Raw genomic sequence first — 57,370 nt, 5'->3', positions numbered from 1 at the left:
GCATGACCGAGCCCGCCGTCCTCCTTCCGTCCGACCCCCTGCTGGCACGACGGGTCGACCCGCACTTCGCCCACGAGGCGGAGGCGATCGGGGCGGCGGGCGGCAGCCGCGTCCTGCTCGACCACGACGCGCTGCTGGCCGGGGACGCGGAGGCCGCCGTCCGGCGCGTTCCGGCGGGGGACGGCCCGCTCTGGTATCGGGGGTGGATGATCCCCACCGCCGAGTACGCCGCGCTCGCCGCGGCCCTGGCCTCCCGCGGCCGTCCGCTGCTGACGGGGCCCGAGCGTTACGCCGCCGCCCACGAACTGCCTGGCTGGTACCGGACCTTCGAACCGCTGACCCCGGCCAGCACCTGGCTGCCCGGCACCGATTGGGACCGGGCCGGGCTGGCCGCGGCGGCCGCGGAGCTCGGTGGCCGCGGACCCGCCGTGGTGAAGGACTACGTCAAGTCCCGGAAGCACGAGTGGGCGGAGGCGTGTTACCTGCCGGACCTGGCCGACCTCGACGCCGTGGAGCGGGTGGTCGGACGCTTCGCCGAGCTGCAGGGGTCCTTCCTGGCGGGCGGGTTGGTGCTGCGCAGGTTCGAGTCGTTCGTCCGAACCGCGGACGGCCACACCGAGGAGGCCCGGGTCTGGTGGCTGGACGGCGAGCCCGTGCTGGTCGGCCCGCACCCCGACTGCCCGGCGAGCCGGGTGGCGCCGGATCTCTCCGCCGTGGGCCCGCTGGTCCGGCGGTTGGGGTGCCGCTTCGTCACGACCGACCTGGCCAGGCGCACCGGTGCGGACGGCCCGAACGGCCCGGAAGGCCCGGACGGTGCGTGGCGGGTGGTGGAGGTCGGGGACGGTCAGGTCAGCGAACTGCCGTCCGGGGTGGACCCCGGGCCGCTGTTCCGGGCGCTGCTGAACGCGTGGTCCGGTTGAGCGGTTCCGGCGGTCCGGCCCCGGGGGCGTGAGCGGCCGGGCGACGATGAGCGGCGCTGCCCGGGGATGAAGACGGAGGCGGGGGCGGGGAAGCGGGCTGCCGTCGCGGGACGTGGGGGGCGGCCCGGCGGCGGGTCGGCAGGCCGGTTCTGCGGGGTTCGGGGGCATGGCGGAGCGACCGGGCGGGGCGGACCGCCAGGGTTAGTGGCAGGGCCGTGGCCGCCAGGACGGCGGCGAGCCACCCCACCCATCCCCGGGTATCCGGCGGTGCCCGCGAGGGCGGCACCGACCAGTGGTCCGCACGCGACGCCGAGGGCGGCGACCGCGGAGGTCTGCACGGCGCGGCGGCCTGATTGGGTATCAGACCGAAGCCGTCGGTGAGGCGGCCTACCAGGGTGGGCAGTTGGCCCGCAGTGTTGTAGAGGGCAACCATGGACGGCGCGGACGCGCGTGCGCGCAGGGGCGTGGCGGAGCGACCGGGTGACGGGGTGGTGCTTCCGTCCCCCCGATCGGTCGCCCGTTCTGTGTATCAGCCCAGGTGGCGGCGGTGGCCGAGTCGCAATCGGCGAGCGGCCCGGTTGTGGCCCGCCGGAGACAGCTCCGTGACCGAACGGTCCTTGGCGGGCTCCGCCGTCGGACTGATCGAACCGGTGCTGCCTCCGGTGGCGGCCCCGCCCCGGCCCGGGGCTCAGCCGAGGACCGGGGCCGGATGGCCCTCCGCGATGAAGGCGTTCCACAGCTTGGCGTAGGCCCCGTCGCGGTCGAGCAGTTCGGCGTGGGTGCCGTCCTCGACTATTCGGCCGTGGGCGAGGACGACGACCCGGTCGGCGCGTTCGGCGGTGGTGAGGCGGTGGGCGATGACCAGGGTGGTGCGGCCTCCGCTGAGCCGGTCCGCGGCGCGGTTGACGGCTGCTTCGGTGGCGAGGTCGAGCGCGGCGGTGGCCTCGTCCAGGAGCAGGATGTCGGGGTCGACGAGCTCGGCCCGGGCGAGGGCGATGAGCTGGCGCTGACCGGCGGAGAGGTTGCGGCCGCGAGGTGCGACCCGGTGCTGGTACCCGTCGGTCAGTCCGGTGATCATCTCGTGGGCGCCGACGGCTTCGGCGGCGGCCCGGACCTCGGCGTCGCTCGCCGTCGGGCGGCCGTAGGCGATGGCGTCGCGGACCGTCCCGGCGAAGAGGTAGGCCTCCTGCGGGACGACGCCGAGGTGGTGCCGGTACTCGTCGAGGTCGTAGTCGGTGAGGTCGGTGCCGTCGACCCGGACGGTGCCGCCGGTGGCGTCGTAGAACCGGGCGACCAGCTTGACCAGGGTGGACTTGCCCGCACCGGTCTCGCCGACCAGGGCGACCGTCTGCCCGGCCGGGATGTGCAGGTCGATGCCGGAGAGCACCTCGGGGTTGCCCTCGCCGCCCCCGTTGTAGGCGAAGCTGACGTTCTCGAAGTCGATCTCGCCGCGCAGCGTGCCGACCGGGACGGGGTGTTCGGCCCGGGGCGTGCTGGTGGGGGTGCGCAGCAGGTCGCGGATCCGGCCGAGGCCGACGGCGGCCTGCTGGTAGCCGTCGAAGATCTGCGAGAGCTGGTTGACCGGGGCGAAGAAGAGGTCGATGTAGAGCAGGTAGGCGACCAGAGCGCCGATGGTGAGGGTGCCGTCGTCGACCCGGGAGGCGCCGGCGATCAGCACCAGGGCGGAGGCGACGCTGGAGAGGAACTGGACGAACGGGAAGTACAGCGAGATGTACAGCTGGGCCTTCACCCGGGCGTCCCGGTAGGCGAGGCCGCGCTCGACGAAGCGTTCGGTGTTGGCGTCCTGCCGGCGGAAGGCCTGGACGATCCGCATGCCGGCGACGTTCTCCTGCAGGTCCGCGTTGACCGTGCTGATCAGGTCGCGGGAGACCTGGTACTGCTCGGCGGACTTCTTCCGGAACACCAGGGTGGCGACGACCAGCAGCGGCAGCACCGCGAAGACCATCAGGGCCAGGCCGGCATCGATCACGATCAGCGCGACGAAGATGCCGAAGAAGGTGAACAGGCTGACCACGGCGGTGACCACGCCGGTCTGCAGGAACGAGGAGATCGAGTCGACGTCGGTGGTCATCCGGGTCATGATCCGGCCGGTCAGCTCGCGCTCGTAGTAGTCGAGGCCGAGCCGGTTCAGGTGCGCGAAGATCTTCAACCGCAGGGTGTAGAGCAGGCGTTCGCCGGTGCGCCCGGAGATCCGGCTCTCGGTGGCCTGCACCAGCCAGTCGAGCAGCACCACGGTGAGGGCCAGCAGGGAGGCGACCGCGACACCGCCGAGGGCGGCCTTGCTGACGCCGTCGTCGATGCCGTGCCGGATCAGCACCGGCAGGGTCAGTCCGGCGGCGGTGTCCAGGGCGACCAGCAGGAGGGCGAGGGCCAGCGGGCGGCGGAACGGGGCGAGCAGCCGGGCCAGGCTGAACCTGGGGTCGACGGCCTCGGCCTGTTCGACCGGAATGTCGGGGGTGTCCGTCGCCGGGGGCAGGGCGGCGACCTTGGCGAGCAGGTCGGCGTCGGCCGCCGGCTTCCGGTCGGTCGAGGGCGCGGTGGCCGGGGCCTGGCCGGTGGGGGCCGGGACGCTCGGCGCGGTGGCGGCGGTGGCGGCAGACGTGGGCGCGGCGGCAGACGTGGGCGCGGCGGCCGACTTCTCGGCGGCCTGGTGCGCGGTGGCCCGGTCCGGGCCGGCGAGGGCCTGCGCGGCGGTGGCCGACCCGGGTGCGGCCTGGTCGTTCGGGGCCGTGCCGCCCAGCGCCTCCGGGTCGGTGATCAGCGACCGGTAGCGCGGACATCGGGCGGTGAGCTCCTCGTGGGTGCCCAGGTCGACCAGGCGGCCGGACTCCAGCACGGCGATCCGGTCGGCGAGTTGCAGGGTGGAGCGGCGGTGCGCGATCAGCAGGGTGGTGCGGCCGGCCATCACGCTGTGCAGCGCGTCGTGGATCTCCGCCTCGATCCGCGGATCGACCGCGGAGGTGGCGTCGTCGAGCAGCAGGATGCGCGGATCGGTGAGGACCGCCCGGGCGAGCGCGATGCGCTGCCGTTGGCCGCCGGAGAGGGTGAGGCCCTGCTCGCCGACCTTGGTGTCGTAGCCCTCGGGGAGTTCCTGGATGAAGCCGTCGGCCTGGGCGATCCGCGCGGCGGCGTGGATCTGCTCCTCGGTGGCCTCCGGGTGCCCGTAGGCGATGTTGGTGCGGACGCTCTCGGAGAACAGGAAGCTCTCCTCGGGCACGATGCCGATGGCGGCGCGCACCGAGTCGAGGGTGGCCTCGCGGATGTCCTGCCCGAAGAGGCGGACGGCTCCGGAGGTGGGGTCGTAGAAGCGGGGCACCAGTTGGGCGACCGTCGACTTGCCGGAGCCGGAGGCACCGACCAGGGCCAGCGTCTCCCCCGGCGCGAGCCGCAGGCTGAGGCCTTCGAGGACCGGGACGCCGTCGGGGGCACTGCCCGGCTCGGGGTGCTCCTCGGCGTGGTAGTGGAAGTCGACCCCGTCCAGCTCCAGCGCGGGGGTTCCGGCCGGGGCGCCGTCCTGGTCGAGCGGGCGGGCGTCGGGGGCCTCAACAACCAGTGGGCGCTGGTCGATCAGCTGCATGACACGCTCCACCCCGGCACGGGCCTGCTGTCCGACCGTGATCACCATGGCGAGCATCCGCACCGGACTGGCCATCTGGGCCACGTACGCGGAGAAGGCGACGAAGGTGCCGAGCGTGACGTCGCCGCGGACGGCCAGCCAGCCGCCGACGGCGAGCACCGCGACCTGGCCGAGGGCCGGTACGGCCTGCATCGCCGGGGTGTACCAGGCGTTCAGCCGGATCGACCGGAGTCGGGCGGCGAACAGCTCGCGCGAGGCGCGCTCCAGCTTGCCGCGCTCCTGGGCCTCCTGGCCGAAGCCCTTGACCACCCGGACCCCGCCGATCGCGGCGTCGACCACGCCCGCGACCTCGGCGGCCTGCTGCTGGGCGGCCCAGGTCGCCGGGAAGAGCCGCTTGCGGCTGAGCCCGGCCAGCCACCAGAGCGCCGGCGCCATCACCAGGGAGATGAGCGTGAGCGGCGGGGAGAGCCAGAGCATGACCACCAGCGACATGCCGAACATCAGGGCGTAGCCCGTCATCATCGGCATCATCGACAGCAGGCCGTTGACCAGTTGGAGGTCGGAGGTGGCCCGGCCGACCACCTGTCCGGTGTCCAGCCGGTCCTGCCGGTGCCCGTCGAGCCGGGTCAGCGAGCGGAACAGGTCGGCACGCAGGTCGTGCTGGACGTCCACCGCGAGCTGCCCGCCGTAGTAGCGGCGGATCTGGGTGCACAGGAACACCGCCGCGGCCGCGACCAGCAGCAGCACCGCCCACGGGGTGAGCGGGCGGCGGTGCGTGGTGATCACGTCGTCGATGATCAGCTTGGTGATCAGCGGGACGATCGCGGTGATCGCCATGCCGACGAGCGACGATCCGAAGGACAGCAGCAGGTTGCGACGGTAGCGCCAGCAGTAGCCACCGAGCCGGCGCAGCCAGCTTTGCTCTGGGAAACCATGAGTCTCGGGCATATTTAGTGATGCTAACCATTCGGCCGGTTGAGCGTCCATCGGTTTCGAAGGGCGCTGGGAGGCTGAACGACCCGGGGCCGAGCTTCCTTCCCGACTACAAGGTTGCCCGCGTTGCGGGGTGCTGCGCCTCCGACGGTCGGCTACATCTGGATCAGCCGATCGACCTAGGCGAGGGGTATGGCCGGCCTCACCCTTCGACCTCCGCCGCTGCGGCGGCGAACGCCCCCTGCGCCAGGGCGCGGAGCAATGCCGCCATGCTGTCCCGGGCCAGTCCCGCGCGCTCGGCCCGGTCGCCCCGCTCCCCCTGGTCCGCAGTCGACCCGGCTGGCCCGGCCGACCCGGCGGGCGAGCCGTGCGGGGGGCGGGGGGCGGCGCTGTGCGGGGTGGAGTTGAGCAGGCCGAAGACCGCGTGGACGGCGGACCGGGCGACCGGTTCCGCCGACGCGGCGGCCAGCGGGGGGAAGGCCTCGCGCACCACGCCGACCCAGAGTTCGACGTAGCCGCGCTGCAGCCGGCGCACCCGGCGGCGGTCCTCCTCCTTGAGGTGGAGCAGTTCGCGGTCGTGCAGGGTGATCAAGTCCCGGTCGTCGAGCGCGAAGTCGATGTGGCCGTCGACCAGGGAGTTCAGCGCGTCCTGCGGGCCGGTGGCCTCGCCGACCCGGCGGCGGCCCTCCTCCATCAGCCGCTCGCTGATGCCGACCAGGAGGTCGGCGAGCATCGCGTCCTTGCCCGCGAAGTGCCGGTAGAGACCGGGGCCGCTGATGCCCACCGCCTTGCCGATCTCGTCGACGCCGACACCGAGGAAGCCGCGGGCCGCGAACAGCCGGGCCGCCTCCTTCCGGATCTGGTCACGGCGTGGGAGCGCGGGGGCGGCGGGACGGTTGGGCATGCTGCCCATCGTAGACAGTCGGGTTATCGCTGGTTAACCTGGCCACGGAGTTAACGCTCATTAACACGGGTTGGCCGGCTCATCCTTCGGCCTGCCCGGATCCGGTATCCGAGGGGCAAGGGAGCTCTTGGGATGGTCCTCTCTCCGGCACAGGCCTCGTCGTGGTCTCCTGCCTCCTCGCGGAACGCGGCACCGACCGCCCCGCCGTCCGCCGCCACCGCCGCTCCCGCACCCCGATTGGAGAGCGCGGTCGACCCGGCCTCGCCGGCCGGGCTCGCCAACGCCCGGGCGCACCGGGAGCTGGTCGCCGAGCTGCGCGCCAAGCTCGCGGCTGCGGCCCTGGGCGGTGGCGAGAAGGCCCGCGCCAAGCACACCGCGCGCGGCAAACTGCTGCCCCGGGAGCGGGTGGACACCCTGCTCGACCCCGGGTCCCCCTTCCTGGAACTGGCGCCGCTCGCCGCCGACGGGCTGTACGACGGCGCCGCCCCGGCCGCCGGCGTGATCGCCGGGATCGGCCGGGTCGCCGGCCGCGAGGTCCTGGTGGTGGCGAACGATGCCACGGTCAAGGGCGGCACCTACTACCCGATGACGGTGAAGAAGCACCTCCGCGCACAGGAGGTGGCGCTGGAGAACCGGCTGCCCTGCCTCTACCTGGTGGACTCCGGCGGCGCCTTCCTGCCGATGCAGGACGAGGTGTTCCCCGACCGCGACCACTTCGGCCGGATCTTCTACAACCAGGCGCGCCTCTCCGCCGCCGGAATCCCGCAGATCGCGGCGGTGCTCGGCTCCTGCACGGCCGGCGGCGCGTACGTTCCGGCAATGAGCGACGAGGCGGTGATCGTCCGGAACCAGGGCACCATCTTCCTGGGCGGCCCGCCGCTGGTGAAGGCCGCCACCGGCGAGGTGGTGACCGCCGAGGAGCTCGGCGGCGGCGAGCTCCACTCCCGGACCTCGGGCGTGACCGACCACCTGGCGGAGGACGACGCCCACGCGCTGTCCATCGTGCGCACCATCGTGGCCGGGCTGGGCCCGCGCGCGCCGAAGCCGTGGCCGCTCGCCCCGGTCGAGCCGCCCGCCGTCGACCCGGCCGGGCTGTACGGCGTGGTGCCGGTCGACCCGCGCACCCCCTACGACGTGCGCGAGGTGATCGCCCGGCTGGTGGACGGCAGCCGGTTCGCCGAGTTCAAGGCCGAGTACGGCACCACCCTGGTGACGGGTTTCGCCCACATCCACGGGCACCCGGTCGGGATCGTCGCCAACAACGGCGTCCTGTTCGCCGAGTCCGCGCTCAAGGGCGCGCACTTCATCGAGTTGTGCGACCAACGGGGCATCCCCCTCCTCTTCCTGCAGAACATCACCGGCTTCATGGTGGGCCGCCAGTACGAGGCGGGCGGCATCGCCAAGCACGGCGCCAAGATGGTCACCGCCGTGGCCTGCACCCGGGTGCCGAAGCTGACGGTGGTGATCGGCGGCTCGTACGGCGCGGGCAACTACTCGATGTGCGGCCGGGCCTACTCGCCCCGCTTCCTGTGGATGTGGCCGAACGCGAAGATCTCCGTGATGGGCGGCGAGCAGGCCGCCTCGGTGCTGGCGACCGTCCGCCGCGACCAGGTGGAGGCCCGGGGCGAGGAGTGGCCCGCCGAGGCGGAGGACGCGTTCAAGCGCCCGGTCCGCGAGCAGTACGAGCGGCAGGGCAACGCCTACTACGCGACCGCCAGGCTGTGGGACGACGGCGTGATCGACCCCTTGCAGACCCGCACCGCGCTCGGCCTGGCGCTGACGGCCTGTGCCAACGCCCCGCTGCCGGACCCGCGCCCGTTCGGGGTCTTCCGCATGTGACACCCCGGCGGGCCACCGCCACCGACGCTTCGTCAGCTCCCTCAGCTTCGTCAATTCGCTCACCGTTCCCCTCGTGACGGAGGCACACCTCCATGTTCGACACCGTGCTCGTCGCCAATCGTGGCGAGATCGCACTGCGGGTCATCCGCACCCTCCGGCGGCTGGGCATGCGGTCGGTCGCCGTGCACAGTGACGCGGACGCCGACGCCCCGCACGTCCGGGCGGCCGACCTGGCGGTACGGCTCGGGCCCACCGACCGGAGCGACAGCTCCGCGGCCGAGACGTACCTGCGCGCCGACCTGATCCTGGACGCGGCCCGCCGGACCGGCGCGCAGGCCGTCCACCCCGGCTACGGGTTCCTCGCCGAGAACTCCGCGTTCGCCGAGGCCTGCACGCAGGCCGGGCTGGTCTTCATCGGCCCGCCGCCGGCCGCGGTGGACCTGATGGGCGACAAGATCAACGCCAAGGAGGCCGTCCGCGCCGCCGGGGTACCGGTCGTCCCCGGCAGCGAGGACGGCTCGCCCAGCGACGAGCAGCTGATCGAGGCGGCGGCCCGGATCGGCTACCCGGTGCTGCTCAAGCCCTCGGCCGGCGGCGGCGGCAAGGGCATGCGGCTGGTCCGCGACCCGGCCGAGCTGCCCGCCGAGCTCGCCGCCGCCCGGCGGGTGGCCCGCACCGCGTTCGGCGACGACACCCTGTTGCTGGAGCGCTGGGTCGACCAGCCGCGCCACATCGAGGTGCAGGTTCTGGCCGACACCCACGGCCGGACCGTCCACCTCGGCGAGCGCGAGTGCAGTCTGCAGCGCCGCCATCAGAAGCTCATCGAAGAGGCCCCTTCCGTCCTGTTGAACCCGAGCACCCGCGCCGCGATGGGCGCGGCCGCGGTGCGCGCCGCCGAGGCCTGCGGCTACACCGGCGCCGGCACGGTCGAGTTCATCGTCCCCGGCGGGAAGCCCGCGGGACCGGACGGGGACGACGTCCTCGACTTCTTCTTCATGGAGATGAACACCCGCCTCCAGGTGGAACACCCCGTGACCGAACTGGCCGTCTCCGTGGACGGCCCCGAAGGCCCGCGGCGGCTCGACCTGGTCGAGTGGCAGCTGCGCGTCGCCGCGGGCGAAGCACTGACGTTCACACAGTCGGACATCTCCTTCCGGGGCCACGCGATCGAGGCCCGCATCTGCGCCGAGGACCCGGAACGGGACTTCCTGCCCACCGGCGGTGAGGTGCTGCTGCTGGACGAGCCCTCCGGGGAGGGCGTCCGGGTGGACTCCGGAATCGCACCCGGTGACCGGGTCGGCAGCCTGTACGACCCGATGCTCGCCAAGGTGATCGCGTACGGGCCCGACCGCCCGACCGCGCTCCGTCGACTGCGGGCCGCGCTCGCCGAGACCCGCATCCTGGGCGTCACCACCAACACCGGCTACCTGCGCCGACTGCTGGCCCAACCCGAAGTGGTGTCAGGGCGGATCGACACCGGACTGGTGGAACGCAGCGCCCAGCAGGACCCCTCCTTGCTGAGCTCCCCGTACACCCGCACCGAATCGATCGACCTGCTGCACTTCGCCTCCGCTCTGTTGCGACAGCTCGACCTCGGCCGAACCGACTCCGACCTCCCCTCCGCTCCCTCCGACCGGTGGACCGATCCGTTCTCCCTCCCTTCCGGCTGGCGACTCGGTGGCGAGGCCGCCTGGACCACGCACCGGCTCCGGCTGGCCGGCCGCGAACCGGTCACCGTGAGCTGCCGAATGATTACCAATGGTGAATTCGAGAGCGCTATCGGTTTTTCCGCCGGGACCACCCCGGAATGGGAGGTCCGGCTGGACGACGGGCCGGCCCGGCGGGCCCGCGCGACCCGGGAGGGAGACCTGCTCCGCCTTGCGGTTGACGGCCTCCAGGCCACTTTCACGGTCGCCGCGGAGCGCACCCAGGACGGTGTCACCCACTGGCTCGGCATCGACGGAGACGCCTGGGCCGTTCACCCGTTCGACGTAATCGCCGAGCGCACCGCGGCCAGTGGTGCCCATCACGGCACCCTCACCGCGCCGATGCCCGGCACCGTCACGGTCGTCAAGGTGGAACCCGGTGAGCGGGTCCGCCGCGGCCAGGCGCTGCTGGTGCTGGAGGCGATGAAGATGGAGCACGTCATCTCCGCCCCGCACGACGGCACCGTGGACGACCTCCGGGTCTCCGCCGGCACGACCGTCGCCATGGACGAGGCGCTGGTGGCCGTCACCCCGGACGACGGGGAACCGGTCGCCGAGTCCGCCGAACAGCCCGCCGAGGACGCCCGGGAGATGGCCCGATGACCGCCGAGACCGAGCAGGCCGCCCCCGAACCGACGGTGCTGGACCTCGGCCTCCCGCAGCCGGTGCGCGACCCCGGCCTGCCCGCGCGGGTCCGCATCCACGAGGTCGGCGCCCGGGACGGACTGCAGAACGAGAGCGCGCTGGTCCCCGTCGAGGTCAAGGCGGAGTTCGTCGCCCGGCTCGCCGCCGCCGGGCTGCGCACCGTCGAGGCGACCAGCTTCGTCCACCCCAAGTGGGTGCCGCAGCTGGCGGACGCCGAGGAGCTGATGCCCCGGCTGGCCGGACTGGCCGAGCGGTACCCCGGCCTGCGGCTGCCCGTCCTGGTGCCCAACGAGCGGGGCCTGGACCGGGCGCTCGCGCACCACGCGACCGAGGTCGCCGTCTTCGCCAGCGCCACCGAGACCTTTGCCCGGCGCAACCTCAACCGCTCGGCGGACGAGGCGATGGCGATGTTCCGCCCCGTCGTGGAGCGGGCCACCGCCGCCGGCGTGCCGGTCCGCGGCTACCTGTCGATGTGCTTCGGCGATCCCTGGGAGGGCCGGGTCCCGGTCGAACAGGTGGTCCGCCACGGCCTGGCGCTGCTGGAGATGGGCTGCGCCGAGCTGAGCCTCGGCGACACCATCGGCGTCGCCACGCCCGGCCATGTCAATGCGCTGCTCGAAGAGTTCACCCGATCGGGCGTGCCGATCGAACGGCTGGCCGTGCACTTCCACGACACCTACGGCCAGGCATTGGCCAACACGCTCGCCGCGCTGCGCTCCGGCGTGACGGTGGTGGACGCCTCGGCCGGCGGTCTCGGCGGCTGCCCGTACGCGAAGAGCGCGACCGGCAACCTGGCCACCGAGGACCTGGTCTGGATGCTGCACGGCCTGGGCATCGAGACCGGCGTCGACCTCGCCGCGCTCGCCCGCACCAGCGGCTGGATGGCCCGTCACCTCGGTCGCCCCAGCCCGTCGAGGACCGTCCGGGCCCTGCTCGGCGCGTCGTCCTGAACCCCGACTCCCCCGTCCCCACCAGGCCCACGAGGCCGCGATCCCGGGAGGATCACCCGTGCTCGACCACCGACTGAGCAGTGAGTACGAGGAACTCCGCCGCACCGTCGAGGAGTTCGCCAACGACGTGGTGGCGCCGAAGATCGGCGACTACTACGAGCGGAACGAGTTCCCGTACGACATCGTCCGGGAGATGGGGCGGATGGGCCTGTTCGGCCTGCCGTTCCCCGAGGAGTACGGCGGGATGGGCGGCGACTACTTCGCGCTCTGCCTCGCCCTGGAGGAGCTGGCCCGGGTCGACTCCTCGGTGGCGATCACCCTGGAGGCCGCGGTCTCGCTCGGGTCGATGCCGATCTACCGGTTCGGCACCGAGGAGCAGAAGCGGGAGTGGCTGCCGCGGCTGACCTCGGGCGAGATGCTCGGCGCCTTCGGCCTGACCGAGCCCGAGGGCGGCACGGACGCCGGCGGGACGCGCACCACGGCGCGCTACGACGAGGCCACCGACGAGTGGGTGATCAACGGGAGCAAGTGCTTCATCACCAACTCCGGCACCGACATCACCGGCCTGGTCACCGTCACCGCACTGACCGAGCCGCTCACACGTTCGAGTGACGATTCGTCAAATCACTCGCCCACCAGGGAAATCTCCTCCATCATCGTTCCCACTGGGACCCCCGGGTTCCAGGTGTCGAAGAAGTACTCGAAGGTCGGGTGGAACGCCTCCGACACCCGCGAACTGTCCTTCACCGACTGCCGAGTTCCCGCGGCCAACCTGCTCGGACCCCGAGGCCGCGGCTACGCCCAGTTCCTGCGCATCCTGGACGAGGGCCGCATCGCCATCGCGGCCCTGGCCACCGGCCTGTCCCAGGGGTGCGTCGACCAGTCGCTCTCGTACGCCGCCACCCGGCACGCCTTCGGTCGGCCGATCGGCGCCAACCAGGTCATCCAGTTCAAGCTCGCCGACATGGAGCTGCGCGCACACACCTCCCGCCTGGCCTGGCGGGACGCCGCCTCCCGGCTGCTGCACTCCGAGCCCTTCAAGAAGGAGGCAGCCATTGCCAAGCTGTACGCCTCCGAGGCGGCGGTCGACTGCGCCCGCGAGGCGACCCAGATCCACGGCGGCTACGGCTTCATGAACGAGTACCCCGTCGCCCGGTTCTGGCGCGACTGCAAGATCCTGGAGATCGGCGAGGGCACCTCGGAGGTCCAGCGGATGCTCATCGCGCGAGAGCTCGGCATGACCTCCTGATCTCCTGGGGTCTTTCCCGGGAAGCGTTGCCCGACGTCCGACGCTCGACGCTCGGTCGATCAGTCCGCCGGCCACGGCCGGTAGGGCGGAACGGCCGACGCGTCGGACTCGGTGTCGATCTGGTCGTACCGCTCCAAGGCGAGCTGGAACGCGGTCGGCTGGATTCGCACCGCGCCGGAGAACGGTCCGCCCATCACCGCGACCATGCTCACCCCGAACGCCACGGAGGCGCCCACGAAGCACATCAACACCAGATTCCGCAGGTTGGAGTTGGGCCCGATGACGGACGGCGTGGCCAGTACGAACACCACCCCGACCTGCAGCCCGCCGATCGCCAACACCGGGACGGACGCCCGGAGATCACTCAACCGCGTGTTCCGCTTGGCGTTGACCTCGGACAGGCTCCGCAGCACGTCGGTCCGAGCGCTCGCCTCGACCTGACTGCGTGCCACGGACCGGTCGACAGCAGCCCGCACCTGGTCGACGGCCTGCCAGGCCGGTCGGCTGCCGGTGCCGTGCCGCATCGTCGTCCACTCGTCACCGATCACCAGGCCGGTGTAGGTGCGCAGCCGTTCCCGCACCACGGGGCGGTCCGCGGCCGGTAGCCCGCCCGCGGTCCAGTACGCCTCCGCGAGAGCCCGCGATTCCTCGTAGGTGTGCTGGCGCGCCGAGTTCCACTGCTGCCAGGTGCCCGCGATGCTGAAGCCCAGGAACAGCGCGAAGAAACCCAGGATGGCTGCCCCCGCGAAGGACAGCGCCTGCGGAGTCGTGGACCCTTCCCGCGCCCGCCTGGTCCGTCCCAGCACCAGTCCGAGCACCAGCGCCAGCGCCGCGCCCGACAGCGCGGCGACCGCGACGGTCAGCATCGCCGCCCGCCTCCGGCCATCCTCCGGCCGCAGGTCGCCGACGGCTGCCCCGCTCCGCTCCTTGACTCGACAACAGTTGCGCCGACGCCAACTCCCCCGCACACCAGGGACGCTGAGCCGAGCGGCCCGCCCGGTGACGGTGTGCCGCCGTGCGTCCGGGCCCTGTCCCAGCACGCGGCATCGCACCGTCCCAGAACCCCGTATCCCCGGCTGTGCCGTCCCGCACCGTCGTGGATCGTCATCGGCGTCCCCGGCTCCGCGCGGTGAACGCAGCCGCCAGCACGCACAGCACCGGAAGGAGGATCGCCAGCAGGAGCATCATCACCTCGGCGCCGTCCCAGGAGTCGTCCCCCGCATCGGGAGACCAGCCCTCGCCGCCGAACTCGGTCTGGGCCAGCGGCCCCTCGGACCGCACCGCGGGCGACGCCTGCTGCCGCGCACCGGCTGCCGCGCCCGCGCCGTTTCGCGCGCCGCTGCCCACCTCGGAGCCCGTACTCGCGCCGGGCCCCGAGGTCGCTCCGGCCTACCCGGACGCCGAGTCCCCGGGGTTCACCCCGCCAACCCCGGAAAGGCTTCCGCCCAAGGCCGTTGACGGACCGCCCGTCCCCGGGGCGGCAAAGGGGGAAGCGGGTCGGGCGAAGGCCCTGCCGTCCGGGAGCCGGGCCGGTGACCGACCGGACAGGAACGGTACGAGCGGCTGCGCCCCCGCAGCCGGTTGTCCGGCGGCGACGGCCACCGGCCCGGCTCCCGCCGGAACGGAGACCGGCAGCAGCCCGGGCGGGGCCTGTCCGCCGGGAGCGGTGCCCGCCCCACCTTCGCCCGGACCGGGGCCCGATCCGGCGCCCGGGCCGCCCCCGAGTCCCGGGCCGGCCACCGGGCGGTACGGTCCGACCAGGCCCGCACCGGAACTGTCCACCGGGGAGCTGGGGGTCCGTCAGTAGCACGTCGCCGAGCGGGTAATCGGCGTGGTTGTCGAGGTGGTAGGTGCGGGTGGCCGTGTCACCGCCCCCACCGGCCGCGCCGCCGGCTCCACGTCGGGCGGCGACGAGTGGAACTGACGGACCCTCAGGGAATGACGATGACCGGGCGGTTCGCGCGGCGGGCCAGGCGGCCGGAGACGGAGCCGAAGATCTTGCCGAGCAGCCCGTGGGTGCTGCCGACCACGATGGCGTCCGCCGCGTACTCGCGGCCGACCTCCTCGATCTCGTGGCAGATGTCGCCGCCGCGCTCCACCAGGATCCAGGGAACGCCGGAGAGGAAGTCGGCGCAGGCGAGTTCGAGGCCGAGGATCTCGGTGCGCTGGTCGGGGAGGTCCACGAAGACGGGCGGCTCGCAGCCGGCCCAGACCGTGGCGGGAAGCCGGTTGGCGACGTGGACGATCACCAGCCCGCAGCGGGAGCGGCGGGCCATCCCGACCGCGTAGGCGAGGGCCCGCTCGCTGGAGAGCGAGCCGTCGAAACCGACCACCACGCCGTGCTGGAACTGCGGGTCGCAGGCGCGCGAGCCGTGTTCCTGCAACTGCGGTCCGTGCTCGCCGTCGCGGCGGCCGACGGTCGGACGGGAACGGTCGGTCATCGCGTCCTCCGCAGTTCCGGGGCGGGGAACGGCGGTCGGGTCCACCGCCGTTCCGGAGGTGTCTGGAGCGCCGTGCCTCGGGTCGAGGCGGGACGGCTCGGGATCGGGCGGACCGGAAGGGGACGCGTCCGGCCGACCGGGGTCGCCGTCGGGCCCGGTGCCACCGACGGGGTGCCGATCGTCCCGGTCGCGCGGTCCGTAGCGCTGGTGCGCCCCGTCCTGGTGCCGCGCCGGACCGACGAACGGCGGGGCGCCGAGGAACCCGGCAACAGTCCTCCTGGCGCGGGAGCTGCCGCCGGCGGAACCGGGAGGTTCGTGACCAGCCATGGCTCAAAACTCTTCGACTCGTACGGGCCTGCGCAGGGGAACGCGGCGGGGGACCGCCCGGCCCCGGTGACAGGGGCGACCAGGGCGGCGAACCGTTCGGGAACGACGACCACCGATGGCGACCTGTGCCTTTCAGAGTACGGCTCGGGAGGGGCTCCGCCCAGTGGCGCAGCCCTCGTACGAGGGGGTTCCCGCGGGTGAGGGAAACACGCACCGGTGCGTGCGCCCCTCGCGCTGCGAAAGTCAGAAGAGCTTGACCGACGGAGAGCGCCGCGCGCAACAGGGTGCCGACACACCGTGACCCGACTGTCATCGCGCCTGTCCCCGGGCGGTGCGCGGGAGTTGCCCGGCCGGGCACGGAGGCCGCGGTCGGGTGTCGGGCCCGGGCTGACCGGCGGCGCGCGCGACGTCCGCCCGGTGGCGGGCCCGAGGCCGGCCCGAGGGAGGGGGCGCAGGGTGAAACCCGGGAAACAGGAGAGCGGAGGCGGGTGCGGCGGACACCGCAGGCGTTCGGGATCATGGTCCGGCTTGGGGGTGTAGCAGCCGTATTCGGCCAATTCGCGGAAACGGTTGCAAGCCTTTGGCAATTGCCAGGTGCATAAGAGGCGCCGCTGGCAGCATGCTCGGCATGCCGCTGCTCCTGTTCGACCTCGACAACACCTTGCTGCCCAGGGACGCCACCTTCCGAGCGTGGGCGGAGGTCTTCCTCGCCGAGAACGACCTGCCGGCCGAGGACCTGGACTGGCTGGTGCTGCTCGACGGCAGCGGGTACGTACCGCGCAGCACCGTACTGGGTGCGGCCAAGCGTCGCTACGGGTTCGACCGCTCGGTCGAGTCGATGCTGGAGCACTACCGGCTGTTCATCAACTCCCATATCCGGTGCCCGGATTCGCACGTCACGGCACTCCGGCAGGCACGCAGCGCGGGCTGGACGATCGGGATCGTCAGCAACGGCGGGACGCTCGCCCAGTCGGAGAAGATCCGGTTCACCGGGCTAGCCCCGCTGGTGGACGGCTGGGTGATCTCCGAGGAGGCCCGCTGCCTGAAGCCGGACCCGTTGATCTTCGAGATCGCGGCCCGGCGGTGCGGGTTCCGCCCGGCCGGGGACTGGGCCGCCCAGACCTGGATGGTCGGCGACTACGGTCCGGCCGACATCGCCGGGGCCGAAGCCACCGGACTGCGCAGCGCCTGGCTGCACCATGGCCGCCCTTGGGCCGAGCGCACCTACCGTCCGACGATCAGCGTCCCGTCCCTGCCGGACGCGGTGCGGTTGATCCTCGCGGCGTCCGAACTGCCCCTCCCCGGGCGGGGCTTCGCGTCCACCGCCACCGGCCGACTCCGACCGACCCTCGGCCGACTGGCCGTCCCGGCCTCCCGGTTGGCCCCGGCCGGCGCCAAGGCGGCATCGGGCACCCCGGGCGCCCTGCCGAACGTGGCCGGCCTGCCCGCCCCCGCCCCGGCCCGCTGGGCAGGTCCCGCAACGGCCGCCGGCTGACCCCTGCCCCCTCAGCGGGCACCACGCGCACCACCACCCCCGCCCATGTCGGACCCTGCGGCTGGGTCGACAAGGAGCGAAGCGCCGCTCCCCTCGACCCCGCGAGCCCGCCGGCCGGGGCAGTTACCCTTCTGCCCTTCACCGATCACGGCCGGGTTCTCGCCATCACCCCTCTCGCGACACCCCAGAGGTGCGATGAACTCCCTTCCGGCGGAGCGGTGTTCGCGCAGGATCTCAGCGCTCACTGCACTGGGGCACGCGGGCGACCCACCGAGTGGCAACAGGCGCCCCTTCACCTCTCGACGGTAGAGCGGCAATGGGCCGCGGGGGCAACAGGCCATAGGGGCAACGCGCCGGATCAGCGCGAGGTTGCGGGCGACGGCGGCCACGCGATCAGTCGACGCCCCGCCCACCGCACGAGGCGGGTGCACGCTCAACGGCCAGGTACACCAAGCGGGCTCGATCGACGTCACGTCACCATCGGCGTCGCCAGTCGGGCGGAACGGGGACGTCGGTCGGGGCCGCCGGTCGGGGACGTCGCCGGGACGCGAGGTCGACCCGGCTCCTGCGCACGGGCCCGCACAGGTGGCTGTCGGGAGGCAAGGGAGCGCCACCGGGCATCGATCGGATTCGGACGAATGTGCGGGGCGCTTGTCGGCCGGGTGGGGGCGTGGGGGTGAGGGCGGGCCGACGGGTCGGGTGGGGTGCGTGTGGCTGGTGGGGCAGAAGGGGGGTGACCAGCGAAGAGTGACGGAGTGTGAGGTCGGAGGCGGTTCGGAGTGGCCGGTTCGGGTTGGGCCGGGGGGCTGACGAGGCGCGGGGATCATGGCTCAGGTGTGCGCTGTGGCGCGTGGGGGCGGGGTTCACGCCCCCGATTCGGACCGTATGTTTTCGGTCAACTTGCGCCCGGACCCCGGCGTTCCGGCAAACGCGCAGCCCACAGCGGGCGGGAGGCGCACCGCCGGGTGGGGAATCACCGACAGGTCGTGCGACAACCGGCCACCGTTGTCCGCGCCCCCTTCACAGCGGGGTCGACGGGTGCCACGCTTCGTGATCGAATGCTTCACGCCAAATTGCCATGTCGACATAGCGCCGGATGGTGAACTTGTCACAACGGCAACGGTCCACCAAGTAGATTCGATCTTGGCTCGCAGAGCGGCAGCCGAGACCACCACACCACCGAGGGGGCTGGAGCGCCTTGAGCAGGGTGAGCAGGAGCGACGCGGGTCCTGAAGGCGGCCGCCAGCCGTCGGCCCATCCCGGTGGCACGGCGAGACCCGGCAAGTTCGGCGGCCCGTCGGGTGGCTCACTCGGCGCCGGTCGGAGCGGCACCCCGACACACGGCGCACCGGGCGGCCTGACGAACGGTCAGTACTCCCCCGCCCCGCCCGCCGCCGGCCTGCCCACCGGCCCGGGCAGCAGCCCCGGCCCCGGCGGCAGCACCCTCACGGGCCACGGGGGGCACGGCGGCCACGGCGCACTCGTCGGCCACAACAACCTCTCCCCCGGCCACGGCGGACACGGCGCCCCGACCACCGGCCCGGCCGGTTCCGGCTCCGCCACCGATCTGCTCACCGCCGCCACCGGCCCGAGCGCGCTGAACTCCCCCCGCAAGCTGGCGGGTCGGCGGCGCCGCGAGACGGTGGCGGTCCTGCTGTTCAGCGGTGCGCCGATCTTCGAGAGCTCGATCCCGCTGTCGGTGTTCGGGGTGGACCGGCAGGACGCCGGCGTCCCGCGCTACCGGCTGCTGGTGTGCGCCGGCGAGGAGGGCCCGCTCAGCACCACCGGCGGCCTGACGCTGACCGCACCGTACGGCCTGGAGGCGCTGTCCCGGGCGGGCACCATCGTGGTGCCGGCCTGGCGGTCGATCTCCCAGCCGCCGCCGGTCGAGGCGATCGCCGCCCTGCGCAAGGCCCACCACGAGGGGGCCCGGATCATCGGGCTGTGCACCGGCGCCTTCGTGCTGGCCGCGGCGGGGCTGCTGGACGGGCGTCCGGCCACCACCCACTGGATGTACGCGCCGACGCTGGCCAAGCGCTACCCGCGGGTCCACGTCGACCCGCGCGAGCTCTTCGTGGACGACGGCGACGTGCTGACCTCCGCGGGCACCGCGGCCGGCATCGACCTCTGCCTGCACGTGGTGCGCAGCGACCACGGCGCCGAGGCCGCGAACGCGCTGGCCCGCCGACTGGTGGTGCCCAACCGGCGCGGCGGCGGAGGTCAGGCCCAGTACATCGATCAGTCTTTACCTGAAGAGATCGGCAACGACCCGCTGGCCGAGGTGGTCACCTGGGCGTTGGAGAACCTGAACCAGCAGTTCGACGTCGAGGTGCTGGCGGCCCGCGCCTACATGTCGCGGCGCACCTTCGACCGCCGGTTCCGGACGCTGACCGGCAGCGCCCCGCTGCAGTGGCTGATCACCCAGCGGGTGCTGCAGGCGCAGCGGTTGCTGGAGACCTCGGACCTGTCGGTGGACGACGTCGCCCGGCGCTGCGGCTTCCGTTCGCCGGTGGCGCTGCGTGGGCACTTCCGGCGGCAGCTCGGGGTGTCCCCGGCCGCGTACCGGACGACGTTCCGGGCCCGCCGCCCCTCCGGGCCGGGTGCGGCCGCTCCCCTGCAGGGCGGCGGCCCGCTCGACCGCGCCGCCGGCCAGCCGGGGTCCGGTCAGCCCGGCCCCGGCCAGTCCGGTCACGGGTCGGCTGGCCACGGGTCGGCCGGCCACGGCTCGGTGACGCACGCTCAGGCGGCCGCCCAGGCAGCCCAGGCGGCGGCCCAGGGCGCGCACGGGAGCGGGAACGGGAACAGCGCGGGTCTCGGCCCGGCCGGTCCGGGCGGGGGTGCGGCGGGGCGGCAGCGGCCGCGGCCGCTGGTGCCGCCGCAGTCCGGCCCCCCGGCCGCGGCCTTCGGCGGGCGCGCGCCGGAACGTCCTGGCGAGTGTCCGGGCGAGCGCCCCGGCGACCGCCAGGGCGAGCCCCGGTACGCGGGCCGGGGCCCGGTCGGGGCACCGTCGGCCGCCCAGAGCGGATACGGCGCCCCGACCGGGTCCAACGGCTCCGCCGGCAGTCCCGGCGCCCAGCAGGGGCCGCCGCCCGCGCACGCGCACGCGCAGCCCTCGCCGGGCCAGCCGGTGCGGCCGAGCGCGGCGTACCCGGGCGGGCGCGGGTCGGCTCCGGACGAACGTTCGGACGGGCGTTCGGACGGCCGTCCGGGCCGTCCGCTGGAGCACGAGATCGCGGAGGACGCGGTCGGCGAGCAGCCGAGCGCCCGGGGCCGTCGGGGGGCGCACCGCCCGGAGGCCGAGCCGGAACGGGGGGCGCGCGGAGGCGCGGAGTTCGGCCCGGACGGCGCGCGTGCAGTGTCGGGGGCGCGTGATCGCGCCGTAGGGTGAGGGCGTGAATGACCGTCTGGTATGGATCGACTGTGAGATGACCGGCCTCGACCTCGATCGGGACGCCCTGATCGAGGTCGCCGCCCTGGTGACCGACTCCGAGCTGAACATCCTCGGCGAGGGCGTGGATGTGATCATCCGTCCGCCCGCCGAGGCGCTGGCGGGCATGCCCGAGGTGGTGCGGCAGATGCACACCGCCTCGGGCCTGCTCGACGAGCTCGCGGACGGCCTGACCATGGCCGAGGCCCAGGAGCGGGTGCTGGCGTACGTCCGCGAGCACGTGCCGGAGGCCGGGAAGACCCCGCTGTGCGGCAACTCGGTGGCGACCGACCGCGGCTTCCTGTCCCGGGACATGCCCGAGCTGGAGGGCCACCTGCACTACCGGATCGTGGACGTCTCCTCGATCAAGGAGCTGGCCCGCCGCTGGTACCCGCGCGCCTACTACAACAGCCCGCAGAAGGGCGGCAGCCACCGCGCGCTGGCCGACATCCGCGAGTCGATCGCCGAGCTGCGCTACTACCGCGAGGCGGTGTTCGTCCCGCTGCCCGGCCCGGACACCGACACCGCGCGGGAGATCGCGGCCCGCCACCAGTTGCCCGCCTCCTGACCAGGACTCCGGCACCGGGACTCCGGTCCGGGAGGTCGGGAAAACCCTGGCGCAAGCACCCCTCGGCATCCTGTAGAGTTCTTCCTGTCGGAGCGGGAACGCGCAAGCGGGAAAGCACCTGACAGATGGTGGGTGTAGCTCAGTTGGTAGAGCACCTGGTTGTGGTCCAGGTGGTCGCGGGTTCGAGTCCCGTCACTCACCCCAGAGAACGAAGGCCCCGATCGGTGAACCGATCGGGGCCTTCGTCGTGCTCCCCAATCTGCGCCCATCTGCGCCCCCCGAGCCGTGCTTTTTGAGCCGTGCCCCCTGGCCGTCCGGCGCGTCCGACCATGGACGAAGAAACTACTTGCCAGTAACATCGCGGCATGACCACTACCCCGATCGGCCAGCTGCTCACCGACACCGTCCCGATGGTGAAGACCCTGCAGCTGGAGTACCTGGAGACCAGCCCGGAGCGGGCCGTCCTGCGGCTGCCCGACCTGCCGGAGTACCGCAACCACGTGGGCGGTCCGCACGCGGGCGCGATGTTCACCCTGGCCGAGTCGGCGAGCGGTGCGATCGTGCTGGCCGCGTTCGGCGACCAGCTGGGCCGCGCGGTGCCGCTGCCGACGGTCGGCGAGATCTCGTTCAAGAAGCTCGCCCGCGGCGTGGTGACCGCCACCGCCACCCTGGGTCGCCCGATCGCCGAGGTGGTCGCCGAGCTCGACGAGGGCAAGCGCCCCGAGTTCCCGGTCACCGTCGAGATCACCCGCGAGGACGGCGCCGTCACCGGCGTGCTGGAGATCGTCTGGACGCTGCGCCCCAACTCCTGATCCGGGCAGACCCCTTGGCGGCCCGTGACCACCCCGGGCCGCACCCCGGGCACACGCCACGGCCGCACCCCGCCCGCGCCCCGGCAAGACGCCCACCGAGCCCAGAGCTGCGCCCCGCTCAGGCCGAGTCGCGCACGATCAGCTCGGTCGCCAGCACCACCTGCCGCCGGGCCCGGCCCCGTTCGGTGATCTCGTCGAGCAGCAGCCGGGCCATCGTGCGGCCCATCTCCTCGATCGGCTGGCGCACGCTGGTCATCGGCGGATCGGTGTGCCGGGCGACGATCGAGTCGTCGAAGCCGATCACCGCGACGTCGTCCGGAATCCGCCGCCCGGCGGCCCGCAGCACCTGCATGGCGCCGGCCGCCATCACGTCCGAGGCGCAGAAGACGCTGTCCAAGTCCGGTCGCCGGTCCAGGAGTTCGCGCATGGCGTCGCGGCCGCCCTGCTCGGTGAAGTCGGCCAGTCCGACCAGCCCCTCGTCGTATGCGCGGCCGGCCTCCTCCAGGGCCCGGCGGTAGCCGCCGAGGCGGGCCTGGGCGACCTCCATGTCGAGCGGGCCGGTGAGGGTGGCGACCTGGGTGCAGCCGCGCCGCAGCAGGTGCCGGACGGCCATCCGGGCGCCGCCGGCGTTGTCGGCGTGGACGTAGCTGAGCGGTTCGAGGTCGCCGCGCCGGCCGGCCAGCACCGAGGGGATCTCCAGGCTCTCCAGCAGGCCGGGCAGCGGGTCGTCCCGGTGCACCGAGACGACCAGCACGCCGTCCACCCGCTGGGCGGTCAGGTAGGCCGCCAGGCGGTCGCGCTCGCGCTGGTTGCGGACCAGGATCAGCAGCAACTGCATGTCCGTCTCGGCGAGTTCGGCCGAGACGCCGCTGATGATGTCGGAGAAGTACGGCTCGGAGAACAGTCGGGTCTCGGCCTCGGGGACGACCAGCGCGATCGAGTCGGTGCGTGAGGTGACCAGGGTGCGGGCGGCCCGGTTGGGGACGTAGCCGAGTTCGGCGATCGCGCTCTGCACGGCCTCGCGGGCCTTGCTGCTGACCCGGGGCGAGCCGTTGATCACCCGGGAGACGGTGCCGCGGCCGACCCCGGCGAGGGCGGCCACCTCCTCCAGGGTGGGGCGGGCGCCTGCTCTGCCGCCGCCGCCCGGCTGGAGCGCGTCGGGGCGTTGTGCGGTCGGGCTCATCGCTGCACCTCTCGGTCTCTGGTCTCGGTCCCCGCCGGTCCCCGCCCCGGGGTCGTCGGGACCGTGCGGACTGTTCATTGTGGCCGGTCCCACCGCGTTCCCGGGCATCCGGGGCGGGAGGAGGGCGTCCCGGGGCAGCCCGAGGAGGCCAAGGACGGCGGTGACGGGGGCGGAAACGCTCCGGCAACGTTTATGTCACCACGTCTTGACACTCACCCCCGCGACACAGCAACCTTCCGGCATGCCAGCTGTGGGAGCGCTCCCACACTGTAGCCAAGATTCCGCGCACCAAGAACACCCACGGACCTCTCGTTTCCAGCCCGGAACGCCTCCGGCTCCACGCCGGAACCTCCCGGAACCTCCGGGACCAGCCCGGAACATCCCCGGACCACCCCACCGGACAAAGGAGTTCGCCCCCATGCGCACCACCTCCCGCCCCCGCAGAGCCGCTGTTCTCGCCACCGCGGTCCTCGCCACCTCGGCCCTGCTGCTCACGGCCTGCTCGTCCGGCTCGGACAAGGGCGGCAGCGGCTCCGGCGACGCCAACGCGAAGATCACCCTGAACGTCGGCGACTTCGGCACCTTCGGCTTCAAGGAGGCCGGCCTGTACGACGAGTACATGGCCGCGCACCCGAACGTCACCATCAAGTACGACACCGTCCAGGACGGCCAGAAGTACTGGGACGCGCTCACCACCCACCTCGCCTCGGGCAGTGGCCTGGCCGACATCCAGGCCGTCGAGGTCGGCTACATCGCGCAGGCCGCCAACACCCTGGGCGACAAGTTCGTCGACCTGGGCAAGGCCGAGGGCGTCAACCCGGCCAACTGGCTGGCCTGGAAGTCGAAGCAGGCCACCACCCAGAGCGGTGCGCTGATCGGCCTGGGCACCGACATCGGCCCGATGGCGATCTGCTACCGCACCGACCTGTTCCAGCAGGCCGGCCTGCCGACCGACCGCGAGGCGGTCGGCAAGCTGTGGGCGGGCGACTGGTCGAAGTTCGTCGACGCCGGCAAGCAGTACCAGGCCAAGGCGCCGGCCGGCACCTTCTTCACCGACTCCGCGTCCGGCCTGTTCAACGCCGCCCTGTCGGCCGAGCCGGTGCAGTACTCGGACGCCTCCGGCAAGCTCGTCTACAAGGACAGCGCCGGCGTGAAGAAGGCGTGGGACCTGTCGGTCTCCGCCGCCCAGGCCAAGATCAGCGCCGGGCTGCGCCAGTTCCAGGACCCGTGGAACGCGGCCTTCGCCAACGCCAAGTTCGCCACCCTGGCCTGCCCGTCCTGGATGACCGGCATCATCAGCAAGTACTCCGGGGACTCCGGCAAGGGCAAGTGGGACGTCGCGGCCCCGCCGGTCGCCTCCAACTGGGGCGGCGCGTTCCTGACCGTCCCGAAGGCCGGCAAGCACACCAAGGAGGCCGCGGCGCTGGCCGCCTGGCTGACCGCGCCCGAGCAGCAGGCGAAGATCTTCACCAAGGTCGGCAACCTGCCCTCCACCGTCGGCGGCCTGCAGCAGCCCGCCGTCCAGGGCGCCAAGGCCGAGTACTTCAACAACGCCCCGACCGGCCAGATCTTCGCCGCCGCCGCCCAGGCGATCAAGCCCGCCCCGATCGGCGAGCAGGACGGCAACGTGAAGACGATCATCACCGACAACGGCGTCCTCGACATCGAGGAGCACGGCACCGACCCGGCCAAGGCCTGGGCCAACGTCACCAAGCTGGTCGACGACAAGACCGGCCACTGACCGGCCACTGATCCGGGCCGGCGCCAGCCGGTCCCGACCGCCCGGCCGGGTCCGCCCACCCGGCCGGGCGCCGTTCCGCCGTCCTCCGCCACCCCCGGGAAGGAAACCCCACGTGGCCACCCACGTCCGCGCCGAGGCCCCGCCCGCCCGCCCCGCCTGGCGCTCCCGCCTGTACCGGTTCGACCTGAAGGCCTCCCCGTACGCCTTCATCGCCCCGTTCTTCCTCTGCTTCGCCGCCTTCGGCCTGTTTCCGCTGATCTGGACGGGCTGGCTGTCGCTGCACTACGTCGACCTGCTGAAGCCCGACGTGATGGAGTGGAAGGGCTTCGGCAACTACACCCGGCTGTGGTCCAACGACCAGTTCTGGACGGCGCTGCGCAACACCTTCACCATCGGGGTGATCTCCACCGTCCCGCAGCTGCTGATGGCGCTCGGGCTGGCCCACCTGCTCAACTTCCGGATGCGGGCCCGGGGTTTCTTCCGGGTCGCGGTGCTCGCCCCGTACGCCACCTCGATCGCCGCCGCGACGCTGGTCTTCGTCCAGCTGTTCAACCCGGACTACGGCGTCGTCAACTGGCTGCTGGACGCGGTCGGCGTCCACCCGAACTGGTACGCCGACACCTGGCCCTCGCAGATCGCCATCTCCACCATCGTCACCTGGCGCTGGACCGGCTACAACGCGCTGATCTACCTGGCCGCGATGCAGGCGGTGCCGAAGGACCTGTACGAGGCGGCGAGCCTGGACGGGGCCAACCGGTGGCAGCAGTTCACCCGGATCACCGTCCCGTCGATCCGCCCGACGATCATGTTCACCGTCATCGTCTCCACCATCGGCGCCACCCAGTTGTTCGGCGAGCCGATGCTGTTCGGCGGCGGCGTCGGCGTCTCCGGCGGCTCCGCGCACCAGTTCCAGACCCTCAGCCTCTACATGTACGAACTGGGCTGGCCCTCGCGCCAGTTGGGCCGCGCCTCGGCAGTGGCCTGGACGATGCTGCTGATCCTGCTGCTGATCGGCCTGGCGCAGTACCTGATCACCCGTTACCGCACGCGCCACGAGCTGGGAGGCTGACATGGCCGCCACCCTGTCCACCCCCTCCGCCCGCGAGGCGCAGCCCGTCGAGCAGGACCGCCCGCGCGGCCTGTTCCGGCGCGGGGCCGGCGACCACGACAAGGCCGGCCCGGTCGCCTACCTGCTGCTCGCGGTCGCCGCCCTGGTCTCGCTGTTCCCGCTGTACTGGACCTTCGTCGCGGCCTCCCACACCGGTGAGCGGGTGGCCCAGTCGCCGCCGCCGATGCTCCCCGGCGGCGAGCTGTGGACCAACGTCTCCACCGCCTGGGACCAGGCCGACATGGGCACCGCGCTGCTCAACTCGACCGTGGTGGCGGGCTGCGTGTCGCTCTCCACGGTGCTGTTCTCCACCCTGGCCGGCTTCGCCTTCGCCAAGCTGCGCTTCCGCGGCCGCAACGCGCTGCTGACCCTGGTGGTCGCCACCATGACCATCCCGCCGCAGCTCAGCGTGATCCCGCTGTACCGGATCGTCACGAAGCTGGACTGGGGCAACCACCTGCAGTCGGTGATCCTGCCCTCGCTGGTGGCCGCGTTCGGCGTGTTCTTCATGCGCCAGTTCCTGTCCGAGGCGCTGCCGTTCGAGCTGATCGAGGCGGCCCGGGTGGACGGCGCGAACAGCCTGCGGATCATCTGGCACGTGGTGTTCCCGGTGGCCCGGCCCGCCATGGCGGTGCTCGGCATGCTGGTGTTCGTCCAGTCCTGGAACGACTTCTTCTGGCCCTTCGTGGTCCTCACCCAGCAGAACCCCACCGTGCAGGTCGCGCTCTCGGCGATCGGCGGCGGCTCCGGCCACGACATCAACCAGGCCGTGATCATGACCGGCGCGCTCGTCGGAACCCTGCCGCTGCTACTGATCTTCGCCGTTCTGGGGAAGCACATCGTCGGCGGGATCACGTCCGGCGCCGTCAAGAGCTGACCCTCGGAAAGCACCCGGCACAGCCCGCCCTGTCCACCCCCCAGCCATGGGAGCGCTCCCGTATGACCATGACCGATCCGACCCCCGCCGCCCACGCCGCCGCGGCGGCCCCCCGGGTGGCCTTCCCACCCGGGTTCGCCTGGGGCGCGGCCACCGCCGCCTACCAGATCGAGGGCGCCGCCGCCGAGGACGGCCGGACCCCGTCGATCTGGGATGTCTTCGCCAGGACCCCCGGCAAGGTGCTGAACGGCGACACCGGCGACGTCGCGGTGGACCACTACCACCGCTTCCGCGAGGACGTCCGGCTGATGGCCGACCTCGGCCTCACCTCGTACCGGTTCTCGCTGTCCTGGCCGCGGATCCAGCCGACCGGCCGCGGCCCCGCCGTCGAGCGCGGCCTCGACTTCTACCGCGCCCTCACCGACACCCTGCTGGAGCACGGGATCTCCCCCGTCGCCACGCTCTACCACTGGGACCTCCCGCAGGACCTGGAAGAGGCCGGCGGCTGGCCGGTCCGCGAGACCGCGTACCGCTTCGCCGAGTACGCGGCCCTGGCCGCCGCCGCCCTCGGCGACCGCATCCCGGTCTGGACCACCCTCAACGAGCCCTGGTGCAGCGCCTTCCTCGGCTACGGCTCCGGCGTGCACGCCCCCGGCCGCACCAACCCCGCCGACGCGCTGAAGGCCGCCCACCACCTCAACCTCGGCCACGGCCTGGCCGTCGGCGCGCTGCGCGAGCTCCTGCCCGCCTCCGCGCAGCTCTCCGTCTCGCTCAACCTGCACCTGCTGCGGCCGCTCACCGACACCCCCGAGGACCACGAGGCGGTCCGCCGGATCGACGCCGTCGGCAACCGGATCTGGACCGGCCCGATGCTCAAGGGCGGCTACCCCGAGGACCTGAAGGCCGACACCGCCCACCTGGTGGACTGGGACGAGCTGGTCCGCCCCGGCGACGAGGCCGAGATCTGCCGCCCGATCGACCTGCTCTGCCTCAACTACTACAACCCGACCGTCGTCTCGGCCCCGCGCCCGGAGCTGGAGACCGCGGACGCCGCCCGCAACGACGGCCACGGCGCCAGCGACCACAGCCCGTGGCCCGGTTCCGAGGAGATCGTCTTCCACCTCGCCAACGACGACCTCACCGCGATGGGCTGGCCGATCGACGCCAGCGGCCTGACCGACTCGCTGGTCGGCCTGCAACGCGACTTCGGCCTCCCGATGATGGTCACCGAGAACGGCGCCGCCTTCGAGGACGTGGTCGGCCCGGACGGCGAGGTCCACGACCCCGAGCGCCTGCGCTACGTCCGGCTCCACCTGGAGGCGGTCGCCGAGGCGATCGCGGCCGGCGCCGACGTCCGCGGCTACTACCTCTGGTCCTTCCTCGACAACTTCGAATGGGCCTACGGGTACAGCAAGCGGTTCGGCATCGTGCACGTCGACTACGCGACCCAGCGACGCACCCCGAAGAGCAGCGCCGCCTGGTACTCCGGGGTGATCCGGCGCGGCGGGCTCGACTGACCCCGCCCCCGCCCGATGTGACGGAGTGTGAGCGACGGGCGTGACCGCGGGGAGTCCCGCTCGTTCTCCCCTGGTGTGCGAACCAACCACGCGAAACGGCCGCGACGTTCGGACACCACCCGGGGCCGGTGGGGCCGGCCCCACACCTGGGCGGCGAGCGGCGTGCTCGCCGCCCAGGTGTGGGGCCTCGGCCTCGGGGCGACCGGGGCCCGGGCCGCCGACGGCCCCGTCGAGGCCGGCCGGCGGGGCGGGGGCACCGTCCGGGCCGAGGAGCGCGGGCTGCTCGACCGCGCCGCCCCCGGGCCGGACGGGACCGCCGAGGCCGCCGGCACCCCCGTCCCCGGCGGAGCGCCCCACCCGCGCCTCGCCCCCGACGAACTCCCGGAACTCCCGCTGCCCGGCCACCGCGCCGACGGCCCGGACGCGTTCGCCCTGGCGGCCCGGCTGCTGGCCGGCATCCCCGCGCAGCCGCGCGCCGAGGAGGCCGGCCGGGCCTCCCGCTCCGGCCCCGCGAACGGGCGCCCCGGCGAGACCGAGCCCCTGGTCCCCGCCCAGCGCGCTCCCGCCGCCGCGACCCCGGCACCCCCCGCTCCCCCGCCCGCGAGCGCACCCCCCACCACCCCGACCGGCTCCCCCCGCCCCGCGCCTACCACCGCCCCGCCCCCGGCCACCCCCACCCGACCGGCACCTGCCGCCCCCACCCGCCTCGCCCTCACCACCGCCGCCGCCCCCACCCACCCCAGCGACACCGAGGACGCCGTAGCCGTCCTCCTCCCGATCGCCGCCGGCCTCCTCCTCACCGCCACCGCCATGTACAAGCACCGCGGCCTCCCGGGCGGCCACTGAGATGCCCGCACCACCCCGCCACCCCGACCGGTACACCGCCGAGGACGTCCTGACCCGCCCACCGGACCCGCACCACCGGGTGGAACTCCTGGGCGGCGCACTCCTCCTGCTCCCCCGCCCGGACCTCCGGTACCGGCGCGCCGTCGAGCACCTGGCCGCCGCCCTGCGCCGCGCGGTCGTCCCGCCGTTCGAGGTGCTGCGCGACGCGCGCGTCCTCGTACCGGACGGACTGCCGGTCCCCGACCTGGTCGTCGCGGACACCACCGACGCCGGACTCGTGCTGTCCGCGGACCGGGTGCTGGTCGTTGCCGAGGCCGACCCCCCGGCGTCCCGGACCATCACCAGGCTGGCCAGGTCGGACCGCTACGCCGCCGCCGGCATCCCGCACTACTGGCGGCTCGACCTCGATCCGGCGCCCGTCCTGCACCTCGGCGGGCTGGAGCGCGGCGGTTATGTCGACCGGATCGTCCGGCCCGGCGAGAGCACGGCGCTCGGTGAGCCGTTCCCGTTCGACTTCGATCCGGCGTCGTTGCGGCGCTGACGGCTCCTCGGGGCGTCAGCCGAAGGCTTTCGGGGGCGGGACCGGAGAGGGGACGGCCGAGACGTCCGTCGCCACGGCGGCGCCGGCGGTGAAGTCGGTGAGGTCGCGGGCGTGCAGGAGGCGGGCCTGGGCGGGGTCGGCGGCGAGGCGGCGGGTGAGGTCGGCGAGCGGGAGGGGGGTGTGGGCGGCGGCCAGGATCAGGTTGCCGAAGCGCTTGCCGCGCAGCACGGCGGGGTCGGCGATCAGGCAGACCTCGGGGAAGACCGTTCGGAGGGTGGCGGCCTGGGCGCGGGCGAAGGCGAGCGCCCCGCCGTCGGTGATGTTGGCGGCGTAGCGCCCGGCCCCGGTGAGGGCGCGGGCGGCGAGCCGGGCGAACTCCTCGGTGGCGCAGTGCGCGGGCACCCGCGCGCCCGCGAAGACGTCGGCGATCACGAGGTCGGTGGAGCCCTCGGGGGTGCGTTCGAGGACGGCGCGGGCGTCGCCGCCGCGCACCTTGAGCTGCCAGGTGCGGTCCAACGGCAGTTCGGTGCGGACGAGTTCGGTGAGCGCGGTGTCGATCTCGGCGACCTGCTGGCGCGAGCGCGGCCGGGTGGCGGCGGTGTAGCGGGCCAGGGTGAGCGCGCCGCCGCCGAGGTGCAGCACGGTGAGCGGTTGGCGCGGCGGGGCGGCGAGGTCGATCAGGTGGCCGATCCGGCGCTGGTACTCGAAGCCGAGGTACCCGGGGTCGGCGAGGTCGACCAGGGACTGCGGCGCGCCGTCGAGCAGGAGCTGCCAGGCGTGCGGCCGGTCGCGGTCGGGGCGCAGCTCGGCGGTGCCGGAGGCGACGGCGACGGTGAGCGGGCCCTGACTGTGCGCGCGGCCGGGAACGGCCTCGGCGGCGCGGCCGGGGTTGGTGGTGCGTGGACGGCCCATCCGGCCATTATCCCCGGTGGCGGCGGGCGGCGGCGGCGGTCGGCGACGGTGGGTGACGGCGGCGGCCCGCTGCGGCGTCGTCCGTTCCGCCCACCGAGACGGCGCGAGGCGGCAGTTGCATGTCAACCACTGCCTGCGGAAGGCTCCCTGACGGATCGTCAGAAGCGGTCCGGAGGACGCTCAGAGCGGCCCGAGCCCCCCGGCGGTGAGGGTGGTGACGGCCTCGCAGAGCGCGGAGCGCAGCACCCACGCATCGGTGGGGCGGACGCACGGCCAGGAGCCGGAGGGCGGGATGATCCAGCGCGGGTCGTCGGTGGCGGGCAGGTCCGCGCCGGGAGTGCAGGTGGAACCGGGCAGGTGCCAGCCGAGGGCGGTGCCGGCCGGGACCAGGAAGGCGACGGCAGAACCGCCGACGGTCTGCTGGACCGCCCCGCAGGCGCGCCGCAGCCGGAGGATGTCGACCGCCTCCAGGCCGTGCCGGACGGACACGGTCACCGTGTCGTACTGGACGACGCGGCCGGCGGCCGCCGGGCCCGGGCGGGCGGCCGGGTGCCGGTACTGGGGAACTCCGGTGGCCATGGGGGACCTCCTGTCACCTGGGACGGCACGGAAACCGGGCGGCGCCCCGTCACCCGGCCGGGGGACGGGGGGCCGGTGCGGGAGGGGGCCCGTACCTCCGGTGTCCGCGTACCAGCACAACGCGCGACCGGCCGATCAGGCCACGGTCTCCGATACAGCAAGCCATGGCATTTCATGGCGGAACGCGGCAACTGCGTCCGTATTGTCCGGGATTGACCCGGCCCGCTCCGGCGACGCCACGTGTTCGCCCGGTGACGGCCGGTACTGTCGTGGCGACGCGGCGGCCCTCCCCCCAGGGCCGGCGCGACCACCCCGGCACGACCTCGGAGTGCAGCATGGCAGCCACGCGAGCAGGCGGTTCCCGTCCGGCGGCCGTCCCCAACCAGGCGATGCGCGCGCTGCGCGGCGACCTCTCGCCCGGGGAGTTCGCCACCCTGGTCCGCCGGGCCGCCCGGGAGATCGGCGAGCACGTGTCCTGCGACGCGCGCTACGTCGGCCGGGTGGAGTCCGGCGAGATCCGCTGCCCCAACTACGCGTACGAGCGGGTGTTCCGGCACATGTGGCCGGACAAGTCGCCGGCCGACCTCGGGTTCGCCCCGCGCACGGTGGTGCGCGGCCGCGCCCCCGCGGACACCGCGTCGGACACCGCGCCGGCCGCCGCACCGACCGCCCCACCGGCGTCCCCGCCGGACCGCCCGCCCGCCCCGCATCGGCCTGACGAGGAGAACGACGACGTGCTTCGCCGTACGTTCCTGAACGGCGGCCCCGCCGCCCTGGCGGCGGCGCTCGGCCTGGACCGGCCGGTGCCGCCGGTGGCCATGCCGTCCGCGGCGGAACGCCGCCGGGTGGGCGCGGCCGAGGTCCGGGAGGTCGAGCAGGCGGTCCGGGACATCCGGCTGCTGGACGACGCGCACGGCGCGGACGCCGTGTTCGAGCTGGCCGGGCAGTCGCTGCGGAGCGCCTACCTGCTGCTGAACGACGGCGACTACAGCGCCGCGACCGAGCGCCGCCTGCAGTCCGGCACCGGCGAACTCGCCATCTCGGTCGGCTGGTTGGCGCACGACTCGAACCGGTTGGCGGACGCCCGCTCGTTCTACTCGGAGGCGCTGGCGACCGCCCGGATGGCCGGCGATCCGGGCCTGGAGGCGCACGTCTTCTGCAACAGCGCCTTCCTGGCCCGGGACAGCGGCCGTCCCCGGGAGGCGTTGCGGGCGGCCCAGGCCGGGCAGGCCGCGGCGGCGGGGCTGGGCTCGGACCGGCTGCTCTCGCTGCTGGCGCTGCGCGAGGCCGGCGGCTGGGCGCTGCTCGGCGACCGGTCGGCCTGCGAGCGGGCGCTCGGCCGGGCGTACGCGCTGTTCGACCGGGGGCCGCGGGACGCCGACCCGGAGTGGATGTCCTTCTTCGGCGAGGCCGAGCTGGCCGGGCAGGACGCGCAGTGCCGGTCGGCGCTCGGCGACTGGGACGGGGCGAGCGCCCGGGCCGAGCGGGCGATGGAGCTGCAGGCCCCGCAGTTCGTCCGCAACCGGGCGCTGTACACGGCCGAGTTGGCGCACGACCGGCTGGGCCGGGGCGACCTGGCGGGGGCGGCCGTGCACGGCGCGGCGGCGGTGGCGCTGCTCGGCCAGGTCCGCTCGGCGCGCATCCGCGGCATGCTGGCGCACACCGCGGACCGCCTGCGCGGCCACGCCGCCGTGCCGGAGGTGCGGGAGTTCCTGATCGGGCACGACCGCGCGACGGCCGCCTGACGCCGGGTCAGCGGGTCAGCGGGACGACGTCCCGTCAGGCGTGCGCGCCGAGCCCGTCGAGGTGGCTGTGGTCGTTCCAGATCTCGACGGCGGGGCGGCCGTACTCCCAGGAGAGCACCGAGAGCGCGGCGGTGCCGAGCTTGAACTGCTGGGCGTGCTCGGCGGCGAGGCCGAGCCAGCGGACCGCCAGGATGCGCAGCAGGTGGCCGTGGGCGAACAGCACCACGTCGCGGTCGGCGCAGTGCATGGTGGTGGTGTCCTCGGCGGGGACGCCGTGCTGCTCGTTGAGTTCGGCCAGGAAGCCGTCGACCCGGTCGGAGACCTGGGCCAGGGTCTCGCCGCCGGGCACGCCGTCGCGCCAGATCAGCCAGCCGGGGTGGTCGGTGGCCCGGATGTCGACGCCGGTGCGGCCCTCGTACTGGCCGTAGTCCCACTCCAGGAGTTCGGGCCGGTCGACGACGCGGTCCCCGAACCCGGCGAGCTCGGCGGTCTCCCGGGCCCGGGAGAGCGGGCTGGTGTACACGGTGGCCCCGGGCAGGCCGTTCCACGGGTCGCGGGCCAGGCGCTCGCCGAGCGCGCGGGCCATCGCCCGGCCCTCCTCGGTGAGCGGGACGTCGGTGCGGCCGGTGTGCCGGCCGGTGGCCGACCAGGAGGTCTCGCCGTGGCGGACCAGCACGATGCGGGCGGGCATGGGGCTACCTCGTTCGATGGGGATGCGGTGCGCGGGCCGTCGCGGCCACCGCCCCATGATCCCCCACCGCCGTCCCGGAGCCCGTCGCCACCCCTTCGACCCACCGCCGCCCCTTCGACCCAGCCACCACCCCGGAACCCGCCGACGCGCCGTCAGCACTCCGTCCCGGGCAGCCTCGGCAGCCCCAACCGTCCCACTGGAAGCACCGATTCCCGCCGGACCCGCCGGTTCCGACCCTCGGAGTCCGTTCTGTCGGTTCCGGATGCGAGACTGGGCCGCACCATGAACGTCTCGCACCTGGGGCAGGCCTCCCCGCCGCTGCGGCGGCTCTCCGAGCTGCGCGGCCCGGCGCCGCAGCGCAGCCTCGACGCCCGTGCCCTCGCCGCTCTCGCCGCCAATCCGGGGTGCCGCCGCCGCGCGCTGCTGGACGCCGCAGGCGTCGACAAGACCGCGCTGGCCCAGCACCTGGGCCGGCCCGCGCCGTTCGGCCAGTCCCCGTTCGCGATCCGGCGCGGGCTGCAGTTCGAGTCCCGGCTGAAGCAGGACGGGTACGCGGTGCTGCTGGAGCCGCTGCGCCGGCTGCTGGGCGTGCCGGAGGCGGAGGTCGCCTCCCTCGCCGTGCCGGACCTGCTGCCCGCGGCCTCCCCGGCGGTGCGCGCGGAGCGGACGGCGGTGGCGCTCGCGCAGGCCGCCGCCGACCCGGCGGCCTGGACGCTGCTGGACCACCCGATGCTGCGCCTGGAGGTGGCGGGCAGCCCCGCGTACCTGGAGCCGGACGCGCTGGTGGTGCACGGCGGCCGGTGCACCGTGGTGGAGATCAAGTCCTTCCCGGTGCTGGACGGTTCGGCCGATCCGGCGAAGGTCGGCGCGGCCGCCCGGCAGGCGGCGGTGTACGTGCTGGCGCTGCAGCAGGCGGCCGCCCGGGCCGCCGGGGTGTCGCTGGCGGAAGACCCGTACGCGGCACAGGAGTTGCCGGGTTCGCCGGAGTCGACGGTGCTGCTGGTCTGCCCGAAGGACTTCTCCAACCGGCCGGTCGCCATACCGGTCGACGTGCGGCGCGAACTGTCCACCACCCGGCGGCAGTTGTCCAGGATGACGCGGATCGACCAGCTGCTGGCGGCGCTCCCCGAGGGGGTGACCTTCGACCTGCGGCGGGACGACTCGGGCACGCCGACCCGTCCGGTGGCGGAGCTGGCCGGGGCGGTCGAGGCGGTGCCCGCCTCCTACGGCCCGGAGTGCATCTCCACCTGCGAGTTGGGCTTCCACTGCCGGGCGCAGGCGCGCTGCGCGGGCGCGGTGGAGCAGTTGGGCCGCGGGGTGCGCGGCGAGCTGGGCTCGCTGCGCACGGTGGAGGCGGCGCTGGCGGCGGCGGCCCGGGGCGGGTCGGAGGGCCTGGAGCCCGCGCTGTTCGAGGAGTTGGGGCTGGACGAGGCGTCCGAGCGGCTGGCGTACGCGGCCCGGCTGCGCGCGGAGGCGCTGGCCGCGGGAGGGCTGCGGTGAGCCTGCTGTCCACGCTGGCCCGGTTGGAGGCGGTGCGCGGGCAGCGGGCGGAGCCGGTGGCGACGGTGCAGCACCGGCACCTGTCGGAGCGTCCGATGGTGCTGGTGCCGCTGGCGGCGGCCGGCGAGGCGGGCGCCCCGCTGGCGATGCTGCTGGGCACCGACCGGGACAAGCCCCGGCTGCACTTCGTGCCGCAGCCGCTGAACCGCACCCAGCGCTCGGAGTTCCTGGCCGCGGTGGCGGCGGACGTGGTGCCGTACCTGGAGTCCTTCGGGTCCGAGGTGGAGCTGCTGGAGGGGTCGGAGAAGGACCCGGTGAGCGGCGAGAAGGTGCCGGTGGTCCGGGAGTTGTGTGCGGACGCGCCGCAGCTGATCGTGCCGAACGCGGGCGGGGTGGCGCACCTGGCGCTGCTCGGCCGCTCCACCCGGTTCCGCCGGACGGTCGAGGACCCGGACCCGGGCGACTACCCGGCGCCGACCCAGGTCCCGCTGCTGGGGCGCTGGTTGACGCACCTGACGGACCGGGCGCAGGTGCCGGGGTCCTCGATGCTGCTGGCGATGACGAGCCTGCTGTCCCGGCACTGGGCGACGGGGCAGAGCAACCTGGAGGACCAGCACCTGGCGGCCCGGCTGGCCTGGCACCTGGCGCCGGAGGGCTTCCCGGGGGCGGCGACCGGGGTGGGGACGGGCGCGGCGGCGGCCGAGTGGGTGGAGTCGGCGCGGGGTGCCGACGGGCAGTTGACGCACCCGCCGGCCGGCCCGGCCACCGATCCGCGGTTCGACGAGCAGCTGCTGGCCCCGGGCATCCTGCGGCACGACGCGGCGGTGGCGGTCCGGGACCGGGCCGAGGCCGCCCGGGACGCCGCCGAGCTGCGCCGGGCGGCGGAGCTGGTGGAGCGGGCCCGGGCGGTGCTGGCCGACGCGCTGCTGGCGGCGACGCTGCCGACCTGGCGGGACGTCTGGCGCGGCGTCGACCTGCTGCGGGAGCTGCCGCCGGCCGGCCACCTGGCGGACCGCTGGGAGGGCGACCGCTGGTCGTTCACCATGCACCGGGACCGGCTGGCGGCGGGCGAGCCGCCGCAGCCGCGCCGGGACGACGCGGTGACGGCGGCCCGCAAGCTGGCCCAGCGCGAGCGGGAGCAGGCGAAGCTGGACATCCAGGAGGCGCTGGACGACCCGCTGGCGATGGCGGAGCGCCGGCTGTCCGGCGAGGCGTTCGCGGGCGAGGTGGTGGACGTGGTGCCGGAGTGGTCGGCGGGCCGCTCCCCCAAGCCGCGGCCGCTGCTGGTGGTGCGGACCGGGGACCGGCCGCACGCCGATCCGGGCCGCGAGGTGCACCGGGCGCACGCGGAGCCGGCCCAGCGGGCGGAGATCGTCTCCTCGGCGCCGGGCGAGGTGGTGGTGCGGCTGCTGTCCGGGATGGGCCGGAAGAAGGACCCGGAGCCGGGCAGCGTTCCGGAGCCCGGGGCGACGGTGGTGTTCACGCTGTTCGAGCTGGCGCCCCGGCAGTCCGCGCCGCTGCCCGAGCCGGCCGACACGCCGTGGACGCACGGCGGCCCGCCGGTGGTGGGCGTGGACGCGCCGGCCGGCCCGGACGAGTGGGAATGACCTTGCGGACAACCTTGCGAACGACCTTGCGAACGGCCTCGGCAACGGCATCGGCATCGGCAGCGGTCCCGGGAACGACCGTTCGACGGACCCGTCCGGGGCAGTGCGGCTGCCCGGGGCGACGAATCCTCCTGGAGCGCTGGTGACGGACCTTCAGCCCGCCCTGCCGCACGGCGCGTCGACCCCGGGCGAGGCGGCCGACCGGGCGGTGGCCGGCATCCTCGACGCGGTGGTGCGGCCGGCGCCGGGCGCGCCGCGCGGCGTGGTGGTGGACTCCCCGCCGGGGGCCGGCAAGTCGACGCTGGTGGTCCGGGCGGCCCGCGAACTGGTGGCCGCGGGCGAGCGGTTGATGATCGTCGCGCAGACCAACAGCCAGGTCGACGACCTGGTGGACCGGTTGGCCTCGAAGGCGCCGGACCTGACGATCGGCCGGCTGCACGCGAGCGATGCCCGGCCCGCGCCGGAGGCGCTGCGGCATCCGAACGTGACGGCCAAGGACAAGGTCGCCGACCTGCTGGAGCACGACGTGGTGATCTCCACGGCGGCGAAGTGGCAGTGGGTGAAGGTCGAGCGGCCGTGGCGGCACGCCATCGTGGACGAGGCGTACCAGATGCGCTCGGACGCGCTGCTGGCGGTGGCCCGGCTGTTCGAGCGGGCGCTGTTCGTCGGCGACCCGGGCCAGCTGGACCCGTTCACGGTGGTGGGCACCGACCAGTGGGCGGGCCTGTCGTACGACCCGTCCTCCTCGGCGGTGGTGACGCTGCTGGCGCACAATCCGGCGATCCGCCCGCACCGGCTGCCGGTGTCCTGGCGGCTGCCGGCCTCGGCGGCGCCGCTGATCTCCTCGGCGTTCTACCCGTACACGCCGTTCCGTTCGGGCACCGGCCCGGGCGAGCGCACCCTGCACCCGGGCCGGCCGGGGGACGGTTCGGCGGTGGACGCGGCGGTGGACGAGGCGGCGGCCTCCGGCTGGGCGCTGCTGGAGCTGCCGGCCCGGCACACGGTGCGGACCGACGCACAGGCGGTGGCGGCGGTGGCGAAAACGGTGCAGCGGCTGCTGGAGCGGGAGTTGACGGCCCGTTCGGAGAGCGGCAGCGCCCTGCTGACGCCGGGCCGGGTGGCGGTCGGCACCGCGCACCGGGACCAGGCGGCGGCGGTCCGGGCCGAGCTGGCCCGGCTGGGCGTGCCGGTCGATCCGGCGCTCGGCGACTTCGTGACGGTGGACACCGCGAACCGGCTGCAGGGCCGGGAGTACGACGTGACGGTGGTGCTGCACCCGCTGTCGGGGCGGCCGGACGCGACGGCCTTCCACCTGGAGACGGGGCGGCTGTGCGTGCTGGCCTCCCGGCACCGGCACGCCTGCATCGTGGTGGCCCGGGCGGGGATCGCCGAGCTGCTGGACGAGCACCCGGCGACCGAGCCGGTGCAGCTCGGCGTGACGGTGAAGTTCCCGGACGGCTGGGAGGCCAACCACGCGGTGCTGGCGCACCTGGCCGAGCACCGGGTCCGGCTGGGCTGAGCGCCCCGGAGATTCGCCACGGGGCGCGTTGACCCTGCGTACGCGCCCCGTGACGGGGAATAGCGCCCGGGGGCGCACCGTTCCGCTACCGACGGTTCGCGCGCGACAATGGACGACGGCCGTCCCCCCTGTCTCACCCGGAGGTGCACCGTCATGCCCGACTCGCGTCCGCAGGCGTCCGACCCGAGCGCTCCGTCGGCCCCGGCCGCCGTTCCGTCGGTGCCGGGGCCGGGGCGTCGGCTGCGTCCGGCCCAGCTGCTCTTCGAACCGGAGGGGGCGGCGCCCGAGCCGGAACGGTTCTTCGACCTGGAGTCGATCGACGATCCGACGCAACTGCTGGCCCGCTCGACCGAGTTGGCGCTGGCCTTCCGGGCCGCGGCGGAGCGCGCCACCGACTTCCAGGCGCTCGCGGCGGCCCAGCTCGCCGATCCGCGCCGGTTCGACGCGCTCTCCGCGGAGCAGATCGCCGAGCGCGCGGACTGGACGCCGGACTACGCGGTGAAGATGGTCGAGCACGGGCGGGCGCTGCAGCGGCGCGGCCCGGAGAGCTGACCGGAGCGCCGACCGGGGCCGGGTCTCCGACCGACGCCCGAACAGGCGCACGAGGCCACTGGCATATGCGGCGGGCGATGGTACGCCCTCGCGGCGGCCGCTGTCCGGCGAACGCGGTTTTCCCGGTGGCCGCGCCCGCGGCCGGTCCACGCTGACCGGGTGGACATCTGGACCTATCAGTCGGTGGAGTACGTCAGCGTCGCCGGGGAGGCCTGGCTCGCCTCCGCCAGCGAGTACCCGAGCAGCATGCGCGCCCTGTGGGAGGCCCGCCCGTGGGCGCCCGCGGTCCTGCCGTGCGGCCGGGTCTTCGACGTGATCAGCCTGCCGGCGGTGTTCGGCCGCCGGGTGGTGGACGAGCTGTGGAGCTCGGGTCCGGGGTGCGGCCCGGTGGCGACCTACCGGGGCCGGACGCTGCTGTTCGTGCAGCCCGGCGCGGCGCCCCGGCTGCGGACGCTGCTGGCCTGGGAGGAGTGGGCGCGGGACGTCCCGCCGCTGCTCTGCCACGGCGCGGGCGACGCGGTGACGGTGCCGCCGGTGCAGCGGGCACTGGACGCCCCGGAGAGCGCGTCCAGCCGTTGGATCGTCGCCCCGGACACCGACGAGCCGTGGCTGCCGGGGGCGTCCGTGGTGCTCTGGGCCTGCGTCCGGGCGTCCCGCGGCCGCCCGCGCGAGGCGGGCGACGCGCCGCCGAACGCCCGCTGAACGCCGGGTGCCCGGCGGGCGGGAAACGGATTTTGGCTCCGGCCCCGGCCGCTGCTAGAGTCTTCCACGTCAGCAGGCGCCGCTAGCTCAGTTGGTTAGAGCAGCTGACTCTTAATCAGCGGGTCCGGGGTTCGAGTCCCTGGCGGCGCACCGACGGTCGAAGGCCCCTCGCGGAAGCGGGGGGCCTTCTTCGTGCTTCCCGTCGGGCCCGGTCCGGGCCGCGTAAAGGGCTGCTAGTGTCCGCTGCGTGGCGTCCGACGATCTCGATTCCGACTGGGCCGCCTGGCTGGACGCGGAGCTCGCGGGGGCCGAGGCGGCGGCGCTGCGCGGCCACCGGCGGGCCGTCCGGCTGTCCCGGGCCCGGCTGGTGCTGGTCTGGGCGGTCTCGGTGGCGCTGGCCTCGTCGCTGGGCTTCGCCCTGGTCTGGACGGCCCGGCACGGGCCGGCCCCGCGCCCGGCGGTCTCCACCTCCCCGACCGCCGGGCCGTACGGCTGACCGGGCGTCAGGAGCGGCCGCGCAGCTCCCGGTACTGGCCGACCAGGTTGGCGGTGGAGGCGTCCAGCGCCTCGGCGCCCTCGCCGGTGAGCAGGACCGGCTCGATCTTCTTGGCGAGCACCTTGCCGAGTTCGACGCCCCACTGGTCGAAGGAGTCGATGTTCCAGACCGCGCCCTGGACGAACACCTTGTGCTCGTAGAGGGCGATCAGCTGGCCGAGGACGTGCGGGGTCAGCTCGGCGGCGAGGATCGTGGTGGTGGGGTGGTTGCCGCGGAAGGTCTTGTGCGGGACGAGCTCGGCGGGCACGCCCTCGGCCGCGACCTCCTCGGCGGTCTTGCCGAAGGCCAGCGCCTGGGTCTGGGCGAAGAAGTTGGCCATCAGCAGGTCGTGCTGGGCGATCAGGCCGGCCGGCAGGTCGTCGACCGGGCGGGCGAAGCCCAGGAAGTCGGCCGGGATCATCTTGGTGCCCTGGTGCAGCAGCTGGTAGTAGGCGTGCTGGCCGTTGGTGCCGGGGGTGCCCCAGACCACCGAACCGGTCTGCCAGGCCACCGGGTTGCCCTCGCGGTCCACCGACTTGCCGTTGGACTCCATGTCGAGCTGCTGCAGGTACGCGGTGAACTTCGACAGGTAGTGCGAGTACGGGAGCACCGCGTGCGACTGGGCGTCGAAGAAGGCGCCGTACCAGACGCCGAGCAGGCCGAGCAGCATCGGGAGGTTGCGCTCAGCGGGGGCGGTGCGGAAGTGCTCGTCCATCTGCCGGAAGCCGGCCAGCATCTCCTGGAAGCGCTCCGAGCCGATGGCGATCATCAGCGAGAGGCCGATCGCGGAGTCGTAGGAGTAGCGGCCGCCCACCCAGTCCCAGAACTCGAACATGTTGGCGGTGTCGATGCCGAAGTCGGCGACGCCCTGCGCGTTGGTGGAGAGCGCCACGAAGTGCTTGGCGACGGCCTCGTCCCCGGCGCCGAGCTGCTCCAGCAGCCAGCTGCGGGCGGCGACCGCGTTGGTGACGGTCTCGATGGTGGTGAAGGTCTTCGAGGCGACGACGAACAGCGTCTCGGCGGCGTCCAGGTCGCGGACGGCCTCGTGCAGGTCGGCGCCGTCGACGTTGGAGACGAAACGGACCGTCAGGTCGCGGTCGGTGTAGGAGCGCAGCACCTCGTAGGCCATCGCGGGGCCGAGGTCGGAGCCGCCGATGCCGATGTTGACCACGTTGCGGATGCGCCGGCCGGTGTGGCCGGTCCAGGCGCCGGAGCGGATCCGCTCGGAGAAGTCGGCCATCTTGTCGAGGACGGCGTGCACGGCGGGCACCACGTTCTCGCCGTCGACCTCGATCACGGCCTCGCGCGGGGCGCGCAGCGCGGTGTGCAGGACGGCGCGGTCCTCGGTGGTGTTGATCTTCTCGCCGCGGAACATCGCGTCGCGCAGCTCGGCCACGCCGGTCGCGGCGGCGAGTTCGCGCAGCAGCTCCAGGGTGCGGTCGGTGACCAGGTGCTTCGAGTAGTCGACGAACAGGTCGCCGGCCTGCAGGGTGTAGCGGGTGCCGCGGTCGGGGTCGGCGGCGAACAGCCCGCGCAGGTGCTGGTCGCCCAGTTCCGCCCGGTGCTTCCCCAGCGCGGCCCACTGCGGGGTGCGGTCCAACGGGGTCCGGCCGCTGGCGGGGGTGTCCGACATCGAGTGCTCCTAGCGTCGTACGGGTGCGGGTTCCGGCGGGTGCGGCGGGAGGGTGGCGTCGGCCCGGCGGGTACGTGTGCGTGCGCCGGCTCCGTCGTCGGCCCTGTCCCCGCCAACCCTATGCCCTGCGGGAGCCCGGTCCGGGCGGCACCACGGGGGTACCGCGAGCGGTCGACGGCCCGTCACTTCCTGGCCGACTGGAGGTCGAGTGCGCGCAGCACCTGGTCGGCGACCTCGGGGTCGCCACCGGCCTCGCCGCGGGCGGCGAGCACCTCGCGGCGGGAGGCGGCGATCATCTGCTGCTCGACCGCGTGGGCCTGCCGCCACTGCTTGCCGCGGCGCTTCGCCTCCATCGCCTCCTCCTCCTCGTACTTCTCGGGGCAGAGCCGGGCCAGCCGGTCGTGCTGGCGCTCACGGAGGCGTTCGGCGATCTCGGGCGGGAGCTGGTCCTGCTCCTCCAGTTCGGCGAGCCGGTGCAGGCCGGCCTTGGCGGCCCGCCACCACAGCTCCCGGACGGCCTTCTCGTGGGCGTCGCCGTCGCTGTCCAGGCCGAGCAGCTTGACCACGTAGGGCAGCGTGAGGCCCTGCACGACCAGGGTGAACAGGACGACGCTGAACGCGATGAAGACGATCTCGCTGCGGGCCGGGAAGTCCAGCCCGTCGTGCAGGGTGAGCGGGATGCCGAGGGCGAGCGCGACGGTGGCGACGCCGCGCATGCCGGACCACCAGAGCACCACGGTCTCGCGCCAGCTGATCGGGGTGTCCTCCTCGCCGTGGCTGACCCGCTTGGAGATCCAGGCGGCGGGCAGCAGCCAGAGCAGTCGGAGCACCACCACGGCGGCGATCACCGTCGCGGTGTCGCCGATCATGGTGTGCCAGGTGTCCTTGACGTCCTGCAGGACGGTGGAGAGCTCCAGGCCGATCAGGCCGAAGGCGACGCCGGTGATCAGGGTCTCGACGATCTCCCAGAAGGCGTTGCCGACCAGCCGGTAGGAGACCTCGTCGGCGTCGCTGGCCCGGTCGGCGAGGTAGAGCGCGCAGACCACCACGGCGAGCACGCCGGAGCCGTGCGCCTCCTCGGCCAGGACGTACGCGGCGAACGGCACCAGCAGGTTGAGCGCGACCTGCTGGGTGGGGTCGTCGAGCAGACCGGCCAGCTTGGCGTTGGCCCAGCCGAGGCCGATCCCGACGACGACCGCGACCAGCGCCGACAGCAGGAACCGCTCGACCGCCCGACCCGCCGTCAGGTTGCCGTCCACCACGGCCTCGACGGCCAGCGAGTAGATGACGATCGCGGTGACGTCGTTGAACAGGCCCTCGCTCTCCAGCACCGCGGTCAGCCGCCGGGGCAGCCCGACCTCGCCGGCCACCGCGACGGCGGCGACCGGGTCGGGCGGCGAGACCAGCGCGCCGAGCGCGACCCCGGCGGCCAGCGGCGCGGCCGGCACCAACCAGGAGAACACCCCCGCGACGACCGTGGTGGTGACCACCACCAGCGCGACGGCCAGCAGCAGGATCGACCGGATGTTGGCCTTGAAGTACCGGACCGAGGAGCGCCGGGCGACCGCGAAGATCAGCGGGGGCAGCACCAGCGGCAGGATCAGCTCCGGGTTGACCTCCACGTTGGGGATCTGCGGGATCAGCGCGAAGACCAGGCCGACCATCGTCATCAGCACCGGCTGCGGAATCCGGGTCCGGCGGGCCAGCGGCATCGTCACCACCGAGGCGAGCAGCACCAGGAAGAGCAGCGTCAGCTGGCCCACGGGGGTTCCTCTCGACAGCGCGGGGTCGGGCGTGCTCAGCATACGTCCGCCCCTCGCCGGGCCGATTGTGTGTTTCGGCCGCTGACCAGGTAATGTTCTCTCCGTCAGCAGGCGCCGCTAGCTCAGTTGGTTAGAGCAGCTGACTCTTAATCAGCGGGTCCGGGGTTCGAGTCCCTGGCGGCGCACCGACGGTCGAAGGCCTCCCTCCGGGGAGGCCTTCGGCGTTCCCGGGTCTCCGGGGCGTTCCTCACACCTCCCCCCGTTCGTTGACGCACAGCACGTTCCCGTCCGGGTCCTTGAACCAGGCGGCCCGCATGCCGTCCGCCTCGGCGATCCCGTCCAGGGTCTTCAGCCCGGGCAGGTCGTACTCCTCGAAGACCACCCCGCGCCCGCGCAGCTCGGCCATCTCGGCGGCCAGGTCGGCGACCTTCCAGCTGGCCAGGGTGTGCCCGGCCTGTCCCCCGTACGGCGTCTCGTACATCCCGAACTCGGTGCCCCCGCAGCGGAACACCACCTCCTCCGAAGACTCCCGGACCGGGTTCAGCCCGAGCGTGTCGCGGTAGTACGCCACGGCGCGTCCGAGGTCGGTCACCGGGATCACCGCGGCCAGTGGAGCGTCTGCCAGCATCTCCACCACCTCCTCCTCTCCTGCCCCAGGCTGGCACCGCACCCCCGTGCCCGCGAGCCCCGGCGTCCACCTCCGCCGCACGACGGCCGGAGGCCGACCACCCCCCGGCGGTCGGCCCCGGCCCTGCTGCTGCCCGGCGGCTCAGCCGAAGTAGCCGTGGAAGTTCTTCGAGAACTCGTTCCCGTTGTAGTTGTCCCAGTTGATCGACCAGGTCATCAGGCCGCGCAGGTTCGGCTGCTTGCCGGAGCGCGGGGTGTAGGAGCCGCAGCCGGTGCCCTTGGTGAGGCAGTCCAGCGCCTGGTTGACCGCGGCCGGGGCGACGTAGCCGTTGCCGGCGTAGGTGTTGGCGGGCATGCCGATGGCGACCTGCGAGGGCTTGAGCGCCGGGAACACGTTGCCGGTGTTGCCGGCCACCGGGAAGCCGGTGAGCAGCATGTCGGTCATGGCGACGTGGAAGTCCGCGCCGCCCATGCTGTGGTACTGGTTGTCGAGGCCCATGATCGAGCCCGAGTTGTAGTCCTGGACGTGCAGCAGCGTGAGGTCGTCGCGCAGGGCGTGGATCACCGGCAGGAACGCCCCGGCGCGCGGGTCCTGGCCGCCCCAGGGGCCGGAGCCGTAGTACTGGTAGCCGAGCTGGACGAAGAAGGTCTCCGGCGCCATGGTGAGCTGGAACTTCGCGCCGTACTTGGCCTTGAGGCTCTTCACCGCGGAGATCAGGTTGGTGATCACCGGCGTGGTGGGGTTCTTGAAGTCGGTGTCGCCGGTGTTGAGCGACAGCGAGTGGCCCTCGAAGTCGATGTCGAGGCCGTCCAGGCCCCACTTGTCGATGATCGCGGAGACCGAGTTGACGAAGTTGTCGCGGGCGGCGGTGGTGGTGAGCTGCACCTCGCCGTTCTGGCCGCCGATCGAGAGCAGCACCTTCTTGCCCTTGGCCTGCTTGGCGGCGATGGCCGCCTTGAAGTCGGCGTCGGACTCCACGCCGGGGCACTCGCTGACCGGGCAGCGGTTGAAGTGGATGGTGCCGCCGGTGATCGAGTCGGGCTCGCCGAAGGCCAGGTCGATGATGTCCCAGCTGTCGGGGACGTCGGCCATCTTCAGGTAGCCGGCGCCGTTGGCGAAGCTGGCGTGCAGGTAGCCGACCAGGGCGTGGCCGCCGGGCGGCGGCGGGGTGCTCGGGCTGCCGGAGGTGCTCGGGCTCGCCGAGGAGGACGGGCTCGTGGACGTCGACGGGCTCGCGGAGCTGGACGGGCTGGCCGAGGCGCTGGCGCTCTTCGACGGGGACGGCGAGGCGCTGGGCGCGCCGGGGCCGTCGAGCGAGACGTCGTCGGCGTAGTAGGTGCCCTGGCCGTACCAGCCGTGGGTGAAGACGGTGGCGGAGGTCTGGGTGGCGGTGGTGGTGAAGCTGACCGAGAGCTTCTGGAAGGCGCCGCCGGTGCCCGGCGTCCAGGTGGAGGTGCCGCCGTTGACGCCGAGGTAGACGTAGGCGCCGTTGACGTAGGCGCTGAGCGTGTACGTGGTGTTGGGGGCGACCGCGACGGTCTGGGTGCACTGGGCGGTGTCGGCGGAGGACGCGGCGCCCGCGAGCGCGTACGTCCCGGTCCGGGCGTGGCCGGTGACCACGGAGCCGGTGGAGCCGGTGCAGCTCCAGGGGTTCAGGGAGCCGGACTCGAAGCCGCCGTTGACCAGGAACTCGCCGGCCGAGGCCGACCCGGCCAGGCCGAAGCTGACCGCGACGGCGCCCGCGGCCGCGACCGCCCAGGCCGTTCCGGCGGCGAGCAGCCGCTTCCCGCGCGGAGTTCGGGGAGTTCGGGGAGTGTGCATGTGGGGATGCTCCTGCCTCTGTGTGGGGGACGCCCTCCTCCGCCCGCCGGACTGTGGGGTTTCCGGCCCGGCGCGCGCCGCCGCACCGGCACGCACCTGGGAGTTGGACTAGACCACTGAACCGGCTCCGCCCGCCCCTGTCAATGCACCGGCCACCCTCGCCCACTGACCTCCCGTCAGCTCCGTCCGGGGCCGACCGGCCTTCTCGTCAGCGGCCTTCGACCCAGGTGTTCAGTTCCGACAGCGCCGCCCCGAAAGCCGGTGACGCCTCCGGAACGGCGCACTCCCCGCGGAACCCGATGGACAGTCCGGTCCGACCGTCCCCGGACGTCGTGAGCACACAGGACCAGTCACCCGCCGGTTCGGCAGCGGACGGGGACGCCCCGTGGAGTTCGATCCGGACCGTCTCCGCGGGTCGGCCGCACTGCCGCCCGACCTCGGCAAGGATCGCGGCGGCATGCTCCTCCAGGTTCCCGGCTCCGAGCCGGAAGACCTGGTCGATCGGCACGCGGCCGTCGTCGACGGCCGTGAACCTGAGTCGGCGGGCGGCGAGCAGCCCCGCTCGGTGCAGGAGGAAGGCGACCACCATCGCGGTCCGCAAGCCCCGGTCCGCGGAGCTGCCGCCGGCACCCGCGTGCTCCTGCCACGACCAGGCTGCCGCCTGCCGGGGAAGGGGCCGGAGCTGCTCCCAGTGACCGGTCTCGTCGACCCGGGCCGGCCGATGGCCTTCGACGAGCCGTGCCAGCCCTTCCGGGGCCGAGGACCCGAGGTACCACCACCCGCCCTGCCCCAGCCGGAAGATCCGTTCGTGCTCGTCCACCGCGAGCATCGCGCCGTCGTCGGTGACTCCCAGCGGGAACACCCGCGCCCCGAGCCTCTCGGCGAACTCCGTGAATCCGGCCGTCGCGTGCCGAGCCGCCCTCGGGTCGATGGTGCAGCCGTGCGCCACGGCCTCCGCCCCGGGCGGGACCGGCCGGATCGTCAGCCCTCCGAATTCCCCGATCACCCGGGATGCCGCAGCGGAAAGCCCCCAGGGGGAAACACCGTCGGCGGAGACCGCTGCCATCGTCTCCAGGAGCCAGGTCCGGACATGCGCGGGAGCGGTCCTGCCCGGATGCCATCCGGCGGACGCCAATGCCGTTCGAAAGCCGGGGGCGGTCACGGGTTCCGTCACGGCACCACCACCCGGATGCCGAGTCGTTCCGCGAGCGCCGCACACGACCGGCAGGGAGGCACCGATCGGCCGTGATCGGGGTCTCCGGGGTCCCGGACCAGGCGCGAGATGATGGCGCTGCCCGCGAAGAGCGGTTTCACCGCCTCGAACGTCACGGTGGCCCCGCCTCCCTGCTCGGATTCGAACTGCCACAGCCGGTCGGACACCAGCAGCGACTCGGCACAGAGCCCGACGAAAGGTTCGCGCCGGCTCGGCGGCAGGGTCGCAAGGAAATCGCGGACCAGCGGATGGAGTTCGGGCCCTTCTCCACCGGAGAGGCTGGTATGGCTGGTCACCGTGCCGTTCGCCAGCAAGGACGACGCGACTCCGGGGCTGTTCTCAGGCAAAGAAGTCCTCCGCATCCTGCATGGCACGTCCGCTGAGCCACTGGGCGAAAGCAGACGCCGGAGTTTCTCCGAGGAAGTACCCGCCGGTGTGGTGCAAGTAGAAGAGTCGGCCGTCGTCGTCGACGAGCAGGATTCCGTTCTCCCCGGTCTCCAGTCCGACCGGGAAGAGCGCCTTTCCCAGCCCTGCGGCGAGCTCGCCGATATCGGCGGCGTCCCCGTCGTAGCCGATCGTCGGCCGGAGCCAGAGTGCCCGCCCGGCGTCCGCGGGGTCGGCCAGCCGCAGCTCCCCGAACGAGCGGACGAATTCCACCGCGCGCGGGAAGACGGTGAGCGGGGCGCCCTGCGCGGAGGCGTCCCGCACACGGATGCCGATCAGCTCATCCGCTCGGGCCCCGATGTCACGGCCGGGAAACCATCCGTCAGCCTCGAGCCAGGCCTCGACGTCCTCCGCAGAAGGCAGCAGTGCCATGTCCCGCGTTCCTCCCTGAATCATCGATGTGCGTGGACGCCCAGCGCGGGAAGGAGATGGGTGCAGGTGCTGCACGGAGGCTTGTACGCACCGTGCGGCAGGATCACCGCCCCCGTGCTCCGGTCCGTCATGTCCCCGATCTGCCTGGTGTGCATCACCCCGCCCTGCAGCAGGTTCCGCGCGTCGGCAGGCGTCCGGATGGAGGTACCGTCAGGGTCCGCCTGATGCAGGCGGTCGCTGATCAACGATATCTCGGCGCACTTGCCGTGCCCTGCCCCCACCCTCGGTATTCGGCCCGCATCGGCGTCCGCCTTGATCCCGTCGAGCATCTCCTGCAGAACGGGATGGGCCTCCGGGTAGCGGAACTGGCCCTGCTTGGTCGTACTCGAGTGCGCCGTGATCACCCCTTGGTGCTCGAAGCTTCCGGCGCACCCCTGCGTCAGGCGGTGCTGGCCCGTGGTCATGCCCGGCGCGTTGGGAGGAGCGCTCACCGCGTCCTTGGCCAATTGCATCGACTCGCGCTCCAGGACCGCGAGCTGGTCCGCGGGATCAAGGTGGCTCACATCGAGCGCGTCGCGCTTCCTGCCCTTCATCCCCTTCGCGCTCCGGCCGTGCCAGTCGGGCTGGGGTTCCAGACGCCGGCCCTGCGGCTCACCCTGGTGGCGGGTTCGTCCGGAGGACCCGGGAGGCGCTCCGCCGCCTCCGGCGGAACGGGGGTGGGCGCTCGCAGCACCGTCGTGCGCCGTGATCTTCTTCAACCGGTCGGCATGCTCGAGATCGGCCTTCTTGATGTTCGCCGATACCTTGCCGAGCCGGACCGCGGTCGAACGGTAGAACTCCGAAACGGCTCGACCCGCATCGCGGGCAAGAGTCCTGCCGAGCTTTTCGGCAGCGTGCTCGAGCGCCTTCACGATCTGATTGGGCACCAGTTCCCCCCGGTTCCAGTGCTCGGACGACAGCACCCTCCGGATTCGGCAGCGTGGTTTCGGCCGAGGTGGGCCGACGCGTTGCGCCGGTCGCGGGCGGGTCGAACCATGGAGTGGTGGCCGGATATTTGCGGTACCCCCATGTGCGCGGCGGGCTGCTCGCCTTCACCGCGGAGGACGACGTCTGGGTGGCCCCGCTGGGGGCGGACGGCGGGGTGGGGCGGGCCTGGCGGGTGAGCTGCGACCGGACCAGGGTGAGCCATCCGCGGCTGTCGCCGGACGGCTCGGTGCTGGCCTGGACGAGCTGGTTCGCGCTGACGCCGGAGGTGTTCACCGCGCCGGTGGCGGGCGGCGAGGCGGTCCGGCTGACGTACTGGGGCAGCCAGGACACCCGGGTGCGGGGCTGGCTGCCGAACGGCGAGGTGCTGGCGGTGACCTCGTACCACGAGCCGTTCGCGCACTACACCTGGGCGTGGGAGCTGCCGCCGGACGGTTCGCCGGGGCGCCGGATGCCGTGGGGGCCGGTCGCGGACGCGCAGGTCGGCGAGGGCCGGACGGTGCTGCTGACGGACGCGGCGCCGCACGAGCCGGCCTTCTGGAAGCGCTACCGGGGCGGGGCGACCGGCCGGCTGTGGGTGGGCCACGACCGGCTGCTGCCGGGCCTGGGCGGGCACCTGGCCTCGCCGATGCCGGTGGCCTCGGCGGACGGCCCGCGGGTCGCCTTCCTCTCCGACCACGAGGGCGTCGGCAACCTGTACTCGGTCCGCCCGGACGGCACCGGCCTGCGCCGGCACACCGACCACGCCGCGTTCTACGCCCGCGAGGCCGCCACCGACGGCGTCCGGGTGGTCTACCAGCACGCCGGCGACCTGTGGCTGCTGGACTCGCTGGACGCCCCGGCGCCGCACCGGCTGGAGGTGCCGCTGGGCGGGGCCCGCACCGGCCGCCGCCCGTACCAGGTGAGCACCGCGAACAACGTGAAGGACCTGGCCTGCGACGCCACCGGCCGGGCCGGGGTGCTGAACGTGCGCGGCTCGCTGTACTGGCTGACGCACCGCGACGGCCCGGCCCGGGTGCTGGCCGACACCCCGGGCGTGCGCTGCCGGCTGCCGCTGGTGCTGGGCTACGGTGGCCGGGCGGCCTGGGTGACGGACGCCGACAGCGAGGACGCGATCGAGATCGCCGCGCTGCCCGCCAAGGACGGCGCCGCCCAGGACCCGCCGCCCCGGCGGATCGCGGCGGGCCGGATCGGCCGGGTGCTGGAGCTGGTCGCGTCCCCGGACGGCGCCCGGCTCGCGGTGGCCTGCTCGGACGGCCGGCTGCTGCTGGTGGAGGCCGACGGGGGTGCGGTCACCGAGGTGGCGGCGTCCTCGTTCGGCCCGGTCTCCAGCCCGTCGTTCTCGCCGGACTCGTGCTGGCTGACCTGGTCGCAGCCGGTGGCGGGCCGTTCGCTGCGCTCGATCCGGCTGGCCCGGACCGACCGGCCGGAGCGGATCGTCGAGGTGACCTCGGGCCGGTTCGAGGACGAGCACCCCGTGTTCACCCGGGACGGCCGGTTCCTGGTGTTCCTGTCCTGGCGGGGCTTCGACCCGGTGCACGACGTGCACACCGGCGACCTGTCCTTCCCGCTGGGCTGCCGCCCGTACCTGGTGCCGCTGGCGGCGGACACCCCGTCGCCGTTCGCCTCCCCGGCGGAGGGGCGGCCGCCGGTCGGCCTGGACCCGGAGGAGGCGGGCGGCGACGGCACCGTGCGGGTCGACGAGGAGGGGCTGGGCAACCGGCTGGTGCCGTTCCCGGTGATCGCCTCCAAGTACTCGGCGACGGCGGCGGTGCGCGGCGGCGTGGTCTGGCTGCGCTGGCCGATCTCCGGGGCGCTGGGCCAGACCTTCGCCCATCCGGAGGACACCTCGGGCCGTCCCGCGCTGGAGCACTTCGACCTGGCCCGGGGCCGCCGCACCACCCTGGTCGAGCAGTTGGACGGCTTCGCGGTGTCGGCGGACGGCTCGGCGGTGTCGGTGTTCTCGGCGGGTGCGCTCAAGCTGTACCCGCTGGCCGCGCCGACCGCCCCGATCACCGTCGACCTGCGCCGGATCACCCACACCGTGCACCCGGCCGCCGAGTGGCGGCAGTCCTACTTCGAGGCGTCCCGGGTGGTCGCCGACCAGTTCTGGGACCCGGGCATGTGCGGCCTGGACTGGCCCGCGCTGACCGCCCAGTACGCGCCGCTGCTGGAGCGGATCGCCTCCCCCGACGACTTCGCCGACCTGCTGCGCGAGCTGCTCGGCGAGCTGGGCACCTCGCACGCCTACGTCACGCCGTCCCGGCGCGGCGAGGGCCCGGCGCTGGCCCAGCAGCCGCTGGGCCTGCTGGGCGCGAACGCGCACCGGGACCCGGAGGGCCGCTGGCTGCTCGACCGCGTCCTGCCCGGCGAGTCCTCCGACCCCAAGGCCCGGGCCCCGCTGGCCGGGCACGGCCTGCACGACGGCGCGGAGCTGCTCGCCGTGGACGGCCGCCCGCCGGACCCGGTGCGCGGGCCCGCCCCGCTGCTGGCCGGGACGGGCGGCACCACCGTCGAGCTGACGGTCCGCCAGGACGGCCGGACCCGGCGGCTCGCCGTCACGCCGCTCACCGACGAGCGGCCGATCCGCTACCAGGACTGGGTGGCCCGGCGGCGGCAGCTGGTGCGGGAGTTCGGCGGCGGCGCCTGCGGCTACCTGCACATCCCGGACCTGGGCGGCTCCGGCTGGGCCCAGTTCAACCGCGACCTGCGCTCCGAACTCGCCCGCCCCGCCCTGGTGCTGGACGTCCGGGGCAACGCCGGCGGCAACGTCTCCGAACTGGTCCTGGAGAAGCTCCACCGCCGGGTCCTGGCCTGGGACTTCACCCGCGGCCGGGAGCCGGTCCGCTGGCCCCGGGACGCGCCGCGCGGCCCGGTGGTCGCGCTCGCCGACCAGGCCACCAGCTCGGACGGCGACGTGATCATCACCGCCATCAAGGAGCTCGCCCTCGGCCCAGTGGTCGGCACCCGCACCTGGGGCGGCGTGGTCGGCATGACGGGGCGGCACGCGCTGGGCGACGGCACCCAGATCTCCGTCCCCAAGAACGCCTCCTGGTTCACCGGCGGCATCGGCTTCGGCGTGGAGAACCACGGCGTCGACCCCGACGTCGAGGTGGTCCGCACCCCGCGCGACTGGGCCCGCGGCGACCACACCGACCTCGCCGCCGCCGTCGCCCTCGCCCTCGACCTGCTCGCCGCCGCCCCGGCCGCCGCTCCCCCGCCCCCGACCGCCCCCCGCCCCGACCTGCGCCGCCCCCCGCTGCCCCCGCGCGACGCCTGACGGCGGGACCGGCCCGGAACGCCGGAACGCCGGTGCCCCCGAACGGGGTACCGGCGTTCCGCGGCGGGGTGGTCGGTCAGCCCCAGGGGTCGCCCTCGGACGTCATCCGTTCGGCGGCCTCGCGGTCGGCGCGCTCCTGCGCGATGCGGCGTTCGGTGTCGTCGCGGGCGCGTTCGGCCCGGTCGCCGAAGGCGTCGGCGGCCTCGTCGTGGGCGAGGGCGGCCCGGTCGGCCGTGTCGGCGGCGGGCTGGGCGGCCTTGTGGCGGAACCTGTCGAAGATGCCCATGTCTCCTCCTCGGGTGGGCGTCCCCCCTTGCCACGGTACGCCGGGGGGACGGGCCCGGCAGGGCCCGTCCCCGGTCGGCGGAGCGGTCAGGAGGACTCGCCCTCCTGCGGGGTGTCGTCCGCGGACTCCTGGCCGCCGGGCATCATGCCCTCGGCCTGTTCGCGGGCCTTCTGCTCGGCCTCCTCGGCCTTGCCGCCGTGGTCGCCGAGCGCCGACTTGGCCTGCTCGGCGAGGTCCTTCGCCTTGTCCTTGAACTGGTCGCTCAGGCCCATGTCTCCTCCTCGGGTGTACGTGGACTACGGGCTCCGTCCACCGTGCCACCGGCCCGGGCGGGTCGCACCCGGACCGGCGGCGGTCACCCGTCCGGCGTCAGCCGGAGATCGAGGCGGCGCCGGTCTCCAGGTGGCCGGTGAAGCGCTGCGACCAACTGGTGTCGCCGCTGACGGTGACCGTGAAGTCGTACCAGCCGTTGGTGTGGGCGCCCGCGTTGAAGTAGTCGGAGGTGTTGGCGCCGGCCGCGACGGTGTACGTCCACGGGCCGTCGGAGCGGTAGTTGGTGGAGGTGATGGTGAAGGTGACCGGCGCGGTCCCGGCGTTGGCGAGCTTGAACCAGACCGCGAGCTTGCCGGTGTCCGGGGCGGGCGCGTACGTGACGGTGGCGGAGGCGTCCTTGCCGGACTTGGTGGCGTCGCCGGTGAAGCGGCGCAGGAAGCGGTTCGGGCCGACCACGGTCAGGTCGTACTTGCCGGCGCCGTAGTTGGTGCCGCAGTTGAAGAAGTCGCTGGTGGTCGCGGACGGGTCGACGGTGTACTGCCAGGGGCCGCCGGAGCGGTAGGCGTTGGCGTAGGCCGCGAAGTGGGTGGTCGCGCTGCCCTGGTTGGCCATCGCGATCCACACCTTCATCACGCCGCCGGAGCCGAACTCCAGGTGGTCCAGGTTGGCGACCGGCTGGTAGGGCAGCGCGCGGGCCGGGCGGGTGCCCGGCTCCTGCACCGGCAGCCGGTTGTCGACGGGGGCCGGGTTGGGCAGCGGGCCGCAGGCGGACAGGCCGATGGTCTGCGAGGTGTCGGGCAGCGGGGGCATCCCGTACACCGGGTTGGCGAAGTCGAACATGCCGGTCAGGTCGCCGGTCACCTTGCGGCGCCAGGCCGAGATGTTCGGGGTGGTGGCGGGCTTGCCGATGGCGGCGGTCCAGCGCTCCAGGAAGCGCAGCACCGAGGTGTGGTCGGAGGTCTCCGAGGAGACCCAGCCGCCGCGGCTCCACGGCGAGACGGCGATCATCGGGACCCGGAAGCCCAGGCCGATGTTGACGCCGTTGTAGAACTCGCCGGCCGTGCCGGCGGGGGCGGCCGGCGGCGGGACGTGGTCGAAGAAGCCGTCGTTCTCGTCGTAGTTCAGGAACAGGATCGAGGAGTTGAAGACGTTCGGGTCGGCGTTCAGCGCGTCCAGCACGTTGTGGACGAAGTGTGCGCCGTCCGCCGGGGTGGCGTACGGGTGCTCGGAGGACGCCTGGTCGGGGACGATCCAGGAGACCTGGGGCAGCGTCCCGGCCAGCACGTCGGCCTTGATCGCGGCCACGATGTCGTCCGGGGTCTTCCCGGTCACCTTCGGGACCGAGCCCATGCCCTTGACCGCGAGCGGGCTGCCCGCCGGGGCGGAGCTGAACTGGGTGAAGTAGGCGAGTGCGTTGTCGCCGTAGTTGTCGGCGGCGTTCTGGTAGACTTTCCAGCTGACGCCCGCGTTCTCCAGCGCCTCCGCGAAGGTCTGCCACTTCAGGCCGGACTCGTCGCCGCCGTCGTAGGCGGGGCCGCCGGCCGCGCCCGCCGGGTCGATCTGGCCGGACCAGTGGTAGGTGCGGTTCGGGCCGGTCGCCGAGATCACCGAGCAGTGGTAGGCGTCATTGACCGTCCAGTTGTCGGCCAGCGCGTAGTGGAACGGGATGTCGGCCCGGGTCAGGTAGCCCAGGGTGCGGACGTTGCCCTTGGCGGCGACCCAGGAGTCCAGCTTGCCGCCGTTCCACGCCTTGTGCTGGTCGCCCCAGCCGTGCGCGAGGTCGCCGTTGCACTGCGCCAGCCGCTCCGGGTCGGCGCCGCCGGCCGGCTTGGTGGCGGAGAACTGCCACGGGTACTGCCGGCTCAGCACGTTCGGCTGGTTGAACACGCTGTAGCCGCCGGAGAGTTGGATGGTGGCGCGGTCCGCGAAGCCGCGCACGCCCTTCAGCATCCCGAAGTAGTGGTCGAAGCTGCGGTTCTCCTGCATCAGGATCACGATGTGCTTCGCGTCCGCCAGCGTGCCGGTGGCGCTCAGCCCGGCTGCGGCGGCCGCTGCGGCCGGCTCGCTGCCGGCCACCGCGGCGGTGCCCGCGACCGCCGCCCCGGCGGCCGCGCTCGCCGACAACGCCATGAACTTCCTACGACTCAGCCCTGCCATGGTGACCCGCCCGTCCGATCGGCTGCTGTGATGTTGTCCAGACACCTTTGATGCCGGACCGCCGAGCATCCTCACGCACCCGGGGCCGCATGGCCATGGGCGTGCAGCAAGGATTCGGTGAGTGTTCACCACGGGCGGGCCGGGCGGACGCGGGGTGAACGGGCGGGGCGTCAGTCCTGCACGGAGATGCCCAGCGCCTGGGCGAACCGCGGCGCGAGCTCCAGCAGTTGGGGTGTCGAGACGATCGCGCCGCGCAGCCCGAGGTGGCCGTCCGGCAGGTCCAGCCGGGCGGCCCGGCGCAGGTCGGCGTTCTTCAGCGCGGCCCCGCGCAGCCGCACCTCCGCCAGCGTGCTGCCGGGGAAGGACACGTCGGTGAGCTTGGCGTCGGCGAGGTCGACGTCCCGCAGCAGGCAGTCCTCGAACACCACGTCGCGCAGCACCGCGCCGCGCAGGTTGACCGACTCCAGCTTGCACTGCCGGAACACCGTGCGCCGGATCGCCGAACCGTACGCGGAGACGCCCGCCAGCACGCACGCCTCGACCTCGCTGTCCTGCCACTCGCTCTCCGCGAGGTCGACGCCGACCAGCCGGCCGCCCTGCATCCAGACCTCGTTGAACGAGGCCCGGCGCAGCCGCGCCTCCTCGGCCCGGACGGCGGTGAACGCGCACTCCAGGAACTGCGCGCCGCCGAACTGCCCGGTCAGCGCCAGGTCGTCGAAGTGCACGGTGTCGTAGCGGGCGTCGGCCCGCAGCGGGCCGGTGTGACGCTGCAGCAGGTGGGCGTGGGGCAGGTCTTCCAGGCGCACGGTCAACTCCGTTTCGCGGACAGGGTGATGCCGACGGCGACGGCGAGCGCCACCAGGGCGCCGGCGATCGGCACACCGGCGTCCCCGGCTAGGGTCGCAGCCAGCACCGACAGCGCGGCCAGCGGCAGGATCAGCTGGGCGGCGCCGCGCTTGTGGTGGCGGGAGTGCAGCGCCCAGACGGTGATCAGGAACAGCGCGGTGGGCACGGTGACGGCGGCGGCCGCGGCCCGGTCCGAGAGGTGCGCGGTGCCGACCGCGTGCTCGACCGCGACCTCCAGCCCGCCGCCGACCGCCGCGGCCGAGGCGAACACCAGGTAGTGGCCGTAACCCCAGGGCAGCGCCTGCCGGTTGGTGCGCAGCACGTGGTGCACGTCGTCGGCGAAGTAGATCCACCAGGCGCCGAAGCAGATCAGCAGGCCGCCGGCCGCGATCGGCAGCAGCTCGGAGACCGCCCGGTGCTCGTCCAGCGCGGTCTGGATGGCGACGGTGGCGGCGGCCACCGTCTCGCCGAGCACGATGATGGTGAACAGGCCGTAGCGCTCGACGATGTGGTGCCGGTGCCAGGGCGTCGGGTTGTCCTTCTCGGCCCAGGCGGGCACGGCGAGTTCGGCCAGCACGCCGACCGGGAACAGCGGGCCCTGCCAGCCGTGCGGCAGGAACAGCAGGACCACCCAGCAGACCTGGACGGCGGTGATCCCGGCGGCGTAGCGCAGCGCGCAGGTGCGGCCGGCCCCCTGCTCGCCGCGGGCGGCGCGCAGCCACTGGGTGACCATGGCCAGCCGCATCAGCAGGTAGCCGGCCACGCCGAGGGTGAGGTCCTGGTCCTCGAAGATCCGCGGCACGCCGGCGGCGAGCACCAGCACGCCGGTGATCTGCACCAGGGTGGTGAGCCGGTAGGGCACGTCGTCGACGTCGTAGGCGGAGGCGAACCAGGTGAAGTTCATCCAGGCCCACCAGACCGCGAAGAACGCCATCGCGTAGCCGAGCAGGGCGTGGCCGACCCGGCCCTCGGCGAGGGAGTGCGCGAGTTCGCGGCCGGACTGGGCGATGGCCACCACGAAGCACAGGTCGAAGAAGAGTTCCAGCGGGGTGGCGACCCGGTGGGGTTCGCCCCGGTCGCGGGCCAGCATCCGGCGGACCGGACGGTAGCGGTCGGGGGCGGCGGTCATCGGCCTGCCTTCGGTGCGGGGCCGCGCCGCAGGGGGCGGGCGCGGGCGGGGAGTTGGACACCGCGATCCTGGCAGCCCGGGGACGGCGGCGCACGCACCGTGCCCGGCACGCCGGTTGGCCGGGGCCGGGCCGATCGGGGCGTCCGTCAGGCAGAGTTGACGCCGCTGTGCGCGAACCGGGTGACAGCGGGGCCGATTCCCGGGGATGTGCCGGGCGGATTGTCCCGTCCGCCCCGTTCGACCCGATACATTCCTCCCGGATGGAAGAACGACACGGGCGCTTCGCGGACAACGCGGAAGGTCAAGGAGGACGGCGCGGACACGGGGGCGGACTCACCGCGACTCCCCGGGACCGCCCCCGGGCTCCTCGTGATCACCGCGCTGTCCGGCAGCGCGCCCCCTGCGGCGCGGACGGGCGTCCGCCCGGTCGGACCAGCCCCGCCCACCCGGCCCCGCGCCCGGCTTCGGGCCGGTCACTTTCCGCGTCCGGGCCGGCACGATTCGGTGGTTCGGGCCGGTCCGTGTAATGTTCTCCGGGTCGGCAGGCGCCGCTAGCTCAGTTGGTTAGAGCA

General features: G+C 73.7%; 43 protein-coding genes, 4 tRNA genes and 2 pseudogenes (1 of these 49 only partly in view). 27 read left to right on the top strand and 22 right to left on the bottom strand.

Features of this window, described 5'->3' with window-relative positions; all coding sequences use genetic code 11:
- The first annotated feature begins 2 nt into the window (after positions 1 to 2).
- Complete coding sequence (locus ACIOHG_RS20785) at positions 3 to 920, top strand: ATP-grasp domain-containing protein (RefSeq protein ID WP_400952629.1); 918 nt, start codon at positions 3 to 5, stop codon at positions 918 to 920.
- Between the two features lie 688 nt (positions 921 to 1,608).
- Here ACIOHG_RS20785 and ACIOHG_RS20780 read toward each other — a convergent pair.
- Both ACIOHG_RS20780 and ACIOHG_RS20775 read right to left on the bottom strand, forming a co-directional pair.
- Entirely contained in the window at positions 1,609 to 5,466 is a 3,858-nt protein-coding gene (locus ACIOHG_RS20780) for an ABC transporter ATP-binding protein (protein ID WP_400952627.1), read from the bottom strand.
- A 187-nt stretch (positions 5,467 to 5,653) separates the two neighbouring features.
- The gene (locus ACIOHG_RS20775; RefSeq protein ID WP_400952625.1) at positions 5,654 to 6,355 is read right to left on the bottom strand and encodes a TetR/AcrR family transcriptional regulator; all 702 of its coding nucleotides are present in this window, start codon (positions 6,353 to 6,355) and stop codon (positions 5,654 to 5,656) included.
- A 132-nt stretch (positions 6,356 to 6,487) separates the two neighbouring features.
- Between ACIOHG_RS20775 and ACIOHG_RS20770 the strand changes: the two genes are divergently transcribed.
- The 4 genes from ACIOHG_RS20770 to ACIOHG_RS20755 all read left to right on the top strand — a co-directional run bounded on the left by ACIOHG_RS20770 (position 6,488) and on the right by ACIOHG_RS20755 (position 12,744).
- Complete coding sequence (locus ACIOHG_RS20770) at positions 6,488 to 8,194, top strand: carboxyl transferase domain-containing protein (RefSeq protein ID WP_400952622.1); 1,707 nt, start codon at positions 6,488 to 6,490, stop codon at positions 8,192 to 8,194.
- A 92-nt stretch (positions 8,195 to 8,286) separates the two neighbouring features.
- Entirely contained in the window at positions 8,287 to 10,503 is a 2,217-nt protein-coding gene (locus ACIOHG_RS20765) for a biotin carboxylase N-terminal domain-containing protein (protein ID WP_400952619.1), read from the top strand.
- The gene (locus ACIOHG_RS20760) at positions 10,500 to 11,495 is read left to right on the top strand and encodes a hydroxymethylglutaryl-CoA lyase (RefSeq protein WP_400952617.1); all 996 of its coding nucleotides are present in this window, start codon (positions 10,500 to 10,502) and stop codon (positions 11,493 to 11,495) included. Before ACIOHG_RS20765 ends, ACIOHG_RS20760 begins: the two co-directional genes overlap by 4 nt.
- 58 nt (positions 11,496 to 11,553) lie before the next feature.
- Positions 11,554 to 12,744 (top strand): acyl-CoA dehydrogenase family protein, encoded by a 1,191-nt coding sequence (locus ACIOHG_RS20755; protein ID WP_400952614.1) that lies wholly within the window; start codon positions 11,554 to 11,556, stop codon positions 12,742 to 12,744.
- 59 nt (positions 12,745 to 12,803) lie between these two features.
- Here ACIOHG_RS20755 and ACIOHG_RS20750 read toward each other — a convergent pair whose 3' ends face one another.
- The 3 genes and pseudogenes from ACIOHG_RS20750 to ACIOHG_RS20740 form a co-directional block, all read right to left on the bottom strand.
- Complete coding sequence (locus ACIOHG_RS20750; protein ID WP_400952611.1) at positions 12,804 to 13,610, bottom strand: hypothetical protein; 807 nt, start codon at positions 13,608 to 13,610, stop codon at positions 12,804 to 12,806.
- Between the two features lie 238 nt (positions 13,611 to 13,848).
- Positions 13,849 to 14,025 (bottom strand): hypothetical protein, encoded by a 177-nt coding sequence (locus ACIOHG_RS20745; protein WP_400952608.1) that lies wholly within the window; start codon positions 14,023 to 14,025, stop codon positions 13,849 to 13,851.
- A 650-nt stretch (positions 14,026 to 14,675) separates the two neighbouring features.
- A pseudogene (locus ACIOHG_RS20740) lies at positions 14,676 to 15,113 on the bottom strand (universal stress protein); the annotation flags it as partial.
- Between the two features lie 1,027 nt (positions 15,114 to 16,140).
- Between ACIOHG_RS20740 and ACIOHG_RS20735 the strand changes: the two are divergent.
- The 5 genes and pseudogenes from ACIOHG_RS20735 to ACIOHG_RS20715 all read left to right on the top strand — a co-directional run bounded on the left by ACIOHG_RS20735 (position 16,141) and on the right by ACIOHG_RS20715 (position 21,814).
- Positions 16,141 to 17,007, top strand: coding sequence for an HAD family hydrolase (locus ACIOHG_RS20735; RefSeq protein WP_400952605.1), 867 nt, complete (start codon positions 16,141 to 16,143; stop codon positions 17,005 to 17,007).
- Between the two features lie 1,567 nt (positions 17,008 to 18,574).
- Positions 18,575 to 19,714 (top strand): annotated as a pseudogene (locus ACIOHG_RS20730) (helix-turn-helix domain-containing protein); the annotation flags it as partial.
- 685 nt (positions 19,715 to 20,399) lie between these two features.
- Positions 20,400 to 21,002, top strand: coding sequence for an oligoribonuclease (gene orn / locus ACIOHG_RS20725; protein WP_400952602.1), 603 nt, complete (start codon positions 20,400 to 20,402; stop codon positions 21,000 to 21,002).
- A 128-nt stretch (positions 21,003 to 21,130) separates the two neighbouring features.
- Positions 21,131 to 21,206, top strand: a tRNA-His gene (locus tag ACIOHG_RS20720).
- A 161-nt stretch (positions 21,207 to 21,367) separates the two neighbouring features.
- Positions 21,368 to 21,814 carry a DUF4442 domain-containing protein gene (locus ACIOHG_RS20715; RefSeq protein ID WP_400717880.1) on the top strand — a complete coding sequence of 149 codons (447 nt, stop codon included), beginning with the start codon at positions 21,368 to 21,370 and terminating at the stop codon, positions 21,812 to 21,814.
- 118 nt (positions 21,815 to 21,932) lie between these two features.
- Here the strand turns inward: ACIOHG_RS20715 and ACIOHG_RS20710 are convergent, their stop codons facing one another.
- Positions 21,933 to 22,997: a LacI family DNA-binding transcriptional regulator gene (locus ACIOHG_RS20710; protein WP_400952599.1), complete on the bottom strand. Its 1,065-nt coding sequence runs from the start codon at positions 22,995 to 22,997 to the stop codon at positions 21,933 to 21,935.
- A gap of 418 nt (positions 22,998 to 23,415) precedes the next feature.
- Between ACIOHG_RS20710 and ACIOHG_RS20705 the strand changes: the two genes are divergently transcribed.
- The 6 genes from ACIOHG_RS20705 (at position 23,416) to ACIOHG_RS20680 (ending at position 29,627) form a co-directional block, all read left to right on the top strand.
- Entirely contained in the window at positions 23,416 to 24,738 is a 1,323-nt protein-coding gene (locus ACIOHG_RS20705; RefSeq protein WP_400952596.1) for an ABC transporter substrate-binding protein, read from the top strand.
- 10 nt (positions 24,739 to 24,748) lie between these two features.
- Positions 24,749 to 25,807 carry a carbohydrate ABC transporter permease gene (locus ACIOHG_RS20700; RefSeq protein ID WP_400952659.1) on the top strand — a complete coding sequence of 353 codons (1,059 nt, stop codon included), beginning with the start codon at positions 24,749 to 24,751 and terminating at the stop codon, positions 25,805 to 25,807.
- 1 nt (position 25,808) lies between these two features.
- Positions 25,809 to 26,723 carry a carbohydrate ABC transporter permease gene (locus tag ACIOHG_RS20695; protein ID WP_400952594.1) on the top strand — a complete coding sequence of 305 codons (915 nt, stop codon included), beginning with the start codon at positions 25,809 to 25,811 and terminating at the stop codon, positions 26,721 to 26,723.
- 68 nt (positions 26,724 to 26,791) lie between these two features.
- Positions 26,792 to 28,240 carry a GH1 family beta-glucosidase gene (locus ACIOHG_RS20690; protein ID WP_400952591.1) on the top strand — a complete coding sequence of 483 codons (1,449 nt, stop codon included), beginning with the start codon at positions 26,792 to 26,794 and terminating at the stop codon, positions 28,238 to 28,240.
- 162 nt (positions 28,241 to 28,402) lie between these two features.
- Entirely contained in the window at positions 28,403 to 29,086 is a 684-nt protein-coding gene (locus tag ACIOHG_RS20685; RefSeq protein ID WP_400952589.1) for a hypothetical protein, read from the top strand.
- 1 nt (position 29,087) lies between these two features.
- Positions 29,088 to 29,627 carry a Uma2 family endonuclease gene (locus ACIOHG_RS20680; protein WP_400952587.1) on the top strand — a complete coding sequence of 180 codons (540 nt, stop codon included), beginning with the start codon at positions 29,088 to 29,090 and terminating at the stop codon, positions 29,625 to 29,627.
- 15 nt (positions 29,628 to 29,642) lie between these two features.
- On the opposite strand, the gene ACIOHG_RS20675 is transcribed toward ACIOHG_RS20680, so the two are convergent.
- A complete protein-coding gene (locus tag ACIOHG_RS20675; RefSeq protein WP_400952585.1) occupies positions 29,643 to 30,539 on the bottom strand; it encodes a spermidine synthase in 897 nt (298 codons plus the stop codon).
- 180 nt (positions 30,540 to 30,719) lie between these two features.
- Positions 30,720 to 31,118 carry a hypothetical protein gene (locus tag ACIOHG_RS20670; protein WP_400952582.1) on the bottom strand — a complete coding sequence of 133 codons (399 nt, stop codon included), beginning with the start codon at positions 31,116 to 31,118 and terminating at the stop codon, positions 30,720 to 30,722.
- Positions 31,119 to 31,453: 335 nt separating this feature from the next.
- Here ACIOHG_RS20670 and ACIOHG_RS20665 point away from each other — a divergent pair, with 335 nt between their 5' ends.
- Positions 31,454 to 32,863, top strand: coding sequence for a tetratricopeptide repeat protein (locus ACIOHG_RS20665; RefSeq protein ID WP_400952579.1), 1,410 nt, complete (start codon positions 31,454 to 31,456; stop codon positions 32,861 to 32,863).
- Positions 32,864 to 32,897: 34 nt separating this feature from the next.
- Here the strand turns inward: ACIOHG_RS20665 and ACIOHG_RS20660 are convergent, their stop codons facing one another.
- A complete protein-coding gene (locus ACIOHG_RS20660) occupies positions 32,898 to 33,554 on the bottom strand; it encodes a histidine phosphatase family protein (protein ID WP_400952576.1) in 657 nt (218 codons plus the stop codon).
- A gap of 282 nt (positions 33,555 to 33,836) precedes the next feature.
- On the opposite strand from ACIOHG_RS20660, the gene ACIOHG_RS20655 reads away from it, so the two are divergent.
- From ACIOHG_RS20655 to ACIOHG_RS20625, 7 genes are all read left to right on the top strand, one after another.
- A complete protein-coding gene (locus tag ACIOHG_RS20655; protein WP_400952574.1) occupies positions 33,837 to 35,054 on the top strand; it encodes a hypothetical protein in 1,218 nt (405 codons plus the stop codon).
- The gene (locus tag ACIOHG_RS20650) at positions 35,051 to 36,661 is read left to right on the top strand and encodes a hypothetical protein (RefSeq protein WP_400952571.1); all 1,611 of its coding nucleotides are present in this window, start codon (positions 35,051 to 35,053) and stop codon (positions 36,659 to 36,661) included. Before ACIOHG_RS20655 ends, ACIOHG_RS20650 begins: the two co-directional genes overlap by 4 nt.
- A gap of 142 nt (positions 36,662 to 36,803) precedes the next feature.
- The gene (locus tag ACIOHG_RS20645) at positions 36,804 to 38,180 is read left to right on the top strand and encodes an AAA family ATPase (protein WP_400952568.1); all 1,377 of its coding nucleotides are present in this window, start codon (positions 36,804 to 36,806) and stop codon (positions 38,178 to 38,180) included.
- Between the two features lie 153 nt (positions 38,181 to 38,333).
- Positions 38,334 to 38,732 (top strand): hypothetical protein, encoded by a 399-nt coding sequence (locus ACIOHG_RS20640; protein WP_400952565.1) that lies wholly within the window; start codon positions 38,334 to 38,336, stop codon positions 38,730 to 38,732.
- Between the two features lie 159 nt (positions 38,733 to 38,891).
- On the top strand, positions 38,892 to 39,434 hold the full coding sequence (locus ACIOHG_RS20635) for a bifunctional DNA primase/polymerase (protein ID WP_400952563.1): 543 nt from the start codon (positions 38,892 to 38,894) through the stop codon (positions 39,432 to 39,434).
- Positions 39,435 to 39,510: 76 nt separating this feature from the next.
- Positions 39,511 to 39,584, top strand: a tRNA-Lys gene (locus ACIOHG_RS20630).
- Positions 39,585 to 39,681: 97 nt separating this feature from the next.
- On the top strand, positions 39,682 to 39,930 hold the full coding sequence (locus ACIOHG_RS20625) for a hypothetical protein (RefSeq protein ID WP_400952560.1): 249 nt from the start codon (positions 39,682 to 39,684) through the stop codon (positions 39,928 to 39,930).
- Positions 39,931 to 39,937: 7 nt separating this feature from the next.
- Here ACIOHG_RS20625 and pgi read toward each other — a convergent pair whose 3' ends face one another.
- The gene (pgi, locus tag ACIOHG_RS20620; protein ID WP_400952558.1) at positions 39,938 to 41,602 is read right to left on the bottom strand and encodes a glucose-6-phosphate isomerase; all 1,665 of its coding nucleotides are present in this window, start codon (positions 41,600 to 41,602) and stop codon (positions 39,938 to 39,940) included.
- A 182-nt stretch (positions 41,603 to 41,784) separates the two neighbouring features.
- Positions 41,785 to 43,365, bottom strand: a complete 1,581-nt coding sequence (locus tag ACIOHG_RS20615; protein ID WP_400952555.1) for a Na+/H+ antiporter — start codon at positions 43,363 to 43,365, stop codon at positions 41,785 to 41,787.
- 111 nt (positions 43,366 to 43,476) lie between these two features.
- Between ACIOHG_RS20615 and ACIOHG_RS20610 the strand changes: the two genes are divergently transcribed.
- Positions 43,477 to 43,550, top strand: a tRNA-Lys gene (locus ACIOHG_RS20610).
- Between the two features lie 62 nt (positions 43,551 to 43,612).
- On the opposite strand, the gene ACIOHG_RS20605 is transcribed toward ACIOHG_RS20610, so the two are convergent.
- From ACIOHG_RS20605 to ACIOHG_RS20580, 6 genes are all read right to left on the bottom strand, one after another.
- Complete coding sequence (locus tag ACIOHG_RS20605) at positions 43,613 to 43,993, bottom strand: VOC family protein (protein ID WP_400952657.1); 381 nt, start codon at positions 43,991 to 43,993, stop codon at positions 43,613 to 43,615.
- A 141-nt stretch (positions 43,994 to 44,134) separates the two neighbouring features.
- Positions 44,135 to 45,814 carry a chitinase gene (locus ACIOHG_RS20600; RefSeq protein WP_400952553.1) on the bottom strand — a complete coding sequence of 560 codons (1,680 nt, stop codon included), beginning with the start codon at positions 45,812 to 45,814 and terminating at the stop codon, positions 44,135 to 44,137.
- 208 nt (positions 45,815 to 46,022) lie between these two features.
- Positions 46,023 to 46,976 (bottom strand): SUKH-3 domain-containing protein, encoded by a 954-nt coding sequence (locus tag ACIOHG_RS20595; protein ID WP_400952550.1) that lies wholly within the window; start codon positions 46,974 to 46,976, stop codon positions 46,023 to 46,025.
- A gap of 8 nt (positions 46,977 to 46,984) precedes the next feature.
- A complete protein-coding gene (locus ACIOHG_RS20590) occupies positions 46,985 to 47,374 on the bottom strand; it encodes a YwqJ-related putative deaminase (RefSeq protein WP_400952547.1) in 390 nt (129 codons plus the stop codon).
- Positions 47,367 to 47,843 (bottom strand): SUKH-3 domain-containing protein, encoded by a 477-nt coding sequence (locus ACIOHG_RS20585; protein WP_400952544.1) that lies wholly within the window; start codon positions 47,841 to 47,843, stop codon positions 47,367 to 47,369. The genes ACIOHG_RS20590 and ACIOHG_RS20585 overlap by 8 nt, the downstream gene beginning before the upstream one ends.
- 20 nt (positions 47,844 to 47,863) lie before the next feature.
- Positions 47,864 to 48,805, bottom strand: coding sequence for a YwqJ-related putative deaminase (locus ACIOHG_RS20580; protein ID WP_400952541.1), 942 nt, complete (start codon positions 48,803 to 48,805; stop codon positions 47,864 to 47,866).
- A gap of 77 nt (positions 48,806 to 48,882) precedes the next feature.
- On the opposite strand from ACIOHG_RS20580, the gene ACIOHG_RS20575 reads away from it, so the two are divergent.
- Positions 48,883 to 52,107: a S41 family peptidase gene (locus tag ACIOHG_RS20575; RefSeq protein ID WP_400952539.1), complete on the top strand. Its 3,225-nt coding sequence runs from the start codon at positions 48,883 to 48,885 to the stop codon at positions 52,105 to 52,107.
- A 76-nt stretch (positions 52,108 to 52,183) separates the two neighbouring features.
- Here ACIOHG_RS20575 and ACIOHG_RS20570 read toward each other — a convergent pair whose 3' ends face one another.
- The 5 genes from ACIOHG_RS20570 to ACIOHG_RS20550 all read right to left on the bottom strand — a co-directional run bounded on the left by ACIOHG_RS20570 (position 52,184) and on the right by ACIOHG_RS20550 (position 56,798).
- Positions 52,184 to 52,393 (bottom strand): hypothetical protein, encoded by a 210-nt coding sequence (locus ACIOHG_RS20570; protein WP_400952536.1) that lies wholly within the window; start codon positions 52,391 to 52,393, stop codon positions 52,184 to 52,186.
- Between the two features lie 86 nt (positions 52,394 to 52,479).
- Positions 52,480 to 52,665, bottom strand: a complete 186-nt coding sequence (locus ACIOHG_RS20565; RefSeq protein ID WP_400952534.1) for a hypothetical protein — start codon at positions 52,663 to 52,665, stop codon at positions 52,480 to 52,482.
- A 97-nt stretch (positions 52,666 to 52,762) separates the two neighbouring features.
- Positions 52,763 to 54,823: a phosphocholine-specific phospholipase C gene (locus tag ACIOHG_RS20560; RefSeq protein ID WP_400952532.1), complete on the bottom strand. Its 2,061-nt coding sequence runs from the start codon at positions 54,821 to 54,823 to the stop codon at positions 52,763 to 52,765.
- Positions 54,824 to 54,993: 170 nt separating this feature from the next.
- The gene (locus ACIOHG_RS20555) at positions 54,994 to 55,629 is read right to left on the bottom strand and encodes a pentapeptide repeat-containing protein (RefSeq protein ID WP_400952529.1); all 636 of its coding nucleotides are present in this window, start codon (positions 55,627 to 55,629) and stop codon (positions 54,994 to 54,996) included.
- A gap of 2 nt (positions 55,630 to 55,631) precedes the next feature.
- Complete coding sequence (locus ACIOHG_RS20550; protein ID WP_400952527.1) at positions 55,632 to 56,798, bottom strand: low temperature requirement protein A; 1,167 nt, start codon at positions 56,796 to 56,798, stop codon at positions 55,632 to 55,634.
- Positions 56,799 to 57,343: 545 nt separating this feature from the next.
- Between ACIOHG_RS20550 and ACIOHG_RS20545 the strand changes: the two genes are divergently transcribed.
- A tRNA-Lys gene (locus tag ACIOHG_RS20545) sits at positions 57,344 to 57,370 on the top strand (it continues 147 nt past the right edge of the window).

The sequence above is a fragment of the Kitasatospora sp. NPDC088134 genome (assembly GCF_044741705.1).
Classification (GTDB): domain Bacteria; phylum Actinomycetota; class Actinomycetes; order Streptomycetales; family Streptomycetaceae; genus Kitasatospora.
The sequence above is the reverse complement of the archived record's forward strand: the minus strand, read 5'-3'. Positions and strand labels throughout refer to the sequence as shown.

What these genes read in the sequence shown, in the direction of transcription:
- ACIOHG_RS20785 (WP_400952629.1), top strand. Translation starts at nt 3, where the DNA reads ATGACCGAGCCCGCCGTCCTCCTTCCGTCCGACCCCCTGCTGGCACGA.
- ACIOHG_RS20780 (WP_400952627.1), bottom strand. Translation starts at nt 5,466, where the DNA reads ATGCCCGAGACTCATGGTTTCCCAGAGCAAAGCTGGCTGCGCCGGCTC.
- ACIOHG_RS20775 (WP_400952625.1), bottom strand. Translation starts at nt 6,355, where the DNA reads ATGCCCAACCGTCCCGCCGCCCCCGCGCTCCCACGCCGTGACCAGATC.
- ACIOHG_RS20770 (WP_400952622.1), top strand. Translation starts at nt 6,488, where the DNA reads ATGGTCCTCTCTCCGGCACAGGCCTCGTCGTGGTCTCCTGCCTCCTCG.
- ACIOHG_RS20765 (WP_400952619.1), top strand. Translation starts at nt 8,287, where the DNA reads ATGTTCGACACCGTGCTCGTCGCCAATCGTGGCGAGATCGCACTGCGG.
- ACIOHG_RS20760 (WP_400952617.1), top strand. Translation starts at nt 10,500, where the DNA reads ATGACCGCCGAGACCGAGCAGGCCGCCCCCGAACCGACGGTGCTGGAC.
- ACIOHG_RS20750 (WP_400952611.1), bottom strand. Translation starts at nt 13,610, where the DNA reads ATGCTGACCGTCGCGGTCGCCGCGCTGTCGGGCGCGGCGCTGGCGCTG.
- ACIOHG_RS20735 (WP_400952605.1), top strand. Translation starts at nt 16,141, where the DNA reads ATGCCGCTGCTCCTGTTCGACCTCGACAACACCTTGCTGCCCAGGGAC.
- ACIOHG_RS20715 (WP_400717880.1), top strand. Translation starts at nt 21,368, where the DNA reads ATGACCACTACCCCGATCGGCCAGCTGCTCACCGACACCGTCCCGATG.
- ACIOHG_RS20710 (WP_400952599.1), bottom strand. Translation starts at nt 22,997, where the DNA reads ATGAGCCCGACCGCACAACGCCCCGACGCGCTCCAGCCGGGCGGCGGC.
- ACIOHG_RS20705 (WP_400952596.1), top strand. Translation starts at nt 23,416, where the DNA reads ATGCGCACCACCTCCCGCCCCCGCAGAGCCGCTGTTCTCGCCACCGCG.
- ACIOHG_RS20695 (WP_400952594.1), top strand. Translation starts at nt 25,809, where the DNA reads ATGGCCGCCACCCTGTCCACCCCCTCCGCCCGCGAGGCGCAGCCCGTC.
- ACIOHG_RS20690 (WP_400952591.1), top strand. Translation starts at nt 26,792, where the DNA reads ATGACCGATCCGACCCCCGCCGCCCACGCCGCCGCGGCGGCCCCCCGG.
- ACIOHG_RS20680 (WP_400952587.1), top strand. Translation starts at nt 29,088, where the DNA reads ATGCCCGCACCACCCCGCCACCCCGACCGGTACACCGCCGAGGACGTC.
- ACIOHG_RS20675 (WP_400952585.1), bottom strand. Translation starts at nt 30,539, where the DNA reads ATGGGCCGTCCACGCACCACCAACCCCGGCCGCGCCGCCGAGGCCGTT.
- ACIOHG_RS20670 (WP_400952582.1), bottom strand. Translation starts at nt 31,118, where the DNA reads ATGGCCACCGGAGTTCCCCAGTACCGGCACCCGGCCGCCCGCCCGGGC.
- ACIOHG_RS20665 (WP_400952579.1), top strand. Translation starts at nt 31,454, where the DNA reads ATGGCAGCCACGCGAGCAGGCGGTTCCCGTCCGGCGGCCGTCCCCAAC.
- ACIOHG_RS20660 (WP_400952576.1), bottom strand. Translation starts at nt 33,554, where the DNA reads ATGCCCGCCCGCATCGTGCTGGTCCGCCACGGCGAGACCTCCTGGTCG.
- ACIOHG_RS20655 (WP_400952574.1), top strand. Translation starts at nt 33,837, where the DNA reads ATGAACGTCTCGCACCTGGGGCAGGCCTCCCCGCCGCTGCGGCGGCTC.
- ACIOHG_RS20640 (WP_400952565.1), top strand. Translation starts at nt 38,334, where the DNA reads ATGCCCGACTCGCGTCCGCAGGCGTCCGACCCGAGCGCTCCGTCGGCC.
- pgi (WP_400952558.1), bottom strand. Translation starts at nt 41,602, where the DNA reads ATGTCGGACACCCCCGCCAGCGGCCGGACCCCGTTGGACCGCACCCCG.
- ACIOHG_RS20605 (WP_400952657.1), bottom strand. Translation starts at nt 43,993, where the DNA reads ATGCTGGCAGACGCTCCACTGGCCGCGGTGATCCCGGTGACCGACCTC.
- ACIOHG_RS20600 (WP_400952553.1), bottom strand. Translation starts at nt 45,814, where the DNA reads ATGCACACTCCCCGAACTCCCCGAACTCCGCGCGGGAAGCGGCTGCTC.
- ACIOHG_RS20585 (WP_400952544.1), bottom strand. Translation starts at nt 47,843, where the DNA reads ATGGCACTGCTGCCTTCTGCGGAGGACGTCGAGGCCTGGCTCGAGGCT.
- ACIOHG_RS20570 (WP_400952536.1), bottom strand. Translation starts at nt 52,393, where the DNA reads ATGGGCATCTTCGACAGGTTCCGCCACAAGGCCGCCCAGCCCGCCGCC.
- ACIOHG_RS20565 (WP_400952534.1), bottom strand. Translation starts at nt 52,665, where the DNA reads ATGGGCCTGAGCGACCAGTTCAAGGACAAGGCGAAGGACCTCGCCGAG.
- ACIOHG_RS20560 (WP_400952532.1), bottom strand. Translation starts at nt 54,823, where the DNA reads ATGGCAGGGCTGAGTCGTAGGAAGTTCATGGCGTTGTCGGCGAGCGCG.
- ACIOHG_RS20550 (WP_400952527.1), bottom strand. Translation starts at nt 56,798, where the DNA reads ATGACCGCCGCCCCCGACCGCTACCGTCCGGTCCGCCGGATGCTGGCC.